The following is a 55,108-nucleotide window of genomic DNA, read 5'->3' as shown; positions in this document are numbered from 1 at the left end:
GACGTTTCCGGCCGCGCGGGTTTCACGCCGCATCAGCGGGCGGTGTAGCCCCCATCGACCTGCCAGCAAGACCCGGTAACGAAGCCGGCACGGTCCGAGCACATCCAGACCACCGCCTCGGCGATCTCCTCCGGCGTTCCCATCCGCGCCATCGGCACCCGCGCCATCAGCGCCTCGCCACGCCGACGCACCGTCTCCTCGGTCATCGGCGTCTCGATATAGCCGGGGCAGACCGCGTTGACCCGGATATTCTCCGGCGCATGGTCGATCGCCGCGGCCTTGGTCAGCCCGACCACGGCATGCTTGCTGGCGACATAGGCCGCCGAACCGCCGGACCCGATCAAGCCGAGGATGGAGGCGGTGTTGACGATGGCGCCACCGCCCTGCTTGCGCATCTGGCCTACCTCATGCCGCAGGCAGCGCCAGACGCCGTGCAGGTTGATGTCGATCAGGCCGAGCCAGGAGGCCTCCTCCAGGTCCGCTGCCAGCACGCCGGCCGAGTTCAGCTGGTAGGGCGCCACCCCGGCATTGTTGAAGGCGCAGTCGAGCCCGCCGAAGGCGTTCACCGCCGCCGCCACCATGGCCGCCACCTGCGCGTCGTCGGTGACGTCGCAGGCGATCGCCACGGCCTCGCCGCCCGTGGCCTCGATCGCCGCGACGGTCGCGCGGGCGGCCTCCAGGTTGCGGTCGGCCGCGGCGACCCAGGCTCCTTCGCGCACGAAGGCCAGCGCCGCGGCGCGGCCGATGCCGGAGCCCGCGCCGGTGATCAGCGCCGACTTGCCGTCGAGCATACCCGCCATGCGCTCAACCCCCCGCCCAGTGATGCGCCAGGGACAGCGCGGCCTGGCGCAGCGCGAGGTCCGAGGCCGGGATGAATTTGCCCATGCCGAGGAAGGCATGCAGCTGGTCGGTCATGTGCACCGCGGTGACACGTACGCCGTCCGCCTCAAGCCGCCTGGCGTATTCGATCCCCTCGTCGACCAGCGGATCGTAGCCGGCGGTCATGACATAGGCGGTCGCCACGCCCTGCAGGCTCGCGGCGCGCAAGGGGCTGGCCTGCCATTCGACGCGCCGCGCCGGATCCGGCGTGTAGTGGTTGATGAACCAGCGCATGGTCTTGTCGGTCAGGATCAGGTTCTCGGTGAAGCGCTGATAGGCCGGCCGCTCCCCCGCCATGTCGGTGGCGGGATAGAGCAGCATCTGGAAGCCCACCTTCGGCGCCGCGCCGTCGCGCGCCATGATGGCCAGCACGGCGGCGAGATTCCCGCCGGCGCTGTCGCCGCCGACCGCGATGCGGTTCACGTCGATCCGCAGCATCGCCGCATTCGCCGCGACGAAGCGCAGCGCCGCGGCGCAATCGTCCACTGCCGCCGGATAGACATGTTCCGGCGCCATGCGGTAGTCGACCGCGACGACGCAGCAGCGCGCCGCATTGGCCAGCACGCGGCACATCTGGTCATGGCTGTCGAGATCACCGATCACCCAGCCGCCGCCATGCAGGTACAGCAGGCAGGGCAGCAGATCGGCCGCCGCGCTGCCGGCGGCGCGGTAGCGGCGCAGCTTCACCGGGCCGAGCGGGCCGGGGCAAGTCAGGTCCTCGACCTCCGCCACGGGCTCCGGCTCCGGCTGCATGACGGCGCGCGACTTCGCCGTCGCCTCCCGCGCCTCGGCCGGCGTCAGCATGTGCAGCGGTGGCCGGCCGAGTTCCTTGATGAGGTTGAGGACGGTGACGGCACCGGGATCAAGCGGCATTGGATCATCCCACCCAGGACAGTATTGCGTCCGCCACCATATCCGGCCGGTCGAGTTCGGCCAGGTGGCCGGCGCCGGGGATGGTGCGAATCTCGTTCGGGCCGCCGAGCGCGCCGGCGATGCGCACGGCATAGCGGTGCGGCAGCACGCGGTCCTGCTCGCCCCACAGCAGCAGGGTCGGCGCCTTGATGAGCGGCAGGCGCTTGTCCAGCCGGGTATTGCCCAGCGGCCAGAAGATGCGCGCCGCGGCCTCGACCGCGCGGGTCTGCTCGATCGGCCATTCGACGCTGTTGGCGCCTTCCGGCACCGCCTTCAACGCGCGCCAGATCTCCGGGTCGGCGCACATCAGCCCGGCCACCTGGTCGGCTCGCTGCGCCCAGGGGTCGAGCGGCGGGTCGGCCTCGTCATACAGGCCGAAGGGGGCGATGAGTGCGAGGCGCCGCACGCTGTCGGGCCAGAGCGCCGCCATCTCGGCAGCCATCGAGGCACCGACGGACGAGCCCGCGAGGTCGGCGCCATCCAGCCCGGCGGCCTGGATGACCTGCCGCACCGCCAGCAGCCAGTCGAGATGCGTGTCCAGCACGCTGTGGCCACGCTCGCCGCCGGGGAAGCCGGGCAACGAGGGCACGATCACCGTCCGATGCTCGGCCAATCGATCAAGGAACGGCACCCAGCGCGGCAGTCCGCCGAAGCCGGCGAGGAAGCCGAGCGGCGCGCCGCTGCCCTTGCGCCAGACGCGCGTCGGGAAGCCATTGATGTCGACGGTCGAAACCGCTGGCTCGCGCATGGCCTATTCAGCCGCCAGCTTGGGCGCGACACCAGGCAGTTCGGCGCGCTCGGCCGGCTGCATCGGCTGCGGCCACCAGCGATCCTCCCATTCGGCGAAGCGGTCCTTCAGCCGTGGCATCACCTTCTCGGCGAAGATCTTCGTGTTGTACTGGGTCAGCGCCTTGTCCATGTTGCCGAACTGCATCAGCAGCATGAGGTGGCCGACGTTCAGGTCGTCGGCCAGCGCATTGAGCTGCTCCACGACCTCGTCCGGGGAGCCGATGACGACATAGCCGCGCTCGACGAAGTCGGCCATGGTCATGCCGCGGTTGGTCTTGTCGCCCATGATCAGCGACTGCGCATTGGCCGCCTTCCTCACCATGCTCTCCAGCCCCGCGCGCTGCGTCGCCTCGGTGCTATAGCCGGCGGGCGCGGCGAAGCGCGGGTCGACATGCAGGCAGCGGTTGAAGAAATACTCGGCCGCTTCGGTGTAGAGCTCGATCGCCTGCTCGCGCGTCTCGGCCACCGCCACCACCTGGGCGAAGCCGGCGCGGTAGGGGTTCCGGTCCTTGCCCAGCCGGTCCATCTCGGCCCAGAAGCCGTCCATGGTCGCCTTGCCGGCCTTGTAGCCGTAGTAGGACAGGTAGCAGTAGACGTAGTCCATCTCGGCGCACCACTGCCAGGTCTCGACCGAGCCGCCGCCGGGGATCCAGATCGGCGGGTGCGGCTGCTGCACCGGGCGCGGCCAGATGTTGACGTAGCGCTGCTGGTTGAAGCGGCCGTTGAAGGCGAAGGTGTCCTTCTCGGTCCAGGCCTTGATCACCAGGTCATGTGCTTCGAGATAGCGCTCGCGCAACTGGCTCGGGTTCTGGCCATAGGCGAAGCAGGTATCCATCGGCGTGCCGACCGGGAAGCCGGCGATCAGCCGGCCGCCGCTGATGACATCCAGCATGGCGAATTCCTCGGCCACGCGGGTCGGCGGGTTGTACAGCGCCAGGCTGTTTCCCATGACGCAGATCGGCACCTGGCTGGTGCGCCGCGCCAGCGCCGAGGCGATCAGGTTAGGGCTCGGCATCAGGCCGTAGCCGTTCGAGTGATGCTCGTTGACGCAGATGGCGTCGTAGCCGCAGTCGGCGGCGTACTCCAGCTCGTCCATGAAGTCGTTGTACATCAGGTGCGCCCGCTTCGGATCGAAGAGCGAGCTGTGGATGTCTACCCAGACCGAGGGATGCTTCTCCCGGAAGTCGTCCGGGAGATCGGTATAGGGCATCAGGTGGAACCACATCATCTTCATGGCCGACCCTCCGATCGCGGGCAGGCCTGCGCAGGGCGGCCGCCTTCTGGCGGAAAGCCTAGCCTGCTATTGGTTCCGCTTGGAAGGCCCAGCTGCAGACCGATCCATGGCCGGTCCGCTCACCCGTTCGCGCGGCCGTCCTGGCCGTTGACGACCACGGGCTCCAGCAGCGCCTCGGCCTCCCGCTTCAGCCGCGCATAGCTGCGCACCGAGAAGAACAGCATCCCGGCATACAGCAGGCTCGCCACCGCCAGCGCCGCCCAGGGCTCGGTCAGCAGCACCGCGACATAGGCGCCGACGCCGAGCAGCAAGGGCAGCACGTATTCCGCCGGCACCTTGAAATTCTTGAAGCTCCAGGCCGGCAGGGTGGAGACCATCAGCCCGCCCACCACCACCAGCAGCACGCCAGAGAAGGCCGGGTGCCGTGCGGCGGCGGCCAGCCCCGGCAGGTTCCACTCGGCGAAGGCCAGCGCCGCGAACATCGGGAACAACGCCAGCCCCGCCCCGGCCGGCGCCGGCACGCCGGTGAAGAAATTCTGCGCATAGGCCGGCTTCGGCGCCGGGCCGGTCAGCGCCAGGGCCGGCGCTTCCTCGAGCGAGGCATTGAACCGCGCCAACCGCAGCGCGGAGCACACCGCGAAGAGCAGGCAGGGCGCGAAGCCGAGCCCGCGCGCATCGTGCAGCGTCCACATGTAGAGGATCAGCGCCGGCGCCACGCCGAAGCACACGAAGTCCGACAGGCTGTCGAACTCGGCGCCGAACCGGCTGGTCGCCTTCAGCAATCGGGCGATCCGGCCATCGAGCCCGTCGATCGCCGCGGCGACGACGATCAGTACCGCCGCCTTCGCCCAATCCGCATCCAGCGCCACGCGGATCGCGGTCAGCCCGGCGCAGAGGCCGAGCATGGTCAGGATGTTGGGGATCAGCCGGTTGAAGGATGGCCCCTGGTAGCGCGGCCGGGTGCGCGGCCGGAACCGGCGCAGCCGCCCGCGCAGGCCCGCCCCACGGGGTCCCGGGGTGCCGCTCACGGCAGGCCCCGCGGCGGCGCCAGGTCGGCGATCACCGTCTCGCCGCCGATCATGGTCTGGCCTTCCGCCACGACGGACCGGACACCTTCCGGCAGGTAGACATCGGTGCGGCTGCCGAAGCGGATGATGCCGAAGCGCTCGCCGGCGATGACCGCATCGCCTTCCCGGATGTCGCACAGGATGCGCCGGGCGATCAGGCCGGCGATCTGCACCACCGCCATGTCGCGGCCATCCGGCAGCTTCAGCGCGATGGCGTTGCGCTCGTTGTCGACGCTGGCCTTGTCGAGCGAGGCGTTGAGGTACTTGCCATGGCGGTAGGCGATGCGGGTCACCGTGCCGTCGGCCGGCACCCGGTTCACGTGCACGTCGAGCACGCTGAGGAAGATCGCCACCCGCCAGCGCGGCGCCGGGCCGAGGCCGAGCTCCTCCGGCGGCACCGCCTGCATGACGCTGACGACGTGCCCGTCCGCCGGCGCGAGGACAAGTTTTTCGCGCTCCGGCCGGACCCGCTTCGGGTCGCGGAAGAAGTACAGGCAGAACAGGGTGAAGAGCGTGCCGAGCCAGAAGAGCCAGGCGCCGAGGAATCCCCCGCCGACCAGCGCCACCGCGACGCCACCGATGATGAAGGGCCGACCCGCCGGGTGAGGCGGGGACAGCACGAGCCTGAGGCTGCGTCCGAGAGACATGGGCGCGGTTTATGGTGTGTTCACCCCTCTCGGGCAAGCTGCCAGCGTGATGCAGCCCTTGATCCTCGGTCCCTTCGCCGTCGCCCCGGACGGCGCCCTGCAGCCCCGGGACGCAGCCCAGGCCCCTGCCCTGAGCTTCCGCTGGCGCGGCCGGCGCTGCGAGGCCGCCCTGGCGGCGGATGGCGTGCATCTCGCGACCATCGCCGGCCGCATCCCCTCCACCGCCGAACCGGGCGCCAACCGTGTCACCGCCTTCGATGCGGTGGCGACCCTGCCGCGGACCCTGCCGCCGGGCTGGCGGATGCGGCTGCTGCCGGACCACCGGATCCGGCTGGAAGCGGCGGCGGATGCACAGCCGGCGCCGACCGCGACCAGCATGATCGCCGCCATGGTGCGCTTCGCCCTGGCGCTGGATCCCTATCTGGACCGGCTGGAGTCCGCCTCGGCCGGGCCGTCCGGCAGGCTGAACAACTGCCCGGGATAGATCCGGTTGGGGTCGCGGATCTGCTCCCGGTTCGCCTGGTAGATCACCGTGTAGCGGGTGCCGCGGCCATAGACCTTGCGGGCGATGCGCCAGAGATTGGCGCCGGGCTGCACCACCAGCCGGCCATCGGCCAGCACCTCCTCCTGCATCTGGTCGCGCTGGAAGGGCAGCTCGATCCGCGCCGCGACGCTGCCGGCGGCGGCCAGCTGGTCGACCCGCAGGGTATGGCGGCCATAGCTCGGCTGGTTGGCGGGGCGCAGCGCCCAGCGGCCAGCCGGGTCGGCCACCGCGTCGCCGGCATGGTCGCGCCCGACATAGACCCGCACGGTGGCCCCCGGCGGGGCGCTGCCGGCGAAGCGCATGCCGCCGGCCTCGTCGTAATCCACCACATCCAGGCCCAGCCGCTGGCGGCCGGACGCGGCCTCGGCCGGCGCCTGCAGCGGGCGCGGCGCCGCACCGGCCCCGGTGGGCGGCAGCAGCATAGCCACGGCACCGGATGTGTCCGGCCGGGCCACGGCGACCAGCGGCTCCGGCACAACCAGCAGCAGCGTGTCGCGGGAGCGGATCGGCGCGCCGCCGGGGCTGCGGGCGAGCAGCGACAGTTCTTTCGGCCCGGCCGTCAGCGGGTCGCCGGGCAGGATCACCCACTCGCCGCGGGCATCGGCCCGGGCGCGGCCGAGTTCCCGGCCGCTTTCCAGCAGTTGCACCTCGGCACCCGGCGCGGCGCTGCCGGCAGTCACCAGCGTCCCACGGGCGCCGACCCGGGCGATCTGGAAGCGCGGCACCTCGGCCGGGGCCACCAGTGTGGCGGGATCGACCAGGCCGGGTGTGGCGACCGGCGCCGGCGGCACCGGGGCGGCGGCCATGGGAAGGGGTTCCGTGCCGGGCTTGGGCCCGAAGCGCGGGAAGGCATCCGGCAGCATCACCCAGGCCGTCCCGACCGCCGCGACCGCGATCAGACCGACGAGGCCGATTCGCCCAAGATTGGTCGCTTCCGACATGATTGCCTAACTAGGCGCGAGTCCTGCCTTGCGGCAAGCGCAGGCTACCACGCCGACCGCCGATGTCCGGTGAACAGGTGCGGCGCAGTCCTGGGCGTGCCCCCTGCTGTCCGTCGCGCAGAACGATTATGCTGCGTCGCATGAAGCGCGCGGGGTGGTCGGGCATGGACGACGGGTCGCTGGTCAGGGTGCGGGTCTGGGACGGCTGGATCAGGCTGGTCCATTGGTCGATCGTGGCCTTGATCGGCCTTTCCTGGTGGAGCGGCGAAACCGGCCGGACGCAGCTGCATACGCTGGCGGGCTATGCGGTGCTGACCCTGGTGCTGTTCCGCATCGCCTGGGGCTTCCTGGGCTCGGACACCGCCCGCTTTGGCCGGTTCCTGCGCTCCCCGGTCGAGGCGCTGCGGCACCTGACGCAGTTCCGCCGGCCGGCACCCGACCGGGAAATCGGCCATAATGCTGCCGGCGGCTGGATGGTGCTGGGACTGCTCGGCCTACTGCTGGCCCAGACGCTGACCGGCCTGTTCGCGGCGGAGGAGCCCGACTTCGACTACGGCGCCAAGGGGCCGCTCGCCAAATTGGTTCCGGCCGACACCAGCAATTGGCTGACCGGCCTGCACCACAGCGTCTTCGACCTGATCCTGCTGGCGGCGGGCCTGCATGTCCTGGCGGTGCTGGCCTATCGGCTGGTCAAGCGGCACGACCTGGTGCGGCCGATGCTGACCGGCTGGAAGCTGCTGCCGGCCGGGATGGCGGCACCCCGGCTCGGCTCGCCGATCCTGGCGGCGGCGCTGCTCGCGGGCGCCGCGCTGCTGGTCTATGCCGTGTCGCGGCTGGGCTGAAGGCCCAGCCGCGACACGGCGGGTCAGCGGCTGCGGTAGGGCCGGTGGCAGCCGCCGCAGAATTTCGGCCCGGTTTCGGCATAGGCGGCGCCGAAGGCCGCGGCGTCACCGGCGGCGGCGGCCGTCTTCAGGACGGCCAGCTGGCCGAGCAGCGCCTTGTTGGCCGTCTCGAACCCGGCAAAATCGGTCCAGATCGCCGGCAGCGCCTTGGTGTCGCCGGTGCCGGACCCGGCCGGGAACCGGCTTGGCAGGGTGCGGTAGAAGACGATCATGTCGTCGATGCGCGGTTCCAGCGCCTTCACGTCGCCCTTGGCTTCGACCACCGGCTTGATGGCCTCCATATGGCCGCCCATGCGCTTCAGCCCGGCGCGGCGCTCGGCGATCACGTCACCCTGGGCCATGGCCGTCCCCGCCAGGGCCATCAGCCCAAACGCCGCCAGCACGGTCTTCATACGCAACATGCAGGAATCCCTCGGTCCGGTTACACATTGGATACGGTCATGTTCCGGGGGATTGCGCGTACTGGCAATAGAGGGACACCCGGCACGCTCATTCCGTCGCGCGATTATCGTGCTGCCAAGCCTCCGGCCCCGGCCGATCCATGGCAGGATGCGGCATCCATCGGAGAGACCAATGCCCCAGCATATCCGTTCCGTCGCCGTCTTCTGCGGCACCCGTGCCGGCACCGATCCTGCGCATCTCGCCGCCGCCCGCGCGCTCGGCACCGGCCTCGCCGCGGCGGGGATGACGCTGGTCTATGGCGGCGGCGGAGTCGGGCTGATGGGCGCGGTGGCGGCGGGTACGATCGCCGGCGGCGGCCGGGTGCATGGGGTGATCCCGGAATTCCTGACCCGGGTCGAACGGCCGCATCCGGACCTCGCGGAGCTCGAGGTCACCACCAGCATGCATACCCGCAAGACGCGGATGTTCGAGCTGGCGGATGCCTTCGTCACCCTCTCGGGCGGGCTGGGCACGCTGGACGAGACGGTCGAGATCATCACGTGGCGGCAGCTCGGCCTGCACGACAAGCCGGTCATCATCCTCGACATCAACGGCTGGGCGCAGCCCTTCCTGGCGGCGGTCGAGGACATGATCGCGCAGGGCTTCGTCGATCCCAGCAACCGCCGGCTCTTCGCGGTCGCGGCGGACGTGCCCGCGGCGCTCACCCTGCTCCGGGCCGCGCCGGCGCCGGAGACCGCGGCGCCGCCGGAACGTCTCTGACCCCGCTTGCCCTGTCGCGCGGGCGGCGTTATATGCCCGCTCCCGCACGGCACCCAGCCCTGCGGGACGGCAGCCCGACCGACGGAGCGTAGCTCAGCCTGGTAGAGCACTGTGTTCGGGACGCAGGGGCCGGAGGTTCGAATCCTCTCGCTCCGACCACGTCAGGCAATGCCGGAAAGCCCCGTCAGCATCGCTGGCGGGGCTTTTTCCGTCCGGGGCCTGCATCCGGCGCGCGCCCATGCCGCGCGGCGGCCATCGCCGCGCCTCAGCGCTGGCCGGCAGCCCAGAACATCAGCCATTTCGCCGGGAAGGCCCAGGCGATGCCGGCCACCACGAAGAAGGGCAATTGCAGCAGCCAGTGCCATTCCAGCACATGGTCGGCGGCCTGCAGCACCAGGCCGACATAGAGGAAAAAGCCGAGAAGCCCGACGGGAACGGCGATGGCGATGCGTGACATGACGGCCAGATGCACCCGCCGCGGCGTGCCGCCAAGTCCCGGCAGGGCTGCATGGTTGCCGGCGGGGGCGGCGGATGCTTTTACTGGCCGCCCCGTCGTGCCGCTGGCCGCCCCGGGTGCCCGCATACCCCCAGCAGGACCGGCCATGACCGAAACCCACGCCGACCTCGACCTTCGCCAGCATATCCGGGGCATCCCGGATTTCCCCAAGCCGGGCATCCTCTTCTACGACATCTCCACCCTGCTGCGGCACGGCCCGGCCTGGCGCGCGGCGATGGAACGGCTGGCCGCCGTCATCCGCCCCTACAAGCCTGACCTGCTGGCCGGGATCGAGAGCCGCGGCTTCCTGGTCGCCGCCCCCCTGGCGCTGGAATTGGGCCTGGGCTTCGTCATGCTGCGCAAGCCACGCAAGCTGCCAGGCGCGACCGTCGGGCTGGATTACGCGCTGGAATACGGCACCGACCGGATCGAGATACAGGCCGACGCCGTGGCGCCCGGCCAGCGCGTGGTGCTGCTGGACGACCTGCTGGCCACTGGCGGCACCATGGCGGCGGGCATCGGCCTGCTCCGCCAGGCGGGCGCCGAGGTGCCGCTGGTGGCGGCGCTGATCGAACTGACCTTTCTCGGCGGCCGGCAACGGCTTGACGTGCCGTGCGAGACCCTGCTGCGTTACGACGACTAGCCCGCGGCCGTCCCATGCGGGGCGAGTGGCGGCACGACAATGGGCGGACCTGACGCAACCAGGCCCGGACCAAGCCCGTATCCCCAGGGCCGGCATCCGCCGGCCCGGAATGCAACCAGGCCAAGCCGGGGAGGAAACCGCGATGCAGGCGCGCCCGATCCTGTCCCGCCGTGCGGGACTGCTCACCGGCCTCGGTGCCCTGGCCGTCGCCGGCCTGCCGCGGACCGCGGCCGCGATGCTGCCGGCGGTCGCCACGCTGCTGGTCCCGGGGCCGGAGGATGGCGCCTTCGCCCGCTTCGCCGGACGGCTGGCCGCCTCCCTCGGCCGCGGCGCCACCAGCGCGATCAGCCTGCGCAACACCGTGCTCGGCGGGCCGGACGGCGTCACCGCGGCCAACCGCTTCGCCACCGAAGGCGCGCCGGATGGCCGCACTTTGCTGGTGCTGCCTGGCCTGGCGGCGCTGGCCCGCATGGTCGGCGACCCGCGCGCCCGGTTCGACGCGACCGGCTGGCTGCCGGTCTGTGCCGCGCAGGGTTCGGCCGTGGTGGTGGGGCGGGAGGCGCTGCCCGCCGCCGGCGCCGCGCCGCGCTTCGGCCTGGTGGCGCCCGACATGCCGGGGGCGGCGGCGCTGCTCGGCTGCGACCTGCTCGGCCTCGCCGCCAGTCCGGTGCTTGGCCCGCCCCGGGCCGAGGCCGCGCTCGGCCAGGGCGTGGTGGAGGCGGTGCTGCTGACCGGCACCGACCTGCCGGCGCGCGTCGCCGCCCTCGGCGCCAGGCCGTGGTTCACGCTGGAGCCGGCCGGGATGCGCGACCCGCTGCTGCCGGAGGTGCCCTCGATGTTCGACCTGGGGCTCGGCGGCACGCCGGAGTTGCGCGCGGCGGCGGCGGCGGCGGCGGGCTGCGTCCGGCTGCGGGCGGCGCTGGTGCTGCCGGCGCTCACCCCGGCCAATCTGGTCGCCGCCTGGCGGAGCGCGGCGCAGCGCTGGCTGGAGGAGGAGGCGAAGCTCGGCTGGGCACCCGGGGTGCGGCCGCTGCCGGGGGCCGGATCGGCACCGATGCTGGCGGCGCTCAGCCCGGCCCCGGCGGCCGCCCTGGCCTATCGGGAATGGCTGCTGCGGCGGCTCAATTGGCGCGCCGACTGATTCCAGCGCTCGCATTGCGTGACCCAAGCCGGGCGATGGCCGCCGAGGCGCCGGATGGCCTGCCGCGCGTGCGGCGAGCCAAGGTCGCGGATCCGGCCGCCCGGCGCCTGAGGGCCATGCCAGCGGTCATTGACAATGACCCTTGGTACGGGCCCTACCCGCCCGGCGGCTCCGCGCTGCGCCAGGCCTGCAGCTTGCGATAGATGGTCGAGGGGTTGATCTCGAGCAGCGAGGCGGCCCTCGGAACATCCTGCTGGGTCTGCTCCAGCGCTGCCATGATCAACCGCTTCTCCATCTGCCAGAGCGGCTGGATCTCGATCGGCGCCGGCAGCGTGGGCGGCACGGGCGGCGGGGTCCAGGCGAGGACCTGCGGCACCGGTTCGACCGGCAACGGCGGTGGCGAGGCAGGCGGCGGCACGACGATCGGCAGCGCCGCGGCGGGCGTCATCGGCACGGCCGCGTGCGGCGTGGCGCGCAGCAGCGGCGCCGGCAGCATCGCCGCCTCCAGCCGCGCACCGTCATGCATCACCACGGCATTGCGCACGGCGTTCTGCAATTGCCGCACATTGCCCGGCCAGGGATAGGCACGGATCGCCGCCTCGGCCTCCGGCGCGAAGGCGCGGAAATGCTTCTTCTCCTCCTTGGCGTAGGCCTGCAGGAAGTGACGTGCGATCAGCACCGGGTCGCCGTCGCGCACGCGCAGCGGCGGCAGTTCGATCGGCACCACATAGAGCCGGTAGTACAGATCCTCGCGGAATCGCCCCGCCTCGACCTCGGCCAGCGGGTCGCGGTTGGTGGCGCAGACGAAGCGGACGTCCACCTTCTCGGGCTTCGAGGCGCCGACCGGCTGGAAGGTGCCGGTCTGCACGAAACGCAGCAGCTTCACCTGCATCTCGAGCGGCATCTCGCCGATCTCGTCGAGGAACAGCGTGCCGCCATCCGCCTGGCGCGCGGCGCCGATGCGGGTGTCGGTGGCGCCGGTGAAGGCACCCTTCACATGGCCGAAGATCTCGGACTCGAGCAGGTCGCGCGGGATGGCGCCGCAGTTCAACGCGACGAAGCCGCCGCGCCGCTCGCTGACCTTGTGCACCGCCTCGGCGGCCAGTTCCTTGCCGGTGCCGCTCTCACCCGTGATGAAGATGCTGGCACGGCTCTTCGCCACGCTCTCGATCGTCCGGTAGACCGCCTGCATCGCGGCGGACGCGCCGATGAAGCCGATGAAGCGGTCGCGCGCGACGCCCGACCGGGCCGCCTTCAACTCGGTCTCCAGCGCCCGGTTGTCGATCACCAGCTGCCGCTTCTCCATCGCGTTCTGCAGCGTGAAGACCAGCTTTGCCTTGGGGTAGGGCTTCGGCAGGAAGTCGGTGGCCCCCCACTTCATCACCTCGACCGCGGTGTTCATCGAGGCATTGGCGGTGATGACGATGATCGCCGCCTCGAACCCCTCCTGCCGCAGGGCCTTCAGCACGTCGAGGCCGGAGCCGTCCGGCAGTTCGAGGTCGAGCAGGATGGCGTCCGGGTCCCATGCACGGGCCTGGTCCAGCGCCGCGGCAGCGGTCTCCGCCACCCGGATGGTGTGGTTCAGGTCGCGCAGTTGGGCCTTGGCCACCTCCGCCTGGGTCGGGGTGTCCTCGACCAGCAGGATCCGGCCCACCGGGGTGGTCATGTGACGGTCGAGTCGTCGCCCGAAGCCTCGCCGATCCGGGTGGCGAGCGCGGCCAGCTCCTGCAGCGCGGCGGTGGCCTGGGCCCGGATCATCGGCACCAGCTGCGCCGGCGCCAGGGTGGAGCGGGAATCCATCGCCACCCGCGCCGTGCGTTCGAGCATCACCGCGCCGACCGCCGCAGCGGCCCCCGCCAGGCTATGCGCGGCCCGCCGGTAGGCGTCGAGGTTGCCGGTCAGGCCGGCCCGTTCAAGCTCACTTGCGAGGCGACCGAGGTCATCCTCGAAGGTTTCGACGATGCGCCGGAAATCCTCCGGCGGCAGGTCCTGTGCCAGTTGTTCGGCGATGCTGGGATCGAGTGCGCTCACCCCCTATGGGTCGCACCTGGCGCGGCCATGGTCAATCGCGGCGTAACGTCCGCGTCAACTATCGTTGGGCCCAGGGCGTGCGCTGCCACAGCCCGCGGTAATCGGCTTCCTGGGCCCGCAACCGGGCGAACCAGGCTTCGCCCGGCTCCCAGGCCGGTTCGGTGAAGCGGGCTTCCAGCTGCCTCACGAATTCCGGGTCGCGGGCGATGTCCTCGGTCGCCTCGCGCAGCCGGGCGAGGATGGCGGGCGGCGTGCCGGCGGTGGCCACGACTCCGCGTTCGGAGGCCATCTCGACCGCGAAGCCCAGCTCCTTCAGCGTCGGCACGTCCGGGCGGAAGCGGCTGCGCGCGGCGCCGCCCTGCGACAGGATGCGGAAGCCATCCGGCACCTGCATGACGGCGCCGAGGTTGAGCCCCATGCAATCCACCTGCTTGCCGAGGATGGCGGTGCGCAGTTGCGGGTCGCCCTGGAAGACCACATGGGTCATGCGGATGCCGGTCTGCGCCTGCAGCAGCACCAGTTGCAGGTGGTCGTCGGTGCCGACGCCGGGCGAGGCATAAGTGAGCTGGTCGGGCCTGGCCCGCGCTGCGTCCAGCAGATCCTTCAGGCTGGTGTAGGGGCTGGCGGCGCCCACGGTGATGGCGCTCGGGTCCTTCACCAGGTTGCCGAGCGGGGCGAAGTCGTCGAGCTTGAACTGTGCCTGCCGCTCGATCGGGATGGTGATCAGGCTGGGGAAGTTGGTGGTTCCCAGGGTGTGGCCGTCCGGCCTGGCGCGGGCCACGCTGGACAGCGCCAGCTCGCCGCCCGCGCCGGGGCGGTTGGTCACCACGACGGTGCCGCCGATCCGCTTCTCCAGCGCCCGGCCGAAGCTGCGGGCGTCGAGGTCGGTGCCGCCGCCGGCGACGAAGCCGACGACGATCTCGACCGGCCGGTCCGGCCAGCGCGGCTGGCCGAGCGCCGGGACGGCGAGCAGCGCCCCGCCTGCGGCGAGGACGGTGCGGCGGGTGATCATGCGTCCGTCCCCTCGTTCGATTCGCGCCAGGCGATCAAGCGGCGGAGGCCTTCCTTCATGTCCACCTCCGGCTTCCAGCCGATCGCCGCGAAGGCGGCCTCATGCGCGATGCGGAAGGCGCCGCCGCTGGTCAGCCGCACCTTGCCCGGTTCGTTGCCGACGAAGCGGGGCGCCGGGCCGCCGCCGGCCAGCTCGGTCACCAGTTCGACCAGTTGCAGCGTGGTGACCGGCGCGGGGCCGGAGGTGTTCACCGCGACATCGGTCGCCGCGCTCTCGAAGGCCATCCGGTTGGCCCGCGCCAGGTCGCCGACATAGACGAAATGCTTGGTTTCGGAGCCGTCGCCGAAGACCTCCGGCGGCTCGCCGCGGCGCAGCTTCTCCAGCGTCTCGATGATGTAGAGCGCATTGGCGGCGCGGTAGTGCTGGCGTTCGCCGTACACGGTGGAATAGCGCAGGACGACGTAGTCCTGGCCCCATTTCCGGTAGGCGTCGCGGCAGAGCTGCTCGCCGATGATCTTGCTGGCGCCGTAGAGGATCGCGGCCGGCGGGGCGCCCTGGCTGTGGAAGGGCGTGGCCTCGACCAGTTCGCCGGCGACGCCCGGCCCATAGCCATAGGTGGCGTTGGACGACGCGAAGACGAGCTTCGCCACCTTGTTGGCCCGGCAGGCCTCGAGCGCGTTCTGCACGCCGCGGATATTGACGTCGAGTCCGGACCAGGCATCGCGGTCCATCGACAGGGTCATGTAGGCCGCCAGCTGCAGCACGCCGGCCATGCCCTCGGTCGCCCGCAGCAGGTCGGCGATCCGCATGACGTCGCCGCGCACCAGCCTGAGCCGCGGATGGTCCTTCAGGTGCGCGACGGCGGCGTCCGAGCCGAAGGCGAAATTGTCGAACAGCACCACCTCGGCCGCGCCATGGTCCAGCAACTCGCCGGCCGTGGCCGAGCCGACGAGGCTGGCGCCGCCGACGATGCAGAACCGGTTGCCGGCGACCGGCACCGCTGGGTTTCCTGGCATGTCTCACTCCCGCAGGCTTGCTTGGCCGGCATCCAAGCGCGCCCGGCGGTGGAGGGGAAGGGGCCGGCCGCGTGGCGCCGGGGTCAGCCGCCCATCGCCACCCTGGCGACGCCGCCGCGCCTGTCCTCGTCCGCCAGCCGCCGCCTCGGCGGCGGGGGCGGCCGCGGCGGCAGCGGCAAGGGCGCCTCCGCGGCGCAGCCGAGGCAGAGGCCGAAGCGCCGCAGCGCCGCCCGCGGATCGGGCGGCTCGGCCAGGGTGGTCCAGGCGGCGACCAGGACGACGGCGACCACCAGCGGCTCGAAGGGCGAACCGGTGCGGCAGAAGGGCAGCGCCCAGGTGCCGCGGATCGGCCATAGCAGCCGCAGGCCCTGCGGCGTCAGCAGGTCGCCCAGCAGATGGCTGAGATAGCCGGCGACCAGCGGCTCCGCCCAGCGCGGCGGCACCAGTCCTTGCCGCAGCAGCCAGCCGCAGCCGAGCACGGCCAGCAGCGAATGGGTGATGCCGCGATGCCCGAAGATGCCGGCCACCAGATCCGAGACCGGCCGCAAGCGCCGCCCGACCCAGCTCTTCGGGTGGTCGATATCCGGCAGCAGTCCGCCGAAGACCGCGAGGGCCAGGGCCTCGGGGTCCAGCGGCGGGCGGCCGAGATGCGGGGCGGCCGCGATCCAGGCGGCGGCGCCGAGGGCGACATGGGAGCCCGCCAGCATGGCGGTGGGGACCTTCCACCCTGATGGGCGCAGATTGCGGCTGAAGACTCCCCGCTAACGCACGGAATGTCCAATCTTTTCCGCTCAATCGGCCTTGCGTTCCGGCGGCGTGTTCTCGAAGGCCAGCACCTTGGCGACGAAAGGCGCCGGCAGGGGCGTCGGCACATGCGCCTCCAGGGTGACGTTCACATAGGTCATCCGCGCCTCGACCAGCAGCCTGTCGTCGCGGAAGCAGGCCATGCGGAACTGCAGGCTGGTGCGGCCAAGCCGGGCGATGCGGGCGACCAGCCGCAGCTCGTCGTCGTGCCGGGCCGAGGCGCGGAAATCGAGGCTGGCACTGGCCAGGACGATGTCGCAGCCATGCTTCGCCAGTCCGTCCGGCGCCTTGAAGCCGATGGCGCGCATGTATTCCGACAGCGCCACGTCGAAATAGGTCAGGTAATGCGCGTTGAAGACGATGCGCTGCGGGTCCAGCTCCGCCCAGCGCACCCGCAACCGGTGGGCGAAGGCGAAGTCGGCCAAGGTCGAAGGCAGCATGGAGGGGGCGTCGCTCATCGGGCAGCCTTAGCACTCATGCCGTCGTCAGGTGCTTGAGCGCCATCAAGAACCGCTCGGCCGCCACTTCCGGCGGCCAGGGGCGCCAGGGCTCCGAGTCGTAGGCCGCGGCGAGCGGATCGTCCGCCATGACCGCGGCGCGGATGCCGAGGGTCCCGCGCACCTCCTCCCGGGTCCAGCCGGCGACATGCACCGCCTCGGCCGCGGCCAGCGCGATGTCGCAGGCCTTGTGGGCGCGCTTGGTCTCTGGGGTCCAGGCCGGCAGGGCATAGCGCAGCGCCACCACGGCCGAGAGCCGGTCCTGCAAGGCGGCGAAGCCGGGGCCGAGGAAGGGCTTCAAGGGCGAGATGCAGTCGAAGCCGAGCAGCCCCTCCTCGGCATCGTGCAGCAGTTCGCGCCGCGCCTCCTCCTGCGTCAGCCCGCCCTTCGCCCTGGCCCGGCGCAGCGCCAGGACGGCCAGCGAATGCTGCGCGACCGAGAGCGGCGCACCGGGCCAGGTCGAATGGCCGCCCCAGCGGAAGGTGCGGGACAGGCCCACCGCCAGGTCCTCGTCGGTCCAGTCGAAAGGCGTCGGCGCCAGCAGGTCGAGCCGGCGGCCGGAGGGCAGCCTGACCCAGGCGCGCGCGGCCGTGTCTGCCGGCCGATGCAGCCCGCCGGACCCTGCGCCTCTCCGGCCAGCGGGCGGCATCCCGAGCATTCAGAAACGCGGCGCGGAGATGTCGAACTCCTCCATCACCGCCAGGTCCTCGGAGAACCAGGCGGCAATCCCGGCGCGGCGCTGGCCGATATAGGCGGGGCGTCCGCTGGGATCGAGCCGCATGGTCAGGTCGTGCCCGGGGATCAGCAGCGTGCCCGGCACCTGCCGCCACAGGCCCCAGATGCGGTCCAGGCTGGCCTGGCTGGCGCCGGCATCCATGGTCATGTCGGTCGCCATGGACAGCAGCTCGGCCCGGTTCTTCGCGGCGTCGCCGGAGAAGACCACCGGGTGCTCGTTGCCCTCCAGCCGGTAGACCAGGCAGCCTGGCGTGTGGCCGGGGCAGAGATGCGCGGTGAAGCCGTCGAGGAAGCGCTCGCCATCCTCCAGCAGGTGCAGCTTCGGATGCCGCGCCAGGTCGCGGACGTAGAGCTCGGGCAGCGGGTTGAAGCCGGCGGGGACGCTGGTGGCCCAGTCCATCTCCACCCGGCCGATCCAGACATCGGCATTCGGGAACAGCGTGTAGTTCACCGAATGGTCCCAGTGCGCATGCGTCAGCACCACGTCGGTGACGCTGGCCGGGTCGCAATCCGCGGCCTTGAGCTGACGGCCGAATTCGGGGCGGACGGCGAAGGCGCCGACATCGATGAGGATGGTCCGGCCATGGCCACGCAGCAGCGCGATGGTGCTCCAGCCCAGCCCGCCATGGCAGAGCGACTTGCCGGGGTAGCCCTGGATCAGCACGTCGATCGCGTACATGGCGTTTTCCCTCCGTTGTTGGCCGAAGGGTCGCGGCGGCGGGGCGCGGCGTCAATCCGCCGGCAATGCCTATGCTGCAACGCAGCAGCGGCCTAAGGATCAACCGATGACCGCCTCCCGCGCCTTGGTCGGACTCGGGCTGATGCTCGCCTCGACCGCCGCCTTCGCCGGCATGGGCGCCTGCTTCCGCCTGGCGATCCAGGACGGGCTGCCCTTGCCGCTGGTGCCCTTCGCGCGCGGCGCCTTCACCCTGCTGATCCTGTCGCCCTGGCTGCTGCGGCATGGGGTGGCCGCCCTGGCGACGCGCCGCCCCTGGGGCCATGCGCTGCGCTGCTCGGCCGGGATCGCCAGCTTCATGCTGTACATCGTGGCGATCGCCTGGATGAAGCTGGCCGATGCGGTCGCCATCATGCAGGCCAAGCCGCTCTGGGCGCTGCCGCTGGCCGTGCTGCTGCTGGGGGAGCGGCTGCGGCGGGACCGGATACTGGCGGCGCTGCTGGGCTTCCTCGGCGTCGTCGTCATCGCCCGGCCGGATGGCGCCCTGTCCCTCGGCGCCTTCGCCGCGGTGGCCAGCGGCATCACCGGGGCGCTGGTGATGGTGGCGATGAAGCGCCTGTCGGGCACCGAGCCGCCGCCGCGGGTGGTCGCCTGGTACGGCATCGCCTCCGTCCTGGTGTGGGGGCCGGTCTCGGCCTGGATCTGGCAGACGCCGTCCGGCCTGGCGCTGGCCTGCCTGCTGGCCGGCTCGGCGCTGGCTGTGCTGGGCGACCTGCTGCTGCAGGCGGCCTCGCGCCGGGCGGAGCTCGGCCTGCTGGCGCCGATCGAGTATGTCGGCATCCCCGTCAGCGCCGGCTTCGGACTGATGCTGTTCGGCGAGCAGCCGGGCTGGGGCCTGGTCTTCGGCACCGGGTTGATGCTGGCGGCGACGCTCTGGCTGGTGCGCGGCGCGCGGCGGGGCTGAGGCGCCTTGCGCCGACTCCGGCGGCCTGGGCAATGTCCGGCCGCATGCGCCTCCTCCACACCGCCGACTGGCATCTGGGCCGCACGCTGGGCGGCCATTCCCTGCGGGCGGAGCAGGAGCACCTGCTGGGCGAGGAATTCCCCCGCCTCGTCGCCGATGCGTCGCCCGACGCGGTGCTGATCGCCGGCGACATCTTCGACCGCGCCGTCCCGCCGGCCGAGGCGGTGGAATTGCTCGACGACATCCTGCACCGCATCGTCGTGGGCTTGCGGATCCCGGTGGTCATGATCCCCGGCAACCACGACGAGGCGCGGCGGCTGTCCTTCGGCGCCCGGATGTTCGCCGCCGCCGGCCTGCATATCGGCGATTCGCCGCTCGGCCGCGTGGTCACGCTGCAGGACGCGCACGGGCCGGTCGCCATCGTCGCCGCCGGCTACTCGACGCCGCTCGGGCTGGCGCAGCAGGCCGGCGCCGAGGCCTTCGCCGACCACGATGCCGGCTTCGCCTGGCTGGCGCCGCAGCTGCACGGGCTGTGCGGCGACACGGCCCGGCGCGTGCTGGTGGCGCATGCCTTCGTCGCCGGTGGCGCGGTCTGCGACAGCGAGCGGGGCATCTCGGTCGGCGGCACCGGGCAGATCACCGCGGCGCGCTTCGCCGGCTTCCACTACGTGGCGCTCGGCCACCTGCACCGGCCGCAGGCGATGCTGGACGGGCGGCTGCGCTACAGCGGCTCGCCGCTCGCCTATTCGACCAGCGAGGCGGGCCAGGCCAAGCAGATGCTGCTGGTCGAGATCGACGCCGCCGGCGCGGTGACGACGGAGGCGATCGGCCTGGTCCCGCTGCGCGGCCTGCGCCTGCTGCGCGGCGAATTCGCCGCGCTCCGCGCCGCGGCCGAGGCGCGCGACGACTTTGTCGCCATCACCCTGACCGATGCGCAGCCGATCCCCGACGCGCAGCGCGCGCTGGCCGATCTCTACCCCCGCATCATCGGCTTCGGCTATGCCGAGCAGCCGCGCCCGGCCGGGCCGGTCGTGGTGCCGGGCGGCACGGCGCGGGCACTGAAGCCGCTCGACCTCTTCGGCGAATTCCACGCGGCGATGCGGGGCGCGCCGCTGCCGGAGGAAGCCCGCGCCGTCGTCGTCGCGGCGATCGCCGAGGCCGAGGCCGCCACCGCCTGATGCGCCCGCTGACGCTGACCATGGCGGGGTTCGGCCCCTATGCCGCGCGGCAGGAGGTCGACTTCGCCGACCTCGGCGCGCACCGGCTGTTCCTGATCTGCGGCCCGACCGGCGCCGGCAAGACCAGCCTGCTGGATGCGATCTGCTTCGCCCTGTTCGGCGAGAGCAGCGGCGAGGAACGCCGGCCCGGGCACCTGCGCAGCCTGCACGCCTCGCCCGACCAGCGCACCGAGGTGGTCTTCGAGTTCGAGCAGGCCGGCACGCGCTGGCGCATCACCCGCAGCCCCGCCTGGGACCGGCCGAAGCAGCGCGGCGAGGGCACCACGCTGGAACGCGGCAAGCAGTCGCTGCTGCGCCTGGGCAGCACCGACCCGCCGTTGGAGCGGGAGGCCGAGGTCACCGCCAAGGTCGCCGAGTTGCTCGGACTCTCGGCCGCCGAATTCCGCCAGGTGGTGCTGCTGCCGCAGGGCCGCTTCCGCGAATTGCTGACCGCGACGCCGGAGGCCCGGCAGGCGATCCTGCAGACCCTGTTCCGCACCGCCTTCTACGAGCACGTGCAGGAAGCGCTGAAGGCCGCGGCCAAGCTGGCGCGCGAAGCGAAGCGCGACTGCGAGGTCAGGCATCGCGACCTGCTCGCCCGCTGCGGCGCGGCGGATGGCCCTGCGGCGCGGGAGCAACGCGCCGCGCTGGTCGCCACGCTCGCCGCCGCCACCGCCGCGCGGGATGCGGCCGCCCTGGCGGAAGCCCTGGCACGGCAGGCCGAGGAAGCCGGGCGCGACGCCCAGCGCCGCCTGGCCGAACACCGCGCGGCGACCGAGGCCCTGCTCCGGCTGGACGCGGCAGCGCCGGCCATCGCCGCCGACCAGGCACGGCTGGCCATGGCGCGCGAGGCCGATCGGTTGGGCGGCCTGCTGGCCGAAAGCGACGCCGCCGCCACGACTGCCCGGACCGCCGCCGCCGAGGCGGAGCGGGCCCAGGCGCGCGCCGCCGAGGCGGCCGGACGCCTCGCCCGGGCCGAGGCGGCGCTGGCCGATGCGCCGGCGCGCGAAGCCGCGATCCGCACCGACCGCGACGCGGCGCAGCGGCTGACCCTGCTGGTGACCGACGTCGCCGCGGCAGCCGAGGCGGCGACGCAGGCCACCGCGGCGCGCGGGCTGGCGGAGACCGCGGCGGCAGCAAAGGCGGCAGCGCTCGCCCATGTGGCCCGGGCGCGCGAGGCGCGCTCGGCGGCGGATGCGGCGCTGGTGGCGCGGCAGGCGATCGCGGCGCAGCAGGACCGCCACCGCATGGCGGTGCAGGAGGCGACCCGCCAGCGCCAGGCGACCGAGGCGCTGGCCAGGGCCGCGACCGAGCTGCAACGGACCCAGGCGGCCGATACCGCCGGCCAGGCGGCATTCGTCCAGGCGGCGGCCCAGGCAACGGCGGCGCGCGAGGCCCTGGCAGCGGCCCGGGCGATGCACGCCGCCGACCAGGCGGCGCATCTGGCGCAGGCGCTGCGGCCCGGCGAGGCCTGTGCGGTCTGCGGCAGCCTGGACCATCCCTTCCCCGCCCTGCCGCGGCTGGGCGACCTGCCGCCGATCGCGGCGGCCGAGGCGCTGGCCGCTGCGGCGGAGCTTGCGCTCGACCAGGCCCGTGCGACGGCCGGCCAGGCGGCCACCGCGGCGCAACTGGCCGAGCAGAAGCGGCAGCTGGCCGAGGCGGCGCTGGGCGACGGGCCGCGCGACCGCGCCGCGCTGCTGGGCGCCGAGCAGGATGCGACCACGGCGCTGGCCGCGGCCGGCGCCGCCGCGGCCGAATTGCCGGCGCGGGAGGCCGCCTCCGCCCAGGCCGGGACGGCGCTGGCGAAGGCCGAGAAGGACGCCGAGGCGGCCGCGGCGGCGCTCGACCAGGCGGCCCGCACCGCAGCGGCGGCGGCGGCGACCCGCGACGACCGCCTCGCTCGGCTGCCGGCCCCCTGCCCCGAGGCCGCGGCGCTGCGCCGGGACGCCGCGGCAGCCACAGCGCGGGCCGATGCGGCGGAAGCCGGGCTGCGGCGCGCCCGGGCGGACCTGGCCGAGGCCGGCGAGGACGCGCGCGGCCGGGCCGAACGTGTCGCCGAGACTGCCGCCACCGCCACCGCTACCGCGGCCAGGGCGGCCGAGGCGCGGACGGCCTTGGGCCAGGCGGCGCGCCAGGCGGGTTTCGCCGACCCCGCCACGCTGCGGAACGCCCTGCTGCCGGCCGAGGCGCAGGACCGGCTGGCCGAGGGCATCGCGCGGCACGAGCAGGCGCTGGCCGCGGCGCGCGCCGTCGCGGCGGAGAAGCTGGCGCGGGCGGTGGGGCTGGCGCCACCCGACCTGCCGGCGCTGGCCGCCGCGCTGGCCCAGGCGGCGGCCACCGCACGCCAGACGGCGGAAGCGGCGGTGCGGGCGCAGGGCGGGCTCGACACCCTGGACCGGCTGCTGGCGGAGATCGACGTCGCCGCGGAGGCGCTGGCGGCGGCCGAGCAGGCGCTTACCCTGCGGCAGAACCTCGCCGACCTGGCCGACGGCAAGGGCACCGGGCTCGACTTCGAGGGCTATGTCCTCTCGGCCCTGCTGGACGAGGCGCTGGAGGCCGCCAACCGGCGTTTCGCCACCATGCTGGACGGCCGCTACGCGATCCGCCGGCGGGAGGAGGCACGGCGGTCCGGCGGGCTGGACATCGAGGTGCTGGACCGCTGGAACGCGCAGCCGCGGCCGGCGGCGACGCTGTCGGGCGGCGAGGGGTTCTGCGCCTCGCTCGCGCTGGCGCTCGGCTTGGCGGAGACGGTCGCGGCGCATGCCGGGGCGCACCAGCTGGACGCGCTGTTCATCGACGAGGGCTTCGGCACGCTGGATGCGGAAACGCTGGAGACGGCGATCGGCGTGCTGGAGGGGTTGCAGGCCGGCGACCGCTATGTCGGCGTCATCAGCCATGTGCCGGAATTGCGCGAACGCATCCCGGCGAAGCTGGAGGTCACGCCCGGACGCCGCGGCAGCACCGCGGCGTTCCGGATCGGCTGAGCCGCTTCAGTACGCGGCGAAGATCCGCGCGATCTCCGCCGGGTCGGTCGTCACCGTGAGCGCCAGCGCGAGCAGGATCCGGGCCTTCTGCGGGTTCAGGTTGTCGGCCGGGATGAAGCCGGCCTCGGCCAGCTTGGTGGTCGGGAAGACGCGGCCGCTGCCGGCGCGGGTGGATTGCAGCACGATCACGCCCTCGGCCCGCGCTTCCTGCAGCGCCGCCGCATCGCCCGGGGTGACGAAGCCGGGCGCGAAGCCGGCGACGACGATCCCCTTGGCACCGGCCGCGGTGAAGGCCCGCACCGCGGTGCCGTCGGCATCCGAGTGGCTGTAGGCGATATCGACCCGCGGCAGCGCGGCGAGCCTGCGGATGTCGAATTCCGTCTCCGGCGCAAGCCGGCGCAGCGGCTTGCGGTACCAGACGATGCTGTCGCCATCCGCCTGGCCCAGCGCGCCGAAATCCGGGCTGCGGAAGGTCTGCATCCGGCCGGTCGAGGTCTTGGTCACCTCCCGCGCCGCCTGGATCTCGTCGTTCAGCAGCACCAGGGCGCCGAGGCCGCGCGCCCCGGGATCGGCCGCGACCCGCACCGCATTCACCAGGTTCAGCCCGGCATCGGTCGACAGCGACGAGGCCGGGCGCTGCGAGCCGACCACCACCACCGGCACCGGGACCTTCAGCGTCAACGAGAGGAAATAGGCCGTCTCCTCCAGCGAGGCGGTGCCGTGGCCGACGACGATGCCGGCAAGGCCCGGTGTCTCGGCCACCACCTTGTCGCAGAGCAGGACCAGTTCCTGCCATTCCTTCCAGCCGATCTGCGGCGAGGGCACGTTGCGGTAGGGCACCGCGAAGACCTCGGCGACCTGCTGCACCTCGGGGAAGCGGTCGAGGATGCCCCCCGCCTGCAGCATGACGCCGTTGGCGCCGTAGTTGACGTAATCCAGCGGACCCTTGCCGATCGAGGCGATGGTGCCGCCGGTGCCGATGAACGCAACCTTCCTCACGCCACTGCCCTTTCTTCCCCGGCGAGGCCGGCGATGCATTCATCGACCGTCAGCACGTCGCCGAACTGCACATAGAAGGCGATGAGCGAGGCCGCATGTTCCTCGTCCGTCAGCGCCGCGCAGCCATCCGGGACCATCACCGTGCGGAAATTGAGCATCATCGCATCCCGCGCGCTGCTCTCGCAGCAGACGCTGGTGACGGTGCCGGTGATCAGCACCGTGTCGAAGCCGCGCGCCCGGAGCCGCGCCGGCAGGTCGGAGCCGCCCTGGATGAAGGCGCTGTAGCGGTACTTGCGGACGACCTCGTCGGCCGGCTGCACGTCGAGCGCCGGCCAGAGCTGGTTGCCGATCGTGCCCTCGCCCATCGCCGCGGCGCGGCGGGCGCGGGCGGCCGGGGTCACCATGTCCTGCATGACGGACCATTCGGTCTCGCAGCGGGCGTCGAAGGTGTTCTGGATCCAGAAGACACCGCCGCCGGCCTGGCGCAGGGCGCCGGCCAGCCGGTTCACCGCGGGGACCACATGCTCGGCCATCGGGCACCAGGCATGCGCCACGTCCTCCCGCATGAAGCCGTTCTGCAGGTCGACCACCACCAGGGCGGTGCGCCGCGGATCGAGCCGCGCGAAGGGGTGCGGCGTGCCGCAGCGCGCGGCGACGCGGGCCTGAATGTGCTCAGGCAGCGTGAAGGGGTGCATGCGGGGCCCTCTCGGCAGGAATGCGGGCCGGAACTGCGATCCTCGGCCGGCTCTGGTGGCCGGTGCGGCAGCCTAGGGCCGCGCCGGCCCCGCCGACAACCCGGGACGTTCCGCGGCCCGGCCGCATCCGCCGCGGCTCGCCCGCGTTCGCCGAGGAACACCCAGGAAAGGCTGCCGGATGCCCAACGCGAGCGAGATCGTCATCGACACGCTGCACGCCTGGGGGGTGGACGTGATCTTCGGCCTGGCCGGGGACGGCATCAACGGCGTGGTGGAGGCGCTGCGCACCCGGCAGGAGCGCATCCGCTTCGTCCCCGTGCGGCACGAGGGAAGCGCCGCCTTCATGGCCGCCGCCTATGCCAAGTGGACGGGGAAGCTCGGCTGCTGCTTCGCCACCACCGGCCCCGGCGGGCTGCACCTGCTGAACGGGCTGTACGACGCCAAGATGGACCTGGCACCGGTCGTTGCCCTGACCGGCCTGCCCTACCACGACCTGGCCGACACCTTCACCCAGCAGGACGTGCCGCTCGACCGGGTCTTCGCCGATGTCGCGGTCTACACCGCCCGCGTCATGGGGGCGCAGCAGGCGGAGACGGTGACCAGCCTCGCCTGCCGCAGCGCCCTCGCGCATCGCGGCGTCGCCCATCTGACGCTGGCGACCGACCTGCAGGAGGAGGCGGCGGATGCCGACGAGCCCTCCCCCCGCGGCAAGGCGCAGCAGACCTCGCAGCGCTGGCAGGACGGGCTGCGGCTGCCGGACCCGGATGCGGTGCGCCGGGCGGCGGAGATCCTGAACGGGGCCGAGCGCGTCGCCATCCTGGCCGGCCGCGGCGCGCTGGAGGCAAGGGCGGCGCTGGAGCAGGCCGCGCAATTGCTGGGCGCGCCGGTGGCCAAGGCGCTGCTCGGCAAGGCGGTGCTGCCGGACGACCATCCCTACACGACGGGCGGCATCGGCTATTACGGCACCTTCGGCACCCATGCCGCCATGGCGCAGTGCGACGCGCTGCTGATCGTCGGCTCCACCTTCCCCTATGTCGAATACTACCCGCCGCACGGCCAGGCGCGAATCGTGCAGATCGACCGCGACCCGCAGCGGATCGGCCTGCGCCAGCCGGTCGAGGCCGGGCTGGTCGGCGATGCCCGCGCTTCGCTGGAACTGCTGAACGCGCAGTTGCGGACGAAGCCGGAGCGCAGCTTCCTGGCGATGGCGCAGGCCGAGACGCGCCGCTGGTACGACACCATCCGCGCTGCGGAAACGAGCGAGCTTCAGCCGATGAACCCCTCCGTCCCGGTCGCGGCGCTGGGCCAGAGGCTGCCACCGGATGCGGTGGTGGTGACCGATAGCGGCCACCATACCGGGCTGGTCGCGCGGCATGTGCGGATGCAGGCCGGCCATGATTTCGGCGTCTCCGGCCTGCTGGCCTCGATGGCCTGCGCCATTCCCTATGCGGTCGCCGCCGGCTGCGCCTTCCCCGGACGGCCGATCTTCGGCGTGATCGGCGATGGCGGCCTGGCCATGCAGCTCGGCGAGTTCTCCACCGCCGTCGCCATGGGCCTCCCCCTGAAGCTGCTGGTGCTGCGCAACGGCACGCTGGGCCAGATCAAGTGGGAACAGCTGCTGTTCCTCGGCAACCCGGATTTCGGCGTGACGGTGCCGGGCATCGACTTCGCCAAGGCGGCCGAGGCGATGGGCGCGCGCGGCTATACGATCGAACGGGCCGACCAGGCCGGGCCGGTGCTGGACGCGGCCTTGGCCACGCCCGGCCCAGCGATCATCCAGGCCATCGTCGATCCGAACGAGCCGCTGCTGCCCGCCGTCGTGTCGGATGCCTATGCCGCGCATCTGCGCAAGGCGCTGGAGGCCGGGGCGACCGATGCGGCGGCGATCCGCGCCGCGCTGGGGCGGGAGCCGGCGCGGTCGATGATGGGCGGCCACAAGGCTTAAGGGGTCTTTGCGCCGCCGCCGCATCCGTGGAATGCATGGGGCGCGCGGCGCGGCCCGGTTCCTGCTTGGCTTCGCGGCGCCCCCTGTCCGGAGCCCGCTTCCCCATGCCCGCCTTCGTCCCGCCCGGCGTCATCGGCCACAACCGCAGCCTGTTTGCCCGCAACTATGCCATCCTGCCGCCGGACGGCATGTTCCCCAGCCTGCTGCCGGGCCTGCGCGACGCCCAGGTCTACTACCAGGCGACCCCGCTGATGGGCGCGCGCTTCGCGCAAGGGACGCTGGAGGTCTTCCCCGGCGGTGGCACCCGCGCACCGCGCGACGACGGCTACGAGCACTTCTTCTATGTCCAGTCCGGCAGCCTCGACTTCGCCGCCGGTCGGGAGACGGCCAGCCTGGCGCCCGGCGGCTTCGCCTATGTCCCGGCCGGCACCGCCCTGTCCTTCGTCAACACCGGGGCGGCCGCGGCCCGCGCGATCTGGATCAAGCGCCGCTATGTCGCCGCCCCCGACCAGGCCGGTCCCGGCGTCCGCTTCGGCAGCCGCGACACCACGCCGCGTAGCACGGTCGACGACAGCGGCCGCTGGCGGCAATACCTGCTCGGCACCGCCGACATGGCGATGGATTTCGAGATGAACGTGATGGGCTTCGCGCCCGGCACGCATTTCCACTGCGTCGAGACCCACGTCTTCGAGCACGGTCTGGTCATGCTGGAAGGCCAGGGCCTGCAGCTGCTGGACCGGGACTGGCACGAGCTGTGGACCGGCGATTTCGTCTGGATGGGCAGCTTCGTGCCGCAGCAATTCTACTGCACGGGCTGGGAAGGCGCCGCCTACCTGCTTTACAAGGACGTCAACCGCGACTTGGAGGTCTGACCATGCAGGCACCCTCCGCCGCCGAGATGAAGGGCTTCGCCGGGCGTTCCGACGCCCTGGGGTATCGCCAGCTTGCGCTGCACGGCGCGCTGCTGCTGGCGGCCGGGACGCTGGTGGCGCTGGCCCCGGGCTGGTGGGTGCTGCCGGCCATGCTGCTGCTGGGCATCGTGCAGGCGGCGCTGTTTGCGCCGTTCCACGAGACCTCGCACTACACCGCCTTCGCCGACCGCCGGGTCAATGCCGTGGTCGGCTGGCTGTCCGGCGCGCCGGCGCTGTACAATTGGCATTTCTACCAGCTCTACCACACCGCGCATCACCGCTTCACCCAGGACCCGGAACGCGACCCGGAACTGGCGACGCCGCCGCCGACGACGCTGGACGGCTACCTGCTCCGCGTGCTGGGGGTGCCGTATTGGCGCTTCCGGCTGATCATCCTGTGGGACGGGCTGCGCGGTGACCTCTCCGCCTATTCCTATATCGGCGAGGCCCAGGCGCCACGCGTCATCCGCAGCATCCGCGCCGAGGTCGCCATGCTGCTGGGCGGCGCACTGCTCTCGGCGCTGGTCTTCGGCTGGGCGACGCCCTTCCTGTTCTGGGTAGTGCCGCAGCTGATCGCGCAACCGCTGATGCGGATGTACCTGCTGGCCGAGCACACCGGCTGCACCACCGACCGCAACGGGCTGACCAATACCCGCACCGTGCTGACCTCGCCCGCCTTGCGGCTGTTGATGTGGAACATGCCCTATCACGCCGAGCACCACCTCTACCCCTTCATCCCCTTCCACCGGCTGGCCGATGCGCATGCCATGCTGCGCGACAGGCTGGGCCACCTGCAGCCGGGCTATGCCCGTTGGCATGCCGAATTCGTGAAAGGCCTGCGGGCATGACCTGGCCCACCGCCGAAGGCACCTTCCATCTCGGCGACCTGCCGCTGCACAAGGGCGGCGTGCTGCCCGCTGCGAATCTCGTCTGGAAGACGCATGGCACGCTGAATGCGGCGCGCGACAATGTGGTGCTGTACCCGACCAGCTACGGGGCGCAGCATCCGGACCTGGAATGGCTGATCGGGCCGGACGGCATCCTCGACCCGACGCGCTGGTTCATCGTCATCCCCAACATGTTCACCAACGGGCTCTCCTCCTCGCCGTCCAATTGCGCACCCTGGCCGGCGCTGGTGACATCCTGGGACAGCGTCGCGGCGCAGCGCCGGCTGTTGCGGGAGGTCTTCGGCATCGAGCACCTGCACTGCGTCTATGGCTGGTCGATGGGCGCGCAGCAGGCCTATCACTGGGCCGCGGCGCATCCGACCGAGGTCGCGCGCGCCGTGGTGCTCTGCGGCAGCGCCCGCACCGCCGTGCACAACCAGGTCTTCCTGCGCACCCAGATGGCCATCCTGGAAGCCGCCCCCGAATACGATGGGGTTGCGCTGTTCTCGGCCCAGCCGGCCCGCGCCTTGCGAGCCTTCGGCCGCAGCTATGCCGCCTGGGCGCTGAGCCAGGACTTCTACCGCGAGGGCCTGCACCTCACCGCCCTGAAGGCGCCGGACCTGGAGACCTTCCTGGTGCGGGACTGGGAACAGCGCTTCGCCCGCCGCCCCGCCGCCGACCTGCTGGCGCAGCTGCGCATCTGGGATGCCGGGGACATCAGCGACCACCCGGATTACGGCGGCGACCTGCCCCGCGCGCTGTCAGCGATCGAGGCGCGGGTGCTGCTGATGCCGGGCGAGACCGACCTCTATTTCCGGGTCGCCGACAATGCCGCCGAACTACCGCACCTGAAGCGCGGCAGCCTGCTGCCGATCCCCAGCATCTGGGGCCATCGCGCCGGCAACCCGCAGCCGAACGCGCCGGATGCGGCCTTCATCAAGGCGGCCGTCAGGGCGCTGCTCGACAGCTGATCAATGCGCCAGCCGTTCGAGCGGCACGTCCAGCTGCAGGGTCAGCCCCGCCTCGGCCCAGTCATGCGCGATGCTGCCACCAAGCTGGGTGATGGCGCCGCGTTCCGCCAGCACCGTGCCGAAGCCACGCCGCTGCGGCGGCCCCTCCACCGCCGGGCCGCCGCGTTCCTGCCAGGTCAGGGCCAGCCGGTCGTCATGTCGTTTCCCGGTGATGGTCACGCAGCCGTCCGGTCCGTTCAGCGCGCCGTATTTCGCCGCGTTGGTCGCCAGCTCGTGCAGGATCAGCGCCAGCGAGGTCGCCGCCTTCACCCCGATCGGCGCATCGTCGCCCCGCAGCCGCACGCGCTCCCCGCCCAGTTCCGCATAGGGCGCCAGCAGCTTGCCCAGCAGACCATGCAGCGTCGTCTCCAGGTCCACCGGCCGGGATTCCGGGCTATGCGGCCGGACATATTCATGCGCCGCCGCCAGCGCATTCAGCCGCCGCCGCAGCGCGCCGGCGAAGTTGCGGGTCTCTGCCGAGGCATTCATCGCCGAGAGCGACACCATGCCGCCGACCACGGTGAAGATGTTCTTGATCCGGTGCGAGAGTTCCCGCGCCAGCAGTTCCTTCGCCTCCTCCGCCTGTCGGCGCTCGGTGACGTCCACCACCACGCCGGGGAAGCGCGTCGCCTTGCCCGCCCGGTCCCGTTCGCACCGTCCCCGCGCCGCGACCCAGCGGATGGCGCCGTCCGGCAGCACGACGCGATACTCCGCCTCGAAGGCACCATCCTGCGCGCCCGCCAAGGCGCGTTTGATCGCCGCCTCGGTCGCCGCCAGGTCTTCCGGGTGGATCGCCGGCAGCAGCGCCTCGATCGGCAGGCCAGCCGCCACGGCTGCCGGTGGCACCGAGAACAGCCGCGCATAGCCGGAGTCGGCGGTGATACGGTTGGCTTCCACGTCCCACACCCAGGTGCCGACCATCTCCGCCGCACTCAGCGCGAGCCGCAGCCGCTCCTCGCTGACACGAAGCTGGTCTTCCACCAGCTTCTGCTCCTCGATATCGGTGCAGGTGCCGAACCAGCGGATGATCCGGCCCTCCTGGTCGCGCACCGGCAGTGCCCGGCCCAGTGTCCAGCGATAGGTGCCGTCGGCGCGGCGCAGTCGGTACTCGACCTCATAGGGGTCGCCGGTCTCCAACGAGTACCTCCAGCGTGCCCAGGCGCGGACCTGGTCGTCCGGGTGGAACATGCCGTTCCAGGCGACACCATCGGTCGATCCGGCGGGCATGCCGGTGAAGTCGTACCAACGCTGGTTGTAATAGTCGTGGAAGCCGTCCGGCTGGGCCGCCCAGACCATCTGCGGCATGCTGTCCGCAAGGATGCGGAACTGCCGTTCGGACTCGGCGACGGCCGCGGCGTCCGCTTCGCGCGCCTTCAGGGCACGGCGCAACTCAAGCTGCGACATCACCTGCCGCGCCAGGACCTGCAGCGCGAATTCCTGCTGCTGGGTCAGACCCTCTGGCCGCGGTTGATCGTCGAGCACGCAGAGTGTGCCGAGCGGCAAGCCGGCTTCGGTTTCCAGTAGAGCGCCGGCATAGAAGCGGAGATGCGGCGCGCCGGTGACCAACGGATTTTCGGCGAAGCGGGCGTCCCGGGTCGTATCAGGCACGACGAACAATGCGCGTTGCAGCAGCGCATGCGTGCAGATCGAGATATCAAGCGGGGTTTCCCGCACGCCCAACCCGACCTCCGCCTTGAAGAACTGCCGCGTGTCGCCGACCAGGTTGACGACGGCGATGGGCGTGCCGCAGATCTGCGCCGCCAGGCGGACGACGTCATCGAAGGCGCGTTCCGGCGGCGTATCGAGGATGGCGTAGCTGTCCAGCGCCGCCAGCCGCGCCTTTTCGTCCCAAGCTGACGACATGCCGCAACCCGGGTCCGCGGACACCTGGCCTGACTCCAACCCGGCCGGCATCATGATGGCGTCTTTCCTTCCGGTCGCTGGGCCGGATTTTTCTGGGCCAAACTCATTCCCCGCGCCGGACTCTGGCAGAACCATCACCCCCGATGCGCCAGCCTGGCCAGGAAATTCCGCTCGATGTCCTGCGGATCATAGGGCTTCGGCAGGAACGGCACCTGGCGCAGCATGGGTGGCACCTCGTCCCGTCGCGCGCCGGAGACGAAGACGAAGGGCAGCCCGCGCTCCAGCAACTGCAAGGCTAGGTCATAGGTCTTGCCGTCGAGCACGTCGATATCCAGGAAGGCGGCATCGAAGGCGGCATCGCCCAATGCGCGTCGCGCCTCGGTCACGGAACTCGCCACCGCGACATCCGCATCCGCCGCTCCCACCACGATCGCCTCGAGGTCGAGCGCCACCAGGGGATCGTCCTCGACGATCAGTACACGCCGCTTCCGCATCGTTTGTCTTACCGTAAGGTCAGTATCGCGTTCAAGCGGCCAATAACCCACAAAGTGCCAGCGCGTTCGCCCTTGCAATCGAACGTGAAGGCCAGCGCTGAAAGCCGGCCAGACCGGGGACCCAAGCGGCAGCGGGGCGGATTATTGACGCCGGCGTCACCTTCGGTGTGTCATCCCGGCCCACCAGACAGAGGCACCCGCCGCGTGAGTCAGGATCCGCCGCGCATCGTCATCGCCGGGGCCGGGCATGCCGGCGGCTCGGCGGCGGCGTTCCTGCGCCAATACGGCTGGAAGGGCGCGATCGTCCTGGTGGGCGAGGAGCCGAATGCTCCTTACCAACGCCCACCCTTGTCCAAGGCCTGGTTGAAGGGCGAGGCAACGGCCGAGAGCCTGGCACTGCGCCCGGCCCGTTTCTACGCCCAACAGACCATCGAATTGCGGCTCGGGACACGGGTCGGCGCGCTGGATCGGACCGCGCGGCAGGTGACCCTCTCGGACGGTGCGGTGCTGGGCTACGACAGGCTGATCCTGGCGCTCGGCGCGCGACCACGCGCGTTGCCGCTGCCGGGGGCCGAACTTGCCGGCGTCAAGGCGCTGCGCGGCATTGCCGATGCGGATGCGCTGCAGGCGGCGCTCGGGCCCGGCAGGCGGCTGGCGGTGATCGGCGGCGGCTATATCGGGTTGGAGGTCGCGGCCTCCGCCCGTGCGCTCGGTGCCGAGGCGGTGGTGATCGAGCGCGAGGCCCGCGTGCTGGCGCGCGTCGCCGGCCACACGCTCTCGGCCTTCCTCGCGGCGCAGCACTGGGCCCATGGCGTCGAGATCCTGACCGATGCGCAGGTCGCGGCGATCGAGGGCGAGGCCGGCGCGGCACGCGCCGTGCTGCTGGCGGATGGCCGGCGCATCCCCTGCGACGCGGTGCTGGTCGGCATCGGCGCGGTGCCGAACAGCGAACTGGCCGAAGCCGCCGGGCTGGATTGCGCCGGCGGCATCGTGGTGGACCTGGCGGCGCGCAGCAGCGACCCGGCCATCTACGCCATCGGCGATTGCACGCACCGGCCCCTGCCGCTCTATGGCCGCAGCGGCCGGCTCGAAAGCGTACCGAACGCGATCGAACAGGCCAAGCAGGCCGCCGCCGACATCTGCGGCCGGCCGCCGCCGTCGCCCGAAGTGCCATGGTTCTGGTCCGACCAGTTCGACCTGCGGCTGCAGATGGCAGGCCTTGCCTTCGCCGCGCACGAGGTGGTGGTGCGTGGCACGCCCGATGCGCCCGGCTTCGCCGTGTTCCACCTGGATGCGGAGCATCGCGTGCTGGCGGTGGAGGCGGTGAACGCCCCGGCCGACTTCATGGCCGGTCGCCTGCTGGTGGCGAAGCAGGCCCGCGTACCACCCGCCACGCTGCGCGACACGACGCAACCGCTGCGCGGCATCACCATCTGAATCAACGAAACACGGGGAAAGACGCCCATGCCGCAGATCACATTCATCGAGCACGACGGCACCGAACACCGGGTCGAACTGGAGGAAGGCCTGTCCGTCATGCGCGGCGCGGTCGACAACGGCGTGCCGGGGATCGATGCCGATTGCGGCGGCGAGTGCGCCTGCGCCACATGCCATGTCTTCGTCGAGGAACCCTGGCTGGAGAAGACGGGCGAGCCGGGCGAGCAGGAGGCCAGCATGCTGAGCTTCGCCGCGACGGCGCAGCCGAATTCCCGGCTGTCGTGCCAGATCATGATGAGCGCGGCGCTGGACGGCATGATCGTCCGGCTGCCGGAAGCCCAGCACTGAGGGAGACGCCAGGATGAACGCCCCCGTCAGCCACGACCCCCAGGCCGAGGCCTGGACCATGCCGCTCGACCAGCTCGATCCCGGCAATCCGGCACGGTTCCAGGATGACACGATGTGGCCCGTCTTCGCGCGGCTGCGGCGCGACGCGCCGGTGCACTACAGCACCACCAGCCCCATGTTCGGCCCGTACTGGTCGGTGACGAAGTACAAGGACATCATGGCGGTCGAGGTGAACCACAAGGCGTTCAGTTCCGACAGCAGCTTCGGCGGCATCTCCATCCGCGACCGGCCGAAGGAACTGCAGCTGCCGATGTTCATCGCCATGGACCCGCCGCGGCACGACGACCAGCGCAAGGTGGTGCAGCCGATCGTGGCCCCCGCCAACCTGGCGAAGCTGGAGGGCATCATCCGCGAGCGGGTCTGCACGATCCTGGATGGCCTGCCGCGCGGCGAGACCTTCAACTGGGTCGACCGCGTCTCGATCGAGCTGACCGTGACCATGCTGGCGACGCTGTTCGACTTCCCCTACGAGGACCGCCGCAAGCTGAGCTTCTGGTCGGATTGCGCGACGGCCTCGCCGGAAGCCGGCGGCTACATCGATTCCGAGGCGAAGCGTGAGATGGTCTTCGCCGAATGCCTCGCCTATTTCGTCGATCTCTGGAACCAGCGCGTCAATGCACCGCCCCGGCCCGACCTCATCTCGATGCTCGCGCATGGCGAGGCGACGCGGAACATGACGCCGCGGGAATACCTCGGCAACCTGATCCTGCTGATCGTCGGCGGCAACGACACCACGCGCAATTCGATCAGCGGCGGCCTGCTGTTCCTCAACCAGAACCCTGGCGAATATGCCAAGCTGCGCGCCAATCCCGGGCTGATCGAGACGATGGTGCCGGAGATCATCCGCTACCAGACGCCGCTGGCGCATATGCGCCGCACCTGCGTGCAGGACATCGAGCTCGGCGGCCAGCACATCAAGGCCGGCGACAAGGTGGTCATGTGGTACATCTCGGGCAACCGCGACCCGGACGCGATCGAGGAGCCGGAGCGCTTCATCATCGACCGCAAGCGCCCGCGCCAGCACCTCTCCTTCGGCTTCGGCATCCACCGCTGCGTCGGCAACCGCCTGGCGGAGTTGCAGCTGAAGATCCTGTGGGAGGAGATCCTGAAGCGCTTCGAGACGATCGAGGTGGTGGACGAGCCGAAGCGCGTCTTTTCTTCATTCGTACACGGCATCACCGACCTGCCGGTGCGCATCCCGGCCTGATCGGGCAGCCGCAAGGATGGACCGGATTTACGCCTCCGGGCGCTCCCGCCCTTCGGCGATCCGGTCCATGCCGCTGGCCGCCGCCGGCAGCCCGTACAAGATGAGCCGCGCCGCGAAGCGCGCGGCGCCGTCCGGGTCCGGAGGCGACCGGCGCAGCATCTGCTCCCCGACATAGCGGGCGATGCCGATGGCGCCGGCCGTCAGGTAGGCGGTGTCCGCTTCGGGCGCCAGGCGGTCGCCGAGGATGCCGGTGAGGGTCTGGCGGATCTCCTCGAAGACCGCGCGCTGCGCCGGCGTCGCGTCGATACGGACATGCGGCAGGCCGGCGACGGTGCCGCCATAATCCTCGACCAGGAAATGGAAATAGGCGCGCAAAGCGCCGCCCAGCCAGGCCTCCAGGTCCGGCGCCCTATCGCGTTCCGCCCGCAGCAAGGGGCGCAGCCGTTCCGCCGCATCGGCCGCAAGCGCCCGCGCGATCACCTCCTTCGAACGGAAGTAGTTGTAGAAGGTGCCGGAGGCGAGGTCGGTGCGGCGGATGATGTCCCGCACGCTCGCCGCCTCATAGCCCTGCTCGGCGAAGACGCGGCGCGCGGCGGCGAGGATGGCCGCGCGGTTCCGCGCCTTGGTCTGGGCACGGCGCCCGGCCTCCGAGGTTTCTGTGCTGCTCGACATCACGGCCAGGGAAACCCCTGTGCCGCCGCAGGGCAAGGGGGCTTCGGCGTTCCGGCGAACATCGGCTAGCATTCCCGACAAGATGTGAGGGGGACGCGACATGGAGGGTATCGGCATCGGCGCGCCGGTCAGGCGGGTGGAGGATCTGCGCTTCCTGCGCGGTGCCGGCCGCTTCGTCGACGACATCGCCGCACACAACGCGGCCTACCTGCATGTGCTGCGCTCGCCGCACGCTGCAGCCCGCATCACCGGCATCGACACCGCAGCGGCGCGCGCCATGCCCGGCGTGCTGCTGGTGCTGACCGAGGCCGATCTCGACATCCCGGCGCGGCTGCGCTGCGTCACGCCGCGGCACCGGCGGGACGGCGCGCCGCTGGTGCAGCCGCCCTGGCGCGTGCTGCCGGCCGCCGCGGTGCGGCATGTCGGCGATGCAGTGGCCGCGGTGGTGGCGAGGACGCCGGCTGCGGCGCAGGATGCGGCCGAGCGGATCGAGGTTGCCTATGAACCGCTGCCCTCCGTCACCGACCTGGCCGAGGCGGGGCGACCCGGGGCGCCTGCGGTCTGGCCCGACCTCACGCCCGGCAACGAATGCTTCCACTTCCGCCTGGGTGACTTCGCCGCGGTGGACGCGGCCTTCGCCCGCGCGGCGCACACCGTCGCGCTCGACTACCGGATCAGCCGCGTCTCGGCCAACCCGATGGAGCCGCGCAACGCGCTGGCGATGCACGACCCGATCGAGGACCGCTACACGCTGTACACCGGCACCCAACTGCCGCATGTGATGCGGAACGAGATCGCCGAATTCGCGCTCGGCATCCCGTCCAACCGGCTGCGCATCGTCTCGCCGGATGTCGGCGGCGGCTTCGGCATGAAGGAGAGCCCCTTCCCCGAGCATGTGCTCTGCCTGCTGGCGGCGCGGCGGCTCGGCCGGCCGGTGCGCTGGACCGCGACGCGGACCGAAAGCTTCCTGAGCGACAGCCACGCGCGGGACAATGTCTCGCAAGCCGAACTCGCGCTTTCAGCCGATGGCGACTTCCTCGCCATGCGCGTGACGACGTTGGCGAACATGGGCGCCTATCTCGCTTGGCAAGGACCGGTGTCGTCGACCAACAATGTCGGCGGCCTGGCCGGCGTCTACCGCACCCCGCATATCTGCACCGAGGTGACGGGCTACTTCACCCATACCCAGCCGACCGCGCCCTATCGCGGCGCCGGGCGGCCGGAGGCGATCCATGCGATGGAGCGGCTGGTCGACCTCGCCGCCGAAAGGCTGGGCCTCGACCGCGCCGAGATTCGCCGCCGCAACATGATCCGGCCGGAGCAGATGCCGTTCCAGACCGGGCTCGACTACGCCTATGACAGCGGCGACTTCCCGCGCAACCAGGAACTGGCGCTTGCCGCCGCGGACTGGGACGGCTTCCCGGCGCGGCGCGCGCAATCCGCCGCACGCGGCATGCTGCGCGGCATCGGCATCGCCAATGCGATCGAAAGCGCCGGCGGGCCGCACCGCAAGCCGCTGGAGGAAGGCGCCGAGATCCGCTTCGATTCCGGCGGCACCGCCACCATCCTGCTCGGCAGCCACAATCACGGCCAGGGGCACGAGACGGTGTTCCGCCAGATCATCGCCACGCGGCTCGGCCTGCTGCCGGACCGCGTGCGAATCCAGTTCGGCGACACCGACGTGGTGGCGCATGGCCGCGGCACCATCGGCTCGCGGTCCATGATGGCGGCGGGCGGCGCGCTGGTCGGCGCGGCGGAGAAGGTGATCGCCCGCGGCAAGCGGATCGCGGCACATCTCCTGGAAGCCGCCGAGGCGGACATGGAGTTCGCCGATGGCACCTTCCGCGTCGCCGGCACCGACCGTGGCCTCGGCATCGAGGCGGTGGCGAAGGCCAGCTACGTCCCCGGCGCGCTGCCGGATGGCGCGGAGCTTGGCCTGGGTGCGGCGCTGGTGACGCGGCCGGGCGACGCAACCTTCCCCAATGGCTGCCACGTTGCCGAGGTCGAGGTGGATCCGGAGACCGGCGAGACGCGGCTGTTGGCCTACACGGTGGTCGACGACGTCGGGACGGTGATCAATCCGCTGCTCGTCAAAGGGCAGATCCATGGCGGCGTGGCGCAGGGCTTCGGCCAGGTCTTCGGCGAGGCCATCCGCTACGCCGAGGGCCAGTTGCTGACCGCCAGCTTCCAGGACTACCCGATGCCGCGCGCCAGCGACTTCTCCGACATCGTGGTGAAGAGCAATCCGGTGCCGACGAGGACCAACGCGCTCGGCGTCAAGGGCGCCGGGGAGGCCGGCACGGTCGGCGCGCTGCCGGCGCTGGTCGGCGCGGTGGTCGATGCGCTGCGGCCGCATGGCGTGACGCATCTCGAGATGCCGCTGACGCCGGAGCGGGTCTGGGCGGCGATGCGGGGCGCCGGCTAGGGCGCCCCGCCGGCAAGGCTAGACCTTGGCGCCGCGCACGAGGCGGCCAGGCAGCGCGCCAGTGGCCTCGCCGTCGCGGTAGGTCACCGCGCCGTTCACCACGGTCGCGGCATAGCCCTCGGCGAGCTGCACCAGCCGCTTGCCGCCGGCCGGCAGGTCGTAGCGCATCACCGGCACCTTCACCTGCAGCCGGTCGTAGTCGATGACGTTGAGGTCGGCCTTCTTCCCCGCCGCCACCAGGCCGCGGTCCGCCAGGCCAAGCGCCATGGCATTGTCCCGCGTCAGGCGTTTGACCGCGAATTCCAATGGCAGCTTCGGCCCACGCGTGCGGTCGCGCGTCCAGTAGGACAGCATATGGGTGGTCGAGGACGCGTCGCAGATGATGCCGACATGCGCGCCGCCATCGCCGAGGCCCATCAGCGTCTGCGGATGCTCGACCATGCTGCGCACCGCTTCCAGGTCGCGGTCGGCATAGTTGATGATCGGGCGGTTGAGGATGGCGCGGCCGCCCCGCTCCATCATCCACTCCCAGGCGAGCTCGGCCGGCGCCATGCCGCGTTGTGCCGCGACGGCGCCGAGACTGGTCTCCGGCGCCGGCTCGTAATCCGGCGGGTCGCCCAGCTTGAAGATCATGTCCCAGGTGTTCAGCCGCGCATGCAGCGCCGGGTCGGTGATCTCCTCCGCCAGCAGCCGCGCCTTCAGTCCCGGGTCGCGCAGCGCCTGCATCCGCTGCTCGAAGGGCAGATGGGCGATGGACTGCCAGGACGGCCGTGCCACGAAGGGATGCTGTGACAGCTCGAAGCCGAACATCAGCCCGACCGGCCTCGCCATGACCTGGCCCGTCATATGGGCGCCGGCACGGTTGGCGGCCTCGATCTTCTCCAGCAGGAAGCGCCAGAGCCAGGGCCGGCTCTCCCGCTGCAGCAGGGAGAAGGTCATCGGCCGGCCGGAGGCGATGCAGATGCGCTGCAACCGGGCGAACTCGTCCTCCGGGTCGTCGAAGTCGGAGATCACCTGCAGCCAGGACGCCCCGGCGGCGCCGACCGCGCGGCCGATCGCCTCCAGCTCGTCCTCGGGCGTGCCGAGCGTCGGGATATGCCGCCCGTCCAGCGTCTTGTGCGCGATGGCCCGCGAGGTGGAGAAGCCCAGCGCGCCGGCGCGGATGCCCTCGGCCGCCAGCCGCGCCATCTCGGCGATATCGGCCGGCGTCGCCACGGCGTGCGCCTCGGCCCGCTCGCCCATCACATGCACCCGCAGCGGGGCATGGGTGACCTGGGCGGCGATGTCCATGTCGTAGTGGCGCGCGCCGAGCGTATCCATGAACTCGGCGAAGGTCTCCCAGGTCCAGGGCAGGCCCTCGGCCAGCACCACCTCGGGCAGGTCCTCGACGCCTTCCATCAGCTTGACCAGCGCGTCGCGCCGGGACGGCAGGCAGGGGGCGAAGCCGACGCCGCAATTGCCGATCAGCGCGGTGGTGACGCCGTTGTAGCAGGAGCTGTCGATCCGGCTGCTCCAGGTCGCCTGGGCGTCGTAATGGGTATGGATGTCGACGAAGCCCGGGGTGACGATCTTGCCCTTGGCATCGATCTCCTCCGCGCCGCGTCCGGCCACCTTGCCGACCTCGACGATGCGGCCGCCGGCGATCGCCACGTCGGCCTCGAAGGGCTTGCCGCCGCTGCCATCGACCACGGTGCCGCCGCGGATGACCAGGTCCAGATCGGCCCCAGATGACGACATGATACGTCTCCCTCGCTTTGCCGGCAGCATGGGCCGGGGGGCGGGCCTGTCAACCAACTTCCCGGCGGCGCATCATGCCCGGAAAGAGGGAGGAACCGTCACATGGCCAGGATACTGCTGATCCACGGCGCCTATCAGGGCGGCTGGATCTGGACCCGGGTCGCCACCCGGCTGCGCGAAGCCGGCCACTTGGTCATGGCCCCGAGCCTCGATGGTTGCGCCGAGCGCGCGCAGGCGGTCCGCCCCGGCATCACCACCGAAAGCCAGGCGGAGGAACTGGCGTCCCTGCTGTTCCATGAGGACTGGCGCGACACCGTCGTCGCCGGCACCTCGACGGGCGGCATGGTGCTGTGCAGGCTGGCGGAGCTGGCGCCCGGGCGGATCGGCCGGCTGGTCTTCGCCGACGCACTGGCGCTGCAGGATGGCGAGAAGCTGCCCGATATCGTCGCCCGCCCGACCGCGGTGAATACCGCGCTCACCAGCGGGCCGAGCCGGGCGGATGCCGAGGGCCGGCTGTTTGCCGAGTTGGACGCCGAGACCCGCGCCTGGACGCTGGAGCGCATCTGCCAGCACCCGATCCTGCCCATGGTCGCGCCGGTGGTATTGCCGCGCTTCTGGTCGATGCCCTGGACGGCCAGCGTGCTCTGGTGCCGCCGCAGCCAGAACCCGCCGGTCGCGCATCAGCGCCGGTTGCAGCAGGCGCTCGGTGCCTCCTGGCATGAGCTCGATACCGGCCACTACCCGATGCTGAGCGAGCCGCAGGCATTGGCCGACCTGATCGGCGGCTGATCGTCGCGCCGCCGGGCGTGCCGGGAACGTTGCGGCGCGCCGCTGCGGGCTTATCTTGCACCGCAGCAGGAGTGCCCGATGCCCGCGCCGCAGACCCTCGCCGAACTGGAAGCCGATGTCGCCCGCGACTTGGCGCTGACCGCACATCCCCGCGCCCCCTGGCTGGTGCCGAAGACCAGCGGCGGCGCGCCGGTGCTGGATTGCCTGGTGATCGGCGCCGGGCAATGCGGCCTGGCCGTGGCGCATGCGCTGCGGCGCGACCGGGTGGACGACATCCTGGTGGTGGACCGCGCGCCCGAAGGCCGGGAAGGCCCCTGGCTGACCTATGCCCGGATGCGCAACCTGCGCTCGCCGAAGGACCAGATCGGCCCGGACCTCAAGCTGCCCGCCCTCACCTACCAGGCCTGGCACGAGGCGCAGTGGGGCGCCGCGCATTTCGCGGCGATGCCCTGGATCCCGAAGGAGCTCTGGCAGGACTATCTCGGCTGGTTCCGCCGGGTCACCGGCATCCCCGTGCGCAACGGCGTCGCCGCCGGCGCCATCTCCCCCGCCCGCACCGATGACGACCTGCCCTGCCTGGCGGTGCAGACCAGCGCCGGCCCGCTGCTGGCGCGGAAGGTGGTGATGGCGACCGGACAGGTCGGGATCGGCCATTGGTGGATGCCGGAATTCGTTGCGGCCCTGCCTGGTGCCCTGCGCGCCCATGCGGCCGAGGAGATCGACTTCGCCGCGCTGCGGGGCAAGGTGGTGGCGGTGCTCGGCGCCGGCGCCTCGGCCTTCGACAATGCCGCCGTGGCGCTGGAGGCCGGCGCGGCCGAGGTGCACCTGTTCTGCCGCCGGGCGCAGCCGATGGACGTGCAGCCCTATCGTTGGCTGACCTTCGCCGGGTTCCTGAAGCACATGCATGAGATGCCGGATGCATGGCGCTGGCGCTTCATGGCGAGGATCCTCGGGATGCGGGAAGGCTTCGCGCAGGATACCCATGACCGCGCCAGCCGCTTCCCGAACTTCACCCTGCATCTGGACCGGTCCTGGACCGATGCCCGCGCCGAGGACGGCCGCGCCGTGCTGGCGACGCCGCGCGGCGCATTCACGGCCGACTTCCTGATCTGCGGCACCGGCGTGCGGATGGACCCCGGCACGGTGCCGGAACTGGCGCATTGCGCCGGCAACATCGCCCAGTGGCACGACCGCTACGCGCCGCCGCCCGAGGAGGCGAACGAGCGCATCGGCTGCTTCCCCTACCTCAACCCCGACAGCTCCTTCGCCGAGAAGCGCGCCGGCGAGACGCCCTGGATCCGCGACATCCATCTGTTCGGCATCGGCACCAGCCTGTCCTTCGGCCCGGCCGGCAGCTCGATCAACGCGATGAGCATCGCCGCCCCGCGCCTTGCCGCCGGGGTGACGCGCGGGCTGTTCGAGGCGGACATGCCGCGGCTGTATGGCGAACTGCTGGCCTATGACCTGAAGCAGGTCGTGCTGGACCCGGCACGGATCGCCGCGGAGTAGCCGGACGGCCCGGCCCGTGCTGGGATGCCGGCCGAGCAGCGCGGAGACAGCCATGAGCCTCGCCGAAGGTCGCATCCCGGTCCTCGACATCGCCCCCACTTTGGCCGGGCAGCCCGGCGCGGCGGAGGCGCTGGCCGAGCGCGTCGCCCGCACCTGCGAGGATACCGGCTTCCTGGTGCTGTCGGGCCATGGCATCGACCCGGCCCTGCCCGCCGGCTGCTTCGAGGCGGCGGCGCGCTTCTTCGCGCTGCCCGACGAGGTCAAGCTGGCGCTGAAGGTCGGTGCGCTGAACATCGGCTTCCTGCCGACCGGGGCGCAGGTGATCCGCACCAGCAAGGTCGCCGAGGTCAAGAAGCCCAACCTGAACGAGAGCTTCTACATCATCCGCGACCGTGGCCCCGACCATCCCGACATCGTCGCTGGCAAGCCCTTCGTCGCGCCGAACCGCTGGCCACCCGACCTGCCCGGCTTCCGCGAGGCGACGCTGGCCTATTTCACCGCGATGGAGGCGCTGGCGCTGCGCCTGCTGCCGGTGGTGTCCATGGCGCTCGGCATGCCGCGGGACACTCTGGCCGGCGACTTCCGCGACCCCGCCTGCACCCTGCGGCTGATCCGCTACCAGCCGCAGCCGGAGCCCGAGGAGGGCCGCTTCGGCTTCGCCCCGCATATCGACACCAACCTGATCACCTTCCTGGCGCAATCGGCCCTGCCCGGGCTGGAAGTGCGGACGCGGGAGGGCGAGTGGCTGCGCCCGCCGGCCATCCCCGGCACCTTCGTGGTGAATACGGCGGAGATGCTCGGCCGCTATTCCAACGACCGCTTCGCGCCGACGCCGCACCGGGTGGTGAATGCCGCGAACGAGATGCGCTATGCCATCCCCTTCTTCTTCGGTCCCGACAACGACGCGGTGATCCGGCCGGTGCCGAGTTGCGTCACGGCGGAAAACCCGGCGCGCTACGCGCCGCTGCTCTACGAGGACCACCGCCGCAAGCTGAACCAGACGAATTTCGTCCATCGGCAGGCGCAGCCGGCCTGAGGCAGGCCCGCCGCACCCCGAAGACCGCAGAAAGGACGCGGATGACCGACCCCGAGGCGCGCGCCCCGCAGCCGCAGGAGCCCAACTATGATCGCCTGCTCCGGGCCAATCTGGAGCGCGTGTTCAGTGAGCGCGACGCGGCGAAGCGGGCGGCGGCACTCGACGAGCTCTTCGTCGAGGAGCCGGTGATGTACGAGCCGACGAATATCGTCAGCGGCCGGGCGGCCATCTCGGCCGTTGTCAGCGCGCTGCTGGAGCAGTTCGGCCCGGATTTGCGCTTCCGGCCCGAGGGGGTGGCGGTGGGCCATCATGGCGTGGGATGCCTGCGCTGGCAGGCCGGGCCGGAGGGCGGGCCGGTCACCGTCACCGGCATCGACGCGGCGGAGGTGGTCGATGGCCGGATCGCCCGGCTCTGGGTCCTGCTCGATCCCCCGCGGACCGCCTGATCCCGCTGGGCGGCGGGGCCCGCCCCTGCCCTCCCCAACCGCTCCGGCCGGGTCTAAGCTTGGGACAATACGGCGGAGGATACGACAGATGGACGGGTTCGATTTCGGCGGCATTCCGGCACTGGCCGAGGAGCACCGCATGGTGCGCGACCTCGTCGTCAAATTCGTCGAGCGCGACCTGATGCCGCTCGAGGCCGCGGTGCTGAAGCGGGAATCCGAAGGCCAGCGCTACGGCCTGACGCCGGAGGAAGAGGCCCCGCTGCTGAAGACCTGCAAGGAGCTCGGCCTCTGGGGCCTGGATGTCCCCGAGGAATTCGGCGGTGCCGACCTGCCCTTGGCCGCGCTGATGGCGATCGAGGAGGAGATGGGCCGCACCGTCACCCCCTTCCTCTTCCCGCCCGACAGCCCGAACCTGCACATGCTGAAGGCGGTGGCGAACGAGGACCAGCGGAAGCGCTACCTCGACCCCTATGCGCGCGGCGAGATGCGCTCCTCGATCGCCATCTCCGAGCCCGGCGCCGGCGGCGACCCGGCGGGCATGACCACCCGCGCGGTGAAGGATGGCGACGGCTGGGTCATCAACGGCCGCAAGATCTGGGTCAGCGGCGTGCCGCGGGCCGATTTCATCATCCTCATGGCGAGGACGGGAGAGGGCAAGCGGCAGGAGGGCGTGACCGCCTTCATCGTCGACCGCGGCACCCCCGGCTTCATCATCGAGCGCGAGATCCCGATGATCGGCGGCAGGCGGACCTACGAGCTGGTCTTCGAGGATTGCCGCGTCCCCGACGCCCAGGTGCTGGGCAGGCTGGGCGAGGGCTATGCGCCGATGCAGCTGCGGCTGAACGTCCGCCGGCTGCAGATGGGCGCGCGCTGCACCGGCATGGCGCGGCGGGCGCTGGCCATGATGTGCGAGCAGGCTAAGAACCGCGTCACCTTCGGCGTCAAGCTGGCCGACCGCCAGGCGATCCAGTGGTGGATCGCCGAGGCCGCGACCAAGATCCATATCTGCCGCCTGATGGTGCGCGACGCCGCCGCCAAGATGGGCGCCGGGGAGGACGTGCGGACCGAGGCCTCGATGCTGAAGGTCTTCGCCACCGAGATGGCGCAGGAGGTGCTGGACCACGCCATGCAGACCTTCGGCGCCATGGGCATGACCAAGGAACTGCCGCTGCAGCTGATGGCCAATCAGGTGCGGGTGCAGCGGATCTACGAAGGGCCGAGCGAGGTGCACCGCATGGCGATCGCCCGGCGGGTGCTGAAGAACGGAATCTGAGGCAGGCGGGGGGAGCACCCAGGCGCGGCATGGCCGGGCCTGACCCGGCCATCCGCTTCCAGCACGCGCCGGGCGGCGGATGCACGGGTCAGGCCCTTGCATGACGAAGGCGGGGGCAGGGCGGCTTCGGTACGTCCGCCACTGAACACGGGGGAAACGAAATGGCGGACAGCGCCTACAATGTCGGCGACCTGGTAGCGGAATTCCTCTCGCGCATCGGCGTCACCACCTGCTTCGGCATCGTCTCGGTGCACAACATCCCGATGCTGGACGGTATCGGCCGGCGCAACGCCATCCGCTACTGCATGGCGCGCGGCGAGATGGGCGGGGCGCATATGGCGGATGCCTATGCACGGGTCTCCGGCCATCTCGGGGTGATGTTCTCCTCGACCGGGCCGGGCGCAGCGAACACCGTGCCGGGGCTGGTGGAGGCGCAGTTCGCCGGCTCCCCGGTGCTGCACATCACCGGCCAGACGCCCACCAAATTCATCGACCGCGACATGGGCACGGTGCACGACGTGCCCGGCCAGACCGCGATGCTGGCCGCCGTCGGCAAGGCCGCCTTCCGCATCCGCTCGGCGCAGGAGGCGCTGGGCGTGCTGACCCGCGCTGCGGCCCTCGCGCTGACGCCGCCGATGGGGCCGGTCTCGGTCGAGGTGCCGATCGACATCCAGCGCACGCCCATCCCGCGCCCGGCCCAGCTCGACACGCTGGTCCTGCCGGTGCCGCCGCCCATGCCGCCGAGCGAGGCGGCGCTCGACGAGGCAGCGGAGATCCTGGCGCGGGCGAAGCGGCCGATGCTCTGGCTCGGCAACGGCGCCAAGGCGGCGGGGGCCGAGGCGATGGCGTTGCTGGCGCTCGGCTTCGGTGCCGTCTCGTCCTGGAACGGCCGCGGCATCATCCCCGAGGACCAGCCGATGACCCTGGGCGGGCTGCACGGCAACGGCTCGCCCCGGGTGCAGGAATTCTACAAGACCTGCGACGCCATGCTGGTCGTCGGCTCCCGCCTGCGCGGGCATGAGACGGGGGACTTCTCGCTGCCCCTGCCGGAGCCACGGGTGCATGTCGATGTCGACCCGCGCGCCAATGGCCGGACCTACGGCAACACCGCCTTCGTCTGCGGCGATGCCGGGCTGGCCATGGCCGGGCTGGCGAAGCGGCTGCAGGGGCGGATCGCCGTCGATCCGAACCTCGCCGCCGACTTCGCGGCGATGAAGCAGCGGGCGCTGGCGGAGTACCGCGACACGCTCGGCCCCTATGCGGATTTTCCGGCGGAGCTGCGCCGTGCCCTGCCGCGGGATGCGCTCTGGGTGCGCGACATCACCATCAGCAATTCGTCCTGGGGCAACCGGGTCTTTCCGGTCTTCGGCCCGCGCGACGCGGTGCACCCGATCAGCGCCGCGATCGGGCCCGGCCTGCCGATGGGGATCGGCGCGGCGCTGGCGGGGGGTGGCCGCAAGGCCATCGCCATGGTCGGCGACGGCGGCTTCGCGATGAATCAGACCGAGCTCTGGACCGCGGTGCAGGAACGCGCCGAGCTGGTCATCATGGTGATGAACGACCGCGGATACGGCGTCATCAAGCACATCCAGGGCGCGCTGCAGGACGGCCGGATGTTCTTCGGCGACCTGCAGGGGCCGGACCTGCAGAAGCTGGCCGCCGTCGCCGGCCTGCCCAGCTTCAAGGTGAGCCGGGCGGAGGACCTGGCCGATACGGTCGCCAAGGCGGTCGCCACCCCGGGGCCGAGCCTGGTCGAAGTGGACATGACCGCGATCGGCGCCTTCCCGCCCTATGCGCCCTACAACGCCATGGGCATCTACGCGAAGCGGGCGGCGGAATAGCCGCCGCCCGAGCGCAACTCAGGGCCGGCCACCGCCGCCACCACCGCCACCGCCCGCGCCGCCACCACGGGGGGAGCCGAGCCGGTCCTGCCGGTCCATCTCCTGCATGGCCAGGTTCGCTCCGGCCGCGGCGCGCGGCAGCACCGGCATGGCCGCCAGCCGCTGCACCGTCGCCGCGCCGCCCAGGGTGAAGACCGGCGGCGAGAGGATACGTTCCGCCGCCGCGGTGTCACCGGCGCGGAGCGCGCGCGACGCGCCGTACAACCCGTCGACCACCGCCTGGGTCGGTGCGTTCGGCGCGATGCCGAAGGCGGCCTGCACCTCCTGCATCCCGAAGCCCAGTTCGATCCCGATGGTCGGATTGAAGCCGCGCCAGCGCGGGCCATAGGGCAATTCCACGGTCAGGAAGGCGTAGTTGGCAACCGCCCGGGCCGCCTGGTCCGGCTGGCCGGCGACGCTGCCCGGATTGCCGAAGACATAGGCGGTGTTGATGATCGCGCCGCGCACCGGATCGCCGGCGCCGACCACGGCATCGTTCGGCAGGGTGGCCCAGCCGTTCGGCGGCGCCTGCGGTGGGGTGCAACCGGCGAGCAAGGGCAGGCAGAACAGGGCCGCGCGCAACGCGGCCCGGGATCGAACGGCAGCCATGGTCGGAATCCTCCTGCTTGTCCCGGACGACGGCGGGCGAAGCCTCAACGGCCCATGCGCAGCATAGACGCCGGCTGCAACGACACCATGCGTCATCTCGGCGTGAAGCGCCGCCGCTTTGCGCCTCGGCCCAAGGGTGCATAATCGCCGCAACGGATGGGGGAAGCGCGGCATGAGCGGCAGCGGTACGGGCGATACGGGCAAGCCGGCGGGCTGGGGCGCGGCCGGCGCGGTGGAAACGCCGGCCGGGCAGCTGCGGCGCAAATTCCCCACCTTCGGCGACCTGCAGCGCCGGGCGAAATGGCGCGTCGCCCGCTTCGCCTACGACTTCGTCGCGGGCGGCGTCGGCGACGGCGCGCCGAACGTGGCGCATAACCGCGCGGCGATGGATGCGGTGCGGATCGTGCCGCGCTACGCGGTGGACCTGACAGGCGTGACCATCGCCACCTCGATCTTCGGGCGCGACTATGCCGCGCCGGTCGGCGTCGCCCCGATGGGCAATGTCGGCATGGTCTGGCCGCGGGCGGACGCCATCCTCGCCGCCGCGGCGCAGGCGGCGCGCATTCCCTATGTATCCTCGACCGTCGCCAATGTCGGGATGGAGGAGCTGGCGCGGATCGCCCCCGACAGCCTCTGGTTCCAGCTCTATGGCATGCCGGCGGACAAGCACCGGCTGTCGCTCGACATGATCCGCCGGGCCGAGGCGGTGGGCGCGCATGCGCTGGTGATCACGCTCGACGTGCCGATGCGGCAGAAGCGGGTGCACGACGTGCGCAACGGTCTTGTGGTACCGTTCAAGTACCGGCCGAAGACGATCTTCGACATCGCCCGCGCGCCCTTCTGGGCTCTGGAGATGCTGCAGAAGGGCCAGCCGCGTTTCGAGAACATGCGGAAATACGTCGGCGAGAATGCCTCGGTCGGCGAGCTTGCCAGTTTCGTGACGCAGAACATGACCACCGGCGTCACCTGGGAGGACATCGCTAAGTTCCGCGAAGCTTGGCCGCGCGCCCTGGTGCTGAAGGGCATCCAGCACCCGGCGGATGCCGAACGCGCGGTGGCGCTGGGGGTCGACGGCATCTGGGTCTCCAACCATGGCGGGCGGCAATTCGACGCCGCACCGGCCTCGATCGACACGGTGCCGGCGATCGCGGCCGCGGTCGGCGGGCGGGCGAAGATCCTCTACGACGGCTCGATCCGCTCGGGGCTCGACGTGCTGCGGACCCTGGCGGCGGGCGCGGATTTCTGCTTCGCCGGGCGGGCCTTCCTCTATTCGGTCGCCGCCATCGGCGAGGGCGGCGGCGGCCATGCCACGGCCGCCTTCATGGAGGAGATCCGCGGCACCTTCGGCCAGGCCGGCGTGCGCAACGTGGCGGAGGCCGCGGCGGCGACGGTGCTGCACCCGAATGCGGTGCGGTTCGACCCGGAGGGCAATGCGGCGGGGGTGGAAGCACCGCGGCGGCGGGTGGGATAGGCAAGGCTGGGGGAGAAAGTATTCCCCCACAGGCCCCCTCATCCAATTTTCCGCGTCGGCATCTGCCGCGCGGCGTTACCCGCCGTCCCGCAGCAGCTCCCCGATCACCCGCTCCAGGTGCTGCAAGGTGTTGCACACCGCCGTCACCCGGCAATGCGGCGCATAGCGCAGCATGTCGGAATCGCCCGTCCCCCACAGCGTGCGGTATTCCGGGTTCAGCCAGACGATCTGCTTCGCCCGGTCGGCCATGCGGGTCAGGACATCGACCCGCGCTTCGGTCCGGTTGCCGCGGCCGTCGCCCAGGATGATCACCGTCGTCTGGCTGTCCAGCAGCCGCATATGCGCGGTCTCGAAATCGACCAGCGCCATGCCGTAGTTGGAGGAGCCAAAGCCGGCCCGCGCCATGACCTCCGGGATCGCCGCCTCGATCGGGTTGCGCTCGAGGATCTCGGACACGTCGACGAGGTTGCCGGAGAAGGCGAAGGCCCGCAGGCCGGACAGCGCCTCGTTCAGCGAATAGAGGAATAGCAGCAGGAACTGCGCAATGGCGGCGACCGAGCCGCTGACGTCGCAGAGCACCACCAGCTTCGGCTTCTGGATGCGCTCCTGCTTCCAGATCGTGAAGAATGGGATGCCGTCCCAGCCCATGTTGCGCCGGAGCGTGCGCCGCACGTCGAGCACGCCGCGGCGGTCGCGCTTGCGGTTGCGGCCGTATTGCGTCGCCAGCCTACGGGCCATGGCGCGGACCAGCAGCCGCATCCGTTCGTGGTCGCGCCGGTCGATGGCCGAGAGCCGGGTCTGGGTCAGCATCCGCTCACGGAAGGCCTCGTTCTCGCCGCGGGCATAGAGCGCGAGGTTCTGCTCGACGAAGGCCTTGACCTGCTCGCGCAGCCGCTCGCGGCCCTGGCGGAGGCGGCCGCTGCGCTCGGCCTCCGGCGCCGCGGCGATGGCGCGTTCCAGCGCCTGCAACCCCATGCGTTCCAGGATGCGGCGGGTGAAGAGGTTCACCTGGGTGAACAGCGCGATGTTGGACAGGCCGGCCTCGGCCGCCGCCTGCTCCACCGCCGCGGCCAGCGCCGCCTGGTCGCCGGCCAGCAGCATCTGCGCCAGCTGGCCGCCGCCACCCCCTTCGCCCTCGCCGCCCGTCTGCGGCTGCGCGCCGGACGGGGGGCTGCCGGCCTCAGGCGCCTCCGGCTCGGCCGCGGCGAAGTCGCCGCGCTTGAAGAACAGGTCGAAGACCGCGCCGAATTCGCGCTTCTCCTCCACCGTCTTGGCCATGACGATGGCCAGGGTATCCCGCAGCCTTTCGCGGTCGGCGAAGCCGACCACCTGCGCCGCGCGGGTCGCGTCGATGCTCTCGGCCGGGGAGATCCGCAGGCCGGCGCCGCGGGCAGCCCGGAAGAAGTCGAGGAGCGGGCCTTCCATCGAAGCGGGGGCCATCAGCGTACCGGAACCGCCTCCCGCTTCGCCTTCAGCAGCAGCTCGCCGACCTGCGGCGCCGCCGCCTCGATGTCGCTCTCGAATTTCAGCAGCACGTTCAGGGTGTCCCGCACCATGGCGTGGTCGAGCTGCGCCGCATGCAGCAGCACCAGGACGCGCGCCCAGTCGATGGTCTCGCTGACCGAGGGCAGCTTCTTCAGGTCGAGCGCGCGCAGCTGCTGCACGAAGGCCACCAGCTGCCGGCGCAGGTCCTCGGCCGCGTCGGGGACGCGGGAGGCGATGATCCGCGCCTCCAGCCGCGCGTCCGGCAGGCCGATATGCAGGTGCAGGCAGCGCCGCTTCAGCGCGTCGCCCAGGTCGCGCATCGAATTCGAGGTCAGGATGACGATCGGCGCGACATCGGCCTTGATGGTGCCGATCTCCGGGATGCTGACCTGGTAGTCGGACAGCAGCTCGAGCAGGAAGGCCTCGAACTCCTGGTCGGCCTTGTCCACCTCGTCGATCAGCAGCACCGCCCCGCCCGGCTCCCGCAGCGCCTTCAGCAGCGGCCGGGGTTCGAGGAATTCCTCCGAGAAGAAGAGGTCGCTGACGCCGTGCAGCCGGCGCATCGCCGCCTCCATCCCCGGCTCCTCGCCGAGCACGCTGCCCAGCCGGTCCTTGAGGATCTGGGTGTAGAGCAGCTGCTTTCCGTACTTCCACTCGTACAGCGCCTTCGACTCGTCCAGCCCCTCGTAGCACTGCATGCGGATCAGCGGCAGGCCGAGCCAGGAGGCCGCGGCCTTGGCGAGCTCGGTCTTGCCGACGCCGGCCGGGCCTTCGACCAGGATGGGCTTGCGCAGGTGGTGGGCGAGGTAGAGGGCGGTGGAGATCTGCCGGTTGGCGATGTAGCCGGCGGCCTGCAACCCGGCCTCGGTGGTCTCGATCGAATCAAGCAACCCGTGCCAGGCGATGCTCATGCTTCGGTGCAACTCATGGGGGACGTCTCCGGGGCCTTGCCGTTGGGCCGATCATGGCCCGGCCCGGCGCCCAGGACAAATCCGCGCCGGGGGGCCTGGAGTGATCCGCCGGGTCGTCTAGACTGCTGCCCAAGGAAACCACCCCAGGAGAACTCAGTGCATCTGTCCGACCGGGTCACCGGCGCGGTCCTCGCGGGCCTGGGCGCGGCGGCCGCCATCGTGGGCTCCCGCCTGCCGGGCGTGCCCGGCCAGGATGTCGGCCCATCCGCCTTCCCCATCGTCATCGGCAGCGGCCTCATCATCTGCGGCGCGCTCATCGCCTTCGGCATCGGCCGGAGCTTCGAGGCCCCCGAGGAGGAGGCCGCCGGCCCCGGCCCCTGGCGGCTCGGCGGGCTGCGCGCCCTGGTCCCGCCGGCCTTGCTGGCCTTCTACGCCTATGCCTCGGAGCCGCTGGGCTTCCTGCTGACCGGCGCGGTCATGGTCTTCCTCGCCGCCCTGGCGCTGGGTGCCCGGCCGCGGCTGGCGGTGCCGGTCGCCATCGTGGCCCCCCTGCTGGTGCATCTCGCCTTCTACAAGCTGCTGCGGGTGCCGCTGCCCGCGGGCGTCCTGCCGGCCCCGTGGTGACCCCGACATGATGGACCTTCTCGAAGCCTGCCGCATGGTGGCGCAGGTTGACGTTATCGTCGCCATCCTGGCCTCGGCGATCTACGGGCTGGTGGTGGGCTCGCTGCCCGGCCTGTCGGCCACCATGGCGACCGCGCTGCTGGTGCCGGTGACCTTCTGGCTGTCGCCGATCGCCGCCATCGCCACGATCATCACGGCCTCGGCCATGGCGATCTTCTCGGGCGACATCCCGGGCTGCCTGCTGCGCATCCCCGGCACGCCGGCCTCCGCCGCCTATACCGACGAGGCCTATGCCATGACCCGCAAGGGCCAGGCGGAGATGGCGCTCGGCGCCGGCCTCTGGTTCTCGGCGATCGGTGGCGTCGTCGGCACCCTCTCGCTCGTGCTGATGGCGCCGCTGCTCGCCGAGATGGCGCTGTCCTTCTCGACCTACGAGTATTTCTGGCTCGCCTTCCTTGGCCTGATGTGCGCGACGCTGGTCGCCCGCTCCTCGCCGATCAAGGCCATCGCCTCCATGCTGCTCGGCCTGCTGGTCTCCTGCATCGGCATGGAGAACCCGGCGGGGACGCCACGCTTCACCTTCGGGCTCACGGACCTGCTGGGCGGGATCGAGCCGATCCCGGCCCTCGTCGGCGTCTTCGCGGTCAGCGAGGTCATGCGGGCCATGGTGACGGCGGAGCCACCGCCGCTGCCGAAGCGGAAGTTCGGCAGCATCCTGGCGAACCAGTGGATGCTGACCAAGAAGTACCAGGGGCCGATGTGGCGGGGCAATTTCATCGGCGTCATCATCGGCGTGCTGCCGGGCGCCGGCGCCGACATGGCGGCCTGGGTCAGCTACGCCATGTCGAAGCGCTTCTCGAAGACGCCGGAGCTCTTCGGCACCGGCCACCCGGAGGGGCTGGTGGAAGCGGGCGCTTCCAACAACGCCTCGCTCGCCTCGGGCTGGGTGCCCAGCCTGCTGTTCGGCATCCCGGGCGACACCATCACCGCGATCGCCATCGGCGTGCTCTACATGAAGGGGCTGAACCCCGGCCCGACGCTGTTCACCGAACGCGCGTCCAGCATGTATGCGCTGTACCTGATCTTCATCATCGCCAACATCATCATGATCCCGCTCGGCATCATCATGATCCGGCTGGCCAGCACCGTGCTGCGGGCACCGCGGGCCGGGGTGATGCCGGTGATCCTGCTGCTCTGCGCGGTCGGTGCCTTCGCCACCGGCAGCAACCTGTTCTCGGTGCTGCTGGTAGGCGTCTTCGGCATCCTCGGCTTCGTGATGGAGCGCAACGGCTACCCCGTCGCCGCCCTGGTGCTGGGGATCGTGATGGGGACCATGGTTGAGCAGAATTTCGTCACCTCCCTCATCAAGTCGGATGGCGACATCCTGCCCTTCTTCGAGCGCCCGGTGTCCGGCGTGCTGGCGGCTCTGACCTTCGGCGCGCTGCTCTGGCCGCTCGGTGTCTGGCTCTGGAATCGCCGGCGGGGCGGCGCGGCCGTCCGGGGCGCGACGGGCTGACCTGACGGGGCATGCCGGGACGGGGGCCCGCACCGGTCCAGGGGCCACCACCAGCGGTGGCCCCTGCTTTCTGGCCCGATCGGCTAGCCGATCGGGCTCAGCTTCTCCTTCTCGCGCCCGCCGGCGGCGATGGCGACCAGGTCGGCGAAGCTGAAGCCGACATCGGCGCCCGGCGGCAGCAGGCCCGGGATGGGCTGGCCGAAGCGCCAGCCGGGGTTGCGCGACAGCAGGCTGTCGGGGTCGCCCTGCAGCAGCCCGACGAAGGTCTCGGCGACCAGCGCGCTGCCGAGCGGGCCGAGCCGCATGCCGCCCTGCGTCACGTCGGCCTCCTTCAGGATGTAGTACCAGAGCGGCGTGCGCAGATGCAGGCCGTGCTGCTTCGCCACCGCGCCATCCGCCTTGGTGGCGATGGCATCCGGGCTCAGCACCTCGACCCCCATGAAGCGGGCCAGGTGCTGCGCCGCGGGCAGCTTCATCTTCACCCCGCGGCGCAGGTTCATCACCGCCAGGCTGCTGTCGGGCGTGGGCGTCCCGGCGCCGGTCGGCAGGCTGTGCAGTTCCGTCGCCAGATAGGGGTCGAGCCGGCGCGCGTGGTTCAGCGTGAAGCCGTCCGCCGTGTCGGTCGTGCCGAAATCGAGGAACCGGCGCCAGTCGATGATCCAGTCGCCGGGCAGGGTCGGCTTGTTGGCCGGCGTCGGCCCCGGCACCACCCCGATCTGCCCCGACTTGGCGGTGAACAGGAAGAGCAGGTCGAAGCTGCCCGGCGGCGCCGGCGGGTTGCCCGGCCGGAAGATGCGGTTGTGGCTGTAGGTCCGCCGCACCATGGAATGGCCCAGCCGATAGGCCGCCGCCGAGAACTCGATCGGCATGTAGGGCTGGCCGAAGGCGCCGAAGGTCTCGAAGCGGAAGAAGCGGCGGCGGTCGACCGCGGCGGCGATGTCGTTCACGTCGCAGAGCTTGGTCAGGAAGTCGCGCAGCACCATCGCCTGGTACAGGTCGACGACATGCCGCCGCGCGGTGTCGAACAACCGCGCGTCCGGCACGGTGCCGACCAGCTGATCGACGATGGCGTTGTGGAAGCGCAGGAAGGCGACATGGGTCTGCGCGACCAGCAGGTTCTCGTCGTTGCGCTCGTCGCCGATGATGGCGAAGCCCTGGGCGTTGCGCGGCAGGTCGTGCGGCAGGCCGGCCGCGCCGGGCGTCGGGAAGCCCGGCTCGCTGGTGGTGCCGACCAGCAGCTTCGCCCGGCCCGGGCTGTTCCGGTCGTAGAGCGAGGGCTGGGCGCGCGGGCCGAAGCCGTAGACGCTGTCGAGGTCGAGCCGCGGCGTGCGGAAATTCTCGATCGCCGTGGGATCCTGCGCCACCTCGGTCAGCGTCGTGGTGTCGAGCGTGATGTCATGGTCGATGAACTGGCCGAGATAGGTATAGCCGGCCGGGATATTGGGATTGTCGGCGGAGGCCGCGTCATCCTTGTCCAGCATGGCGAGGCCGAGTTCGCCCAGGGCGGCGTCCGGCGGCTCCAGCGCATGGGTCAGTTCCGGGATCATGCGGCCGAAGCGCCCGGCCTTGAAGGTCAC

Annotated in this window: 52 protein-coding genes and 1 tRNA gene (1 of these 53 cut by a window edge); 26 read left to right on the top strand and 27 right to left on the bottom strand. The window is 71.5% G+C overall.

The window, feature by feature from the left end:
• Positions 1–32: 32 nt before the first annotated feature.
• The 6 genes from ACFQS7_RS00810 to ACFQS7_RS00785 form a co-directional block, all read right to left on the bottom strand.
• Positions 33–800 (bottom strand): SDR family NAD(P)-dependent oxidoreductase, encoded by a 768-nt coding sequence (locus tag ACFQS7_RS00810; RefSeq protein WP_380065118.1) that lies wholly within the window; start codon positions 798–800, stop codon positions 33–35.
• 4 nt (positions 801–804) lie between these two features.
• A complete protein-coding gene (locus ACFQS7_RS00805) occupies positions 805–1,752 on the bottom strand; it encodes an alpha/beta hydrolase (RefSeq protein WP_380065117.1) in 948 nt (315 codons plus the stop codon).
• Positions 1,753–1,756: 4 nt separating this feature from the next.
• Positions 1,757–2,539 carry an alpha/beta fold hydrolase gene (locus ACFQS7_RS00800; protein WP_380065116.1) on the bottom strand — a complete coding sequence of 261 codons (783 nt, stop codon included), beginning with the start codon at positions 2,537–2,539 and terminating at the stop codon, positions 1,757–1,759.
• Between the two features lie 3 nt (positions 2,540–2,542).
• Positions 2,543–3,814 (bottom strand): LLM class flavin-dependent oxidoreductase, encoded by a 1,272-nt coding sequence (locus tag ACFQS7_RS00795; protein WP_380065115.1) that lies wholly within the window; start codon positions 3,812–3,814, stop codon positions 2,543–2,545.
• 119 nt (positions 3,815–3,933) lie between these two features.
• Entirely contained in the window at positions 3,934–4,842 is a 909-nt protein-coding gene (locus tag ACFQS7_RS00790) for a CDP-alcohol phosphatidyltransferase family protein (RefSeq protein WP_380065114.1), read from the bottom strand.
• The gene (locus ACFQS7_RS00785; protein ID WP_380065113.1) at positions 4,839–5,528 is read right to left on the bottom strand and encodes a phosphatidylserine decarboxylase; all 690 of its coding nucleotides are present in this window, start codon (positions 5,526–5,528) and stop codon (positions 4,839–4,841) included. The genes ACFQS7_RS00790 and ACFQS7_RS00785 overlap by 4 nt, the downstream gene beginning before the upstream one ends.
• A 49-nt stretch (positions 5,529–5,577) precedes the next feature.
• Between ACFQS7_RS00785 and ACFQS7_RS00780 the strand changes: the two genes are divergently transcribed.
• Positions 5,578–6,012 carry a hypothetical protein gene (locus ACFQS7_RS00780; RefSeq protein WP_380065112.1) on the top strand — a complete coding sequence of 145 codons (435 nt, stop codon included), beginning with the start codon at positions 5,578–5,580 and terminating at the stop codon, positions 6,010–6,012.
• Here ACFQS7_RS00780 and ACFQS7_RS00775 read toward each other — a convergent pair.
• Complete coding sequence (locus ACFQS7_RS00775) at positions 5,946–7,013, bottom strand: LysM peptidoglycan-binding domain-containing protein (RefSeq protein ID WP_380065111.1); 1,068 nt, start codon at positions 7,011–7,013, stop codon at positions 5,946–5,948. The genes ACFQS7_RS00780 and ACFQS7_RS00775 overlap by 67 nt on opposite strands.
• A 140-nt stretch (positions 7,014–7,153) precedes the next feature.
• On the opposite strand from ACFQS7_RS00775, the gene ACFQS7_RS00770 reads away from it, so the two are divergent.
• A complete protein-coding gene (locus ACFQS7_RS00770; protein WP_380065110.1) occupies positions 7,154–7,855 on the top strand; it encodes a cytochrome b/b6 domain-containing protein in 702 nt (233 codons plus the stop codon).
• 23 nt (positions 7,856–7,878) lie between these two features.
• Here ACFQS7_RS00770 and ACFQS7_RS00765 read toward each other — a convergent pair whose 3' ends face one another.
• Positions 7,879–8,316: a c-type cytochrome gene (locus ACFQS7_RS00765; protein WP_380065109.1), complete on the bottom strand. Its 438-nt coding sequence runs from the start codon at positions 8,314–8,316 to the stop codon at positions 7,879–7,881.
• Between the two features lie 172 nt (positions 8,317–8,488).
• Here ACFQS7_RS00765 and ACFQS7_RS00760 point away from each other — a divergent pair, with 172 nt between their 5' ends.
• Both ACFQS7_RS00760 and ACFQS7_RS00755 read left to right on the top strand, forming a co-directional pair.
• On the top strand, positions 8,489–9,076 hold the full coding sequence (locus ACFQS7_RS00760) for a TIGR00730 family Rossman fold protein (protein ID WP_380065108.1): 588 nt from the start codon (positions 8,489–8,491) through the stop codon (positions 9,074–9,076).
• 82 nt (positions 9,077–9,158) lie between these two features.
• Positions 9,159–9,235: transfer RNA gene (locus ACFQS7_RS00755), tRNA-Pro, on the top strand.
• A 106-nt stretch (positions 9,236–9,341) separates the two neighbouring features.
• Here the strand turns inward: ACFQS7_RS00755 and ACFQS7_RS00750 are convergent.
• Positions 9,342–9,533, bottom strand: coding sequence for a DUF2842 domain-containing protein (locus ACFQS7_RS00750; RefSeq protein WP_380065107.1), 192 nt, complete (start codon positions 9,531–9,533; stop codon positions 9,342–9,344).
• 145 nt (positions 9,534–9,678) lie between these two features.
• On the opposite strand from ACFQS7_RS00750, the gene ACFQS7_RS00745 reads away from it, so the two are divergent.
• A complete protein-coding gene (locus ACFQS7_RS00745) occupies positions 9,679–10,215 on the top strand; it encodes an adenine phosphoribosyltransferase (RefSeq protein ID WP_380065106.1) in 537 nt (178 codons plus the stop codon).
• 142 nt (positions 10,216–10,357) lie between these two features.
• Positions 10,358–11,356 carry a hypothetical protein gene (locus ACFQS7_RS00740; RefSeq protein WP_380065105.1) on the top strand — a complete coding sequence of 333 codons (999 nt, stop codon included), beginning with the start codon at positions 10,358–10,360 and terminating at the stop codon, positions 11,354–11,356.
• 154 nt (positions 11,357–11,510) lie between these two features.
• Here the strand turns inward: ACFQS7_RS00740 and ACFQS7_RS00735 are convergent, their stop codons facing one another.
• The 8 genes from ACFQS7_RS00735 to ACFQS7_RS00700 all read right to left on the bottom strand — a co-directional run bounded on the left by ACFQS7_RS00735 (position 11,511) and on the right by ACFQS7_RS00700 (position 18,130).
• Positions 11,511–13,022 (bottom strand): sigma-54-dependent transcriptional regulator, encoded by a 1,512-nt coding sequence (locus ACFQS7_RS00735; protein ID WP_380065104.1) that lies wholly within the window; start codon positions 13,020–13,022, stop codon positions 11,511–11,513.
• Complete coding sequence (locus ACFQS7_RS00730; RefSeq protein WP_380065103.1) at positions 13,019–13,387, bottom strand: Hpt domain-containing protein; 369 nt, start codon at positions 13,385–13,387, stop codon at positions 13,019–13,021. Before ACFQS7_RS00730 ends, ACFQS7_RS00735 begins: the two co-directional genes overlap by 4 nt.
• 58 nt (positions 13,388–13,445) lie before the next feature.
• Positions 13,446–14,399 (bottom strand): tripartite tricarboxylate transporter substrate binding protein, encoded by a 954-nt coding sequence (locus ACFQS7_RS00725; protein ID WP_380065102.1) that lies wholly within the window; start codon positions 14,397–14,399, stop codon positions 13,446–13,448.
• Positions 14,396–15,415 carry an NAD-dependent epimerase/dehydratase family protein gene (locus ACFQS7_RS00720; protein WP_380065101.1) on the bottom strand — a complete coding sequence of 340 codons (1,020 nt, stop codon included), beginning with the start codon at positions 15,413–15,415 and terminating at the stop codon, positions 14,396–14,398. Before ACFQS7_RS00720 ends, ACFQS7_RS00725 begins: the two co-directional genes overlap by 4 nt.
• A gap of 83 nt (positions 15,416–15,498) precedes the next feature.
• Positions 15,499–16,122, bottom strand: coding sequence for a metal-dependent hydrolase (locus tag ACFQS7_RS00715; protein ID WP_380065100.1), 624 nt, complete (start codon positions 16,120–16,122; stop codon positions 15,499–15,501).
• A gap of 84 nt (positions 16,123–16,206) precedes the next feature.
• The gene (locus ACFQS7_RS00710; RefSeq protein ID WP_380065099.1) at positions 16,207–16,677 is read right to left on the bottom strand and encodes an acyl-CoA thioesterase; all 471 of its coding nucleotides are present in this window, start codon (positions 16,675–16,677) and stop codon (positions 16,207–16,209) included.
• Positions 16,678–16,693: 16 nt separating this feature from the next.
• Positions 16,694–17,365, bottom strand: a complete 672-nt coding sequence (locus ACFQS7_RS00705; protein WP_380065098.1) for a phosphohydrolase — start codon at positions 17,363–17,365, stop codon at positions 16,694–16,696.
• A gap of 9 nt (positions 17,366–17,374) precedes the next feature.
• Complete coding sequence (locus ACFQS7_RS00700; RefSeq protein ID WP_380065097.1) at positions 17,375–18,130, bottom strand: MBL fold metallo-hydrolase; 756 nt, start codon at positions 18,128–18,130, stop codon at positions 17,375–17,377.
• 106 nt (positions 18,131–18,236) lie between these two features.
• Between ACFQS7_RS00700 and ACFQS7_RS00695 the strand changes: the two genes are divergently transcribed.
• The 3 genes from ACFQS7_RS00695 to ACFQS7_RS00685 are packed head-to-tail and all read left to right on the top strand — an operon-like array spanning position 18,237 to position 23,292.
• Positions 18,237–19,091, top strand: coding sequence for a DMT family transporter (locus ACFQS7_RS00695; RefSeq protein WP_380065096.1), 855 nt, complete (start codon positions 18,237–18,239; stop codon positions 19,089–19,091).
• Positions 19,092–19,135: 44 nt separating this feature from the next.
• On the top strand, positions 19,136–20,269 hold the full coding sequence (locus ACFQS7_RS00690) for an exonuclease SbcCD subunit D (protein ID WP_380065095.1): 1,134 nt from the start codon (positions 19,136–19,138) through the stop codon (positions 20,267–20,269).
• Positions 20,269–23,292: an AAA family ATPase gene (locus ACFQS7_RS00685; RefSeq protein WP_380065094.1), complete on the top strand. Its 3,024-nt coding sequence runs from the start codon at positions 20,269–20,271 to the stop codon at positions 23,290–23,292. The genes ACFQS7_RS00690 and ACFQS7_RS00685 overlap by 1 nt, the downstream gene beginning before the upstream one ends.
• Before the next feature lie 6 nt (positions 23,293–23,298).
• Here the strand turns inward: ACFQS7_RS00685 and ACFQS7_RS00680 are convergent, their stop codons facing one another.
• Both ACFQS7_RS00680 and ACFQS7_RS00675 read right to left on the bottom strand, forming a co-directional pair.
• Positions 23,299–24,291, bottom strand: coding sequence for an asparaginase (locus ACFQS7_RS00680; protein ID WP_380065093.1), 993 nt, complete (start codon positions 24,289–24,291; stop codon positions 23,299–23,301).
• On the bottom strand, positions 24,288–24,986 hold the full coding sequence (locus ACFQS7_RS00675) for an isochorismatase family protein (protein ID WP_380065092.1): 699 nt from the start codon (positions 24,984–24,986) through the stop codon (positions 24,288–24,290). The genes ACFQS7_RS00680 and ACFQS7_RS00675 overlap by 4 nt, the downstream gene beginning before the upstream one ends.
• Before the next feature lie 178 nt (positions 24,987–25,164).
• Here ACFQS7_RS00675 and ACFQS7_RS00670 point away from each other — a divergent pair, with 178 nt between their 5' ends.
• The 4 genes from ACFQS7_RS00670 to ACFQS7_RS00655 all read left to right on the top strand — a co-directional run bounded on the left by ACFQS7_RS00670 (position 25,165) and on the right by ACFQS7_RS00655 (position 29,700).
• Positions 25,165–26,931, top strand: coding sequence for a thiamine pyrophosphate-dependent enzyme (locus ACFQS7_RS00670; RefSeq protein ID WP_380065091.1), 1,767 nt, complete (start codon positions 25,165–25,167; stop codon positions 26,929–26,931).
• A 104-nt stretch (positions 26,932–27,035) separates the two neighbouring features.
• The gene (gene allE, locus ACFQS7_RS00665; protein WP_380065090.1) at positions 27,036–27,803 is read left to right on the top strand and encodes a (S)-ureidoglycine aminohydrolase; all 768 of its coding nucleotides are present in this window, start codon (positions 27,036–27,038) and stop codon (positions 27,801–27,803) included.
• A 2-nt stretch (positions 27,804–27,805) separates the two neighbouring features.
• On the top strand, positions 27,806–28,690 hold the full coding sequence (locus ACFQS7_RS00660; protein WP_380065089.1) for a fatty acid desaturase: 885 nt from the start codon (positions 27,806–27,808) through the stop codon (positions 28,688–28,690).
• The gene (locus ACFQS7_RS00655) at positions 28,687–29,700 is read left to right on the top strand and encodes an alpha/beta fold hydrolase (RefSeq protein ID WP_380065088.1); all 1,014 of its coding nucleotides are present in this window, start codon (positions 28,687–28,689) and stop codon (positions 29,698–29,700) included. The genes ACFQS7_RS00660 and ACFQS7_RS00655 overlap by 4 nt, the downstream gene beginning before the upstream one ends.
• Here the strand turns inward: ACFQS7_RS00655 and ACFQS7_RS00650 are convergent, their stop codons facing one another.
• Together ACFQS7_RS00650 and ACFQS7_RS00645 are read right to left on the bottom strand one after the other, a co-directional pair.
• Positions 29,701–31,602, bottom strand: a complete 1,902-nt coding sequence (locus ACFQS7_RS00650) for a PAS domain-containing protein (protein ID WP_380065087.1) — start codon at positions 31,600–31,602, stop codon at positions 29,701–29,703.
• Positions 31,603–31,736: 134 nt separating this feature from the next.
• Positions 31,737–32,096, bottom strand: coding sequence for a hypothetical protein (locus tag ACFQS7_RS00645; RefSeq protein WP_380065086.1), 360 nt, complete (start codon positions 32,094–32,096; stop codon positions 31,737–31,739).
• Between the two features lie 204 nt (positions 32,097–32,300).
• Here ACFQS7_RS00645 and ACFQS7_RS00640 point away from each other — a divergent pair, with 204 nt between their 5' ends.
• Genes ACFQS7_RS00640 through ACFQS7_RS00630 form a run of 3 tightly spaced genes read left to right on the top strand, consistent with a single transcriptional unit; the run spans position 32,301 to position 35,148 of the window.
• Complete coding sequence (locus ACFQS7_RS00640) at positions 32,301–33,533, top strand: NAD(P)/FAD-dependent oxidoreductase (RefSeq protein ID WP_380065085.1); 1,233 nt, start codon at positions 32,301–32,303, stop codon at positions 33,531–33,533.
• A gap of 27 nt (positions 33,534–33,560) precedes the next feature.
• Positions 33,561–33,881 carry a 2Fe-2S iron-sulfur cluster-binding protein gene (locus tag ACFQS7_RS00635; RefSeq protein WP_380065084.1) on the top strand — a complete coding sequence of 107 codons (321 nt, stop codon included), beginning with the start codon at positions 33,561–33,563 and terminating at the stop codon, positions 33,879–33,881.
• Positions 33,882–33,894: 13 nt separating this feature from the next.
• Complete coding sequence (locus ACFQS7_RS00630; RefSeq protein WP_380065083.1) at positions 33,895–35,148, top strand: cytochrome P450; 1,254 nt, start codon at positions 33,895–33,897, stop codon at positions 35,146–35,148.
• Between the two features lie 27 nt (positions 35,149–35,175).
• Here ACFQS7_RS00630 and ACFQS7_RS00625 read toward each other — a convergent pair whose 3' ends face one another.
• The gene (locus tag ACFQS7_RS00625; RefSeq protein WP_380065082.1) at positions 35,176–35,820 is read right to left on the bottom strand and encodes a TetR/AcrR family transcriptional regulator; all 645 of its coding nucleotides are present in this window, start codon (positions 35,818–35,820) and stop codon (positions 35,176–35,178) included.
• 100 nt (positions 35,821–35,920) lie between these two features.
• On the opposite strand from ACFQS7_RS00625, the gene ACFQS7_RS00620 reads away from it, so the two are divergent.
• Positions 35,921–38,245: a xanthine dehydrogenase family protein molybdopterin-binding subunit gene (locus tag ACFQS7_RS00620; protein ID WP_380065081.1), complete on the top strand. Its 2,325-nt coding sequence runs from the start codon at positions 35,921–35,923 to the stop codon at positions 38,243–38,245.
• An 18-nt stretch (positions 38,246–38,263) separates the two neighbouring features.
• Here the strand turns inward: ACFQS7_RS00620 and ACFQS7_RS00615 are convergent, their stop codons facing one another.
• Complete coding sequence (locus ACFQS7_RS00615) at positions 38,264–39,982, bottom strand: amidohydrolase family protein (protein WP_380065080.1); 1,719 nt, start codon at positions 39,980–39,982, stop codon at positions 38,264–38,266.
• 102 nt (positions 39,983–40,084) lie between these two features.
• Here ACFQS7_RS00615 and ACFQS7_RS00610 point away from each other — a divergent pair, with 102 nt between their 5' ends.
• The 6 genes from ACFQS7_RS00610 (at position 40,085) to ACFQS7_RS00585 (ending at position 46,876) form a co-directional block, all read left to right on the top strand.
• The gene (locus ACFQS7_RS00610) at positions 40,085–40,771 is read left to right on the top strand and encodes an alpha/beta fold hydrolase (RefSeq protein ID WP_380065079.1); all 687 of its coding nucleotides are present in this window, start codon (positions 40,085–40,087) and stop codon (positions 40,769–40,771) included.
• A 78-nt stretch (positions 40,772–40,849) separates the two neighbouring features.
• On the top strand, positions 40,850–42,280 hold the full coding sequence (locus ACFQS7_RS00605) for an NAD(P)-binding domain-containing protein (protein WP_380065078.1): 1,431 nt from the start codon (positions 40,850–40,852) through the stop codon (positions 42,278–42,280).
• Between the two features lie 52 nt (positions 42,281–42,332).
• Positions 42,333–43,316 (top strand): isopenicillin N synthase family dioxygenase, encoded by a 984-nt coding sequence (locus ACFQS7_RS00600; RefSeq protein WP_380065077.1) that lies wholly within the window; start codon positions 42,333–42,335, stop codon positions 43,314–43,316.
• A gap of 41 nt (positions 43,317–43,357) precedes the next feature.
• Positions 43,358–43,762 carry a nuclear transport factor 2 family protein gene (locus ACFQS7_RS00595; RefSeq protein WP_380065076.1) on the top strand — a complete coding sequence of 135 codons (405 nt, stop codon included), beginning with the start codon at positions 43,358–43,360 and terminating at the stop codon, positions 43,760–43,762.
• An 88-nt stretch (positions 43,763–43,850) separates the two neighbouring features.
• Positions 43,851–45,035 (top strand): acyl-CoA dehydrogenase family protein, encoded by a 1,185-nt coding sequence (locus tag ACFQS7_RS00590; RefSeq protein WP_380065075.1) that lies wholly within the window; start codon positions 43,851–43,853, stop codon positions 45,033–45,035.
• A 161-nt stretch (positions 45,036–45,196) separates the two neighbouring features.
• Entirely contained in the window at positions 45,197–46,876 is a 1,680-nt protein-coding gene (locus ACFQS7_RS00585) for a thiamine pyrophosphate-binding protein (RefSeq protein WP_380065074.1), read from the top strand.
• Positions 46,877–46,894: 18 nt separating this feature from the next.
• Here the strand turns inward: ACFQS7_RS00585 and ACFQS7_RS00580 are convergent, their stop codons facing one another.
• Positions 46,895–47,524, bottom strand: a complete 630-nt coding sequence (locus ACFQS7_RS00580) for a hypothetical protein (RefSeq protein WP_380065073.1) — start codon at positions 47,522–47,524, stop codon at positions 46,895–46,897.
• A gap of 172 nt (positions 47,525–47,696) precedes the next feature.
• Here ACFQS7_RS00580 and ACFQS7_RS00575 point away from each other — a divergent pair, with 172 nt between their 5' ends.
• Positions 47,697–48,995, top strand: coding sequence for an alpha-hydroxy acid oxidase (locus ACFQS7_RS00575; RefSeq protein WP_380065072.1), 1,299 nt, complete (start codon positions 47,697–47,699; stop codon positions 48,993–48,995).
• Positions 48,996–49,070: 75 nt separating this feature from the next.
• On the opposite strand, the gene ACFQS7_RS00570 is transcribed toward ACFQS7_RS00575, so the two are convergent.
• Entirely contained in the window at positions 49,071–50,420 is a 1,350-nt protein-coding gene (locus ACFQS7_RS00570) for a VWA domain-containing protein (protein ID WP_380065071.1), read from the bottom strand.
• Between the two features lie 14 nt (positions 50,421–50,434).
• A complete protein-coding gene (locus ACFQS7_RS00565) occupies positions 50,435–51,391 on the bottom strand; it encodes an AAA family ATPase (RefSeq protein WP_380065070.1) in 957 nt (318 codons plus the stop codon).
• Between the two features lie 156 nt (positions 51,392–51,547).
• On the opposite strand from ACFQS7_RS00565, the gene ACFQS7_RS00560 reads away from it, so the two are divergent.
• Entirely contained in the window at positions 51,548–52,015 is a 468-nt protein-coding gene (locus ACFQS7_RS00560; RefSeq protein ID WP_380065069.1) for a tripartite tricarboxylate transporter TctB family protein, read from the top strand.
• 7 nt (positions 52,016–52,022) lie between these two features.
• Positions 52,023–53,531, top strand: coding sequence for a tripartite tricarboxylate transporter permease (locus ACFQS7_RS00555; RefSeq protein WP_380065068.1), 1,509 nt, complete (start codon positions 52,023–52,025; stop codon positions 53,529–53,531).
• An 83-nt stretch (positions 53,532–53,614) separates the two neighbouring features.
• Here ACFQS7_RS00555 and ACFQS7_RS00550 read toward each other — a convergent pair whose 3' ends face one another.
• On the bottom strand, positions 53,615–55,108 hold the 3' portion of the coding sequence (locus ACFQS7_RS00550) for a heme peroxidase family protein (protein ID WP_380065067.1). It continues 84 nt past the right edge of the window; the window shows 1,494 of its 1,578 coding nt (coding positions 85–1,578); the start codon falls outside the window, past its right edge — the gene reads right to left on this strand; its stop codon occupies positions 53,615–53,617.

This window comes from Dankookia sp. GCM10030260, assembly GCF_042666655.1.
Lineage (GTDB): Bacteria > Pseudomonadota > Alphaproteobacteria > Acetobacterales > Acetobacteraceae > Paracraurococcus.
This window is presented reverse-complemented; position numbering and strand designations above follow the sequence as displayed.

Bases quoted from the DNA above. Each gene is read 5' to 3' on its own strand.
- ACFQS7_RS00780 (WP_380065112.1), top strand. From the start codon at position 5,578: ATGCAGCCCTTGATCCTCGGTCCCTTCGCCGTCGCCCCGGACGGCGCC.
- ACFQS7_RS00800 (WP_380065116.1), bottom strand. From the start codon at position 2,539: ATGCGCGAGCCAGCGGTTTCGACCGTCGACATCAATGGCTTCCCGACG.
- ACFQS7_RS00610 (WP_380065079.1), top strand. From the start codon at position 40,085: ATGGCCAGGATACTGCTGATCCACGGCGCCTATCAGGGCGGCTGGATC.
- allE (WP_380065090.1), top strand. From the start codon at position 27,036: ATGCCCGCCTTCGTCCCGCCCGGCGTCATCGGCCACAACCGCAGCCTG.
- ACFQS7_RS00770 (WP_380065110.1), top strand. From the start codon at position 7,154: ATGAAGCGCGCGGGGTGGTCGGGCATGGACGACGGGTCGCTGGTCAGG.
- ACFQS7_RS00735 (WP_380065104.1), bottom strand. From the start codon at position 13,022: ATGACCACCCCGGTGGGCCGGATCCTGCTGGTCGAGGACACCCCGACC.
- ACFQS7_RS00580 (WP_380065073.1), bottom strand. From the start codon at position 47,524: ATGGCTGCCGTTCGATCCCGGGCCGCGTTGCGCGCGGCCCTGTTCTGC.
- ACFQS7_RS00585 (WP_380065074.1), top strand. From the start codon at position 45,197: ATGGCGGACAGCGCCTACAATGTCGGCGACCTGGTAGCGGAATTCCTC.
- ACFQS7_RS00705 (WP_380065098.1), bottom strand. From the start codon at position 17,365: ATGCCGCCCGCTGGCCGGAGAGGCGCAGGGTCCGGCGGGCTGCATCGG.
- ACFQS7_RS00595 (WP_380065076.1), top strand. From the start codon at position 43,358: ATGACCGACCCCGAGGCGCGCGCCCCGCAGCCGCAGGAGCCCAACTAT.
- ACFQS7_RS00615 (WP_380065080.1), bottom strand. From the start codon at position 39,982: ATGTCGTCATCTGGGGCCGATCTGGACCTGGTCATCCGCGGCGGCACC.
- ACFQS7_RS00715 (WP_380065100.1), bottom strand. From the start codon at position 16,122: ATGCTGGCGGGCTCCCATGTCGCCCTCGGCGCCGCCGCCTGGATCGCG.
- ACFQS7_RS00725 (WP_380065102.1), bottom strand. From the start codon at position 14,399: ATGATCACCCGCCGCACCGTCCTCGCCGCAGGCGGGGCGCTGCTCGCC.
- ACFQS7_RS00650 (WP_380065087.1), bottom strand. From the start codon at position 31,602: ATGTCGTCAGCTTGGGACGAAAAGGCGCGGCTGGCGGCGCTGGACAGC.
- ACFQS7_RS00670 (WP_380065091.1), top strand. From the start codon at position 25,165: ATGCCCAACGCGAGCGAGATCGTCATCGACACGCTGCACGCCTGGGGG.
- ACFQS7_RS00740 (WP_380065105.1), top strand. From the start codon at position 10,358: ATGCAGGCGCGCCCGATCCTGTCCCGCCGTGCGGGACTGCTCACCGGC.
- ACFQS7_RS00620 (WP_380065081.1), top strand. From the start codon at position 35,921: ATGGAGGGTATCGGCATCGGCGCGCCGGTCAGGCGGGTGGAGGATCTG.
- ACFQS7_RS00760 (WP_380065108.1), top strand. From the start codon at position 8,489: ATGCCCCAGCATATCCGTTCCGTCGCCGTCTTCTGCGGCACCCGTGCC.
- ACFQS7_RS00775 (WP_380065111.1), bottom strand. From the start codon at position 7,013: ATGTCGGAAGCGACCAATCTTGGGCGAATCGGCCTCGTCGGTCTGATC.
- ACFQS7_RS00690 (WP_380065095.1), top strand. From the start codon at position 19,136: ATGCGCCTCCTCCACACCGCCGACTGGCATCTGGGCCGCACGCTGGGC.
- ACFQS7_RS00605 (WP_380065078.1), top strand. From the start codon at position 40,850: ATGCCCGCGCCGCAGACCCTCGCCGAACTGGAAGCCGATGTCGCCCGC.
- ACFQS7_RS00600 (WP_380065077.1), top strand. From the start codon at position 42,333: ATGAGCCTCGCCGAAGGTCGCATCCCGGTCCTCGACATCGCCCCCACT.
- ACFQS7_RS00660 (WP_380065089.1), top strand. From the start codon at position 27,806: ATGCAGGCACCCTCCGCCGCCGAGATGAAGGGCTTCGCCGGGCGTTCC.
- ACFQS7_RS00795 (WP_380065115.1), bottom strand. From the start codon at position 3,814: ATGAAGATGATGTGGTTCCACCTGATGCCCTATACCGATCTCCCGGAC.
- ACFQS7_RS00745 (WP_380065106.1), top strand. From the start codon at position 9,679: ATGACCGAAACCCACGCCGACCTCGACCTTCGCCAGCATATCCGGGGC.
- ACFQS7_RS00810 (WP_380065118.1), bottom strand. From the start codon at position 800: ATGGCGGGTATGCTCGACGGCAAGTCGGCGCTGATCACCGGCGCGGGC.
- ACFQS7_RS00700 (WP_380065097.1), bottom strand. From the start codon at position 18,130: ATGTACGCGATCGACGTGCTGATCCAGGGCTACCCCGGCAAGTCGCTC.
- ACFQS7_RS00655 (WP_380065088.1), top strand. From the start codon at position 28,687: ATGACCTGGCCCACCGCCGAAGGCACCTTCCATCTCGGCGACCTGCCG.
- ACFQS7_RS00590 (WP_380065075.1), top strand. From the start codon at position 43,851: ATGGACGGGTTCGATTTCGGCGGCATTCCGGCACTGGCCGAGGAGCAC.
- ACFQS7_RS00805 (WP_380065117.1), bottom strand. From the start codon at position 1,752: ATGCCGCTTGATCCCGGTGCCGTCACCGTCCTCAACCTCATCAAGGAA.
- ACFQS7_RS00675 (WP_380065092.1), bottom strand. From the start codon at position 24,986: ATGCACCCCTTCACGCTGCCTGAGCACATTCAGGCCCGCGTCGCCGCG.
- ACFQS7_RS00565 (WP_380065070.1), bottom strand. From the start codon at position 51,391: ATGAGCATCGCCTGGCACGGGTTGCTTGATTCGATCGAGACCACCGAG.
- ACFQS7_RS00720 (WP_380065101.1), bottom strand. From the start codon at position 15,415: ATGCCAGGAAACCCAGCGGTGCCGGTCGCCGGCAACCGGTTCTGCATC.
- ACFQS7_RS00710 (WP_380065099.1), bottom strand. From the start codon at position 16,677: ATGAGCGACGCCCCCTCCATGCTGCCTTCGACCTTGGCCGACTTCGCC.
- ACFQS7_RS00645 (WP_380065086.1), bottom strand. From the start codon at position 32,096: ATGCGGAAGCGGCGTGTACTGATCGTCGAGGACGATCCCCTGGTGGCG.
- ACFQS7_RS00635 (WP_380065084.1), top strand. From the start codon at position 33,561: ATGCCGCAGATCACATTCATCGAGCACGACGGCACCGAACACCGGGTC.
- ACFQS7_RS00555 (WP_380065068.1), top strand. From the start codon at position 52,023: ATGATGGACCTTCTCGAAGCCTGCCGCATGGTGGCGCAGGTTGACGTT.
- ACFQS7_RS00630 (WP_380065083.1), top strand. From the start codon at position 33,895: ATGAACGCCCCCGTCAGCCACGACCCCCAGGCCGAGGCCTGGACCATG.
- ACFQS7_RS00785 (WP_380065113.1), bottom strand. From the start codon at position 5,528: ATGTCTCTCGGACGCAGCCTCAGGCTCGTGCTGTCCCCGCCTCACCCG.
- ACFQS7_RS00765 (WP_380065109.1), bottom strand. From the start codon at position 8,316: ATGTTGCGTATGAAGACCGTGCTGGCGGCGTTTGGGCTGATGGCCCTG.
- ACFQS7_RS00695 (WP_380065096.1), top strand. From the start codon at position 18,237: ATGACCGCCTCCCGCGCCTTGGTCGGACTCGGGCTGATGCTCGCCTCG.
- ACFQS7_RS00570 (WP_380065071.1), bottom strand. From the start codon at position 50,420: ATGGAAGGCCCGCTCCTCGACTTCTTCCGGGCTGCCCGCGGCGCCGGC.
- ACFQS7_RS00750 (WP_380065107.1), bottom strand. From the start codon at position 9,533: ATGTCACGCATCGCCATCGCCGTTCCCGTCGGGCTTCTCGGCTTTTTC.
- ACFQS7_RS00625 (WP_380065082.1), bottom strand. From the start codon at position 35,820: ATGTCGAGCAGCACAGAAACCTCGGAGGCCGGGCGCCGTGCCCAGACC.
- ACFQS7_RS00685 (WP_380065094.1), top strand. From the start codon at position 20,269: ATGCGCCCGCTGACGCTGACCATGGCGGGGTTCGGCCCCTATGCCGCG.
- ACFQS7_RS00575 (WP_380065072.1), top strand. From the start codon at position 47,697: ATGAGCGGCAGCGGTACGGGCGATACGGGCAAGCCGGCGGGCTGGGGC.